The sequence below is a fragment of the Blautia sp. TM10-2 genome, assembly GCF_003480845.1.
Lineage (GTDB): Bacteria > Bacillota > Clostridia > Lachnospirales > Lachnospiraceae > Fusicatenibacter > Fusicatenibacter saccharivorans.
In genome coordinates this window covers 1-57,671 of sequence record NZ_QUJZ01000020.1, presented here as the reverse complement: position 1 = coordinate 57,671, position 57,671 = coordinate 1, and the positions used below count along the sequence as shown (strand labels likewise).

The 57,671-nt window shown below is 42.7% G+C and carries 45 protein-coding genes, 2 pseudogenes and 2 riboswitches (1 of these 49 running past the window's edge); of the genes and pseudogenes, 34 read left to right on the top strand and 13 right to left on the bottom strand.

Translation table 11 applies throughout. The features are described 5' to 3' along the window. From DXD92_RS17265 to asd, 4 genes are all read left to right on the top strand, one after another. Nucleotides 1-292 carry the 3' portion of a DNA/RNA non-specific endonuclease gene (locus tag DXD92_RS17265; protein WP_118594537.1) on the top strand. The gene continues 647 nt to the left of window position 1, outside the view, so only the last 292 of its 939 coding nucleotides appear in the window; its start codon lies beyond the left edge, outside the window; it ends in the stop codon at nt 290-292. 71 nt (nt 293-363) lie between these two features. Next, the gene (locus DXD92_RS17260) at nt 364-1,257 is read left to right on the top strand and encodes a recombinase family protein (RefSeq protein ID WP_147398226.1); all 894 of its coding nucleotides are present in this window, start codon (nt 364-366) and stop codon (nt 1,255-1,257) included. A gap of 193 nt (nt 1,258-1,450) precedes the next feature. Next, nucleotides 1,451-2,830, top strand: a complete 1,380-nt coding sequence (argH, locus tag DXD92_RS17255) for an argininosuccinate lyase (protein WP_118594579.1) — start codon at nt 1,451-1,453, stop codon at nt 2,828-2,830. An 87-nt stretch (nt 2,831-2,917) separates the two neighbouring features. After that, nucleotides 2,918-4,003 (top strand): aspartate-semialdehyde dehydrogenase, encoded by a 1,086-nt coding sequence (asd, locus tag DXD92_RS17250; protein ID WP_022463016.1) that lies wholly within the window; start codon nt 2,918-2,920, stop codon nt 4,001-4,003. Nucleotides 4,004-4,069: 66 nt separating this feature from the next. On the opposite strand, the gene DXD92_RS19780 is transcribed toward asd, so the two are convergent. From DXD92_RS19780 to DXD92_RS17215, 7 genes are all read right to left on the bottom strand, one after another. Further along, nucleotides 4,070-4,162, bottom strand: coding sequence for a DUF6783 domain-containing protein (locus tag DXD92_RS19780; protein ID WP_369123061.1), 93 nt, complete (start codon nt 4,160-4,162; stop codon nt 4,070-4,072). 67 nt (nt 4,163-4,229) lie between these two features. Continuing rightward, nucleotides 4,230-5,240: a GGGtGRT protein gene (locus DXD92_RS17245; protein WP_022463017.1), complete on the bottom strand. Its 1,011-nt coding sequence runs from the start codon at nt 5,238-5,240 to the stop codon at nt 4,230-4,232. A gap of 25 nt (nt 5,241-5,265) precedes the next feature. Further along, nucleotides 5,266-5,958: an iron-sulfur cluster assembly scaffold protein gene (locus DXD92_RS17240; RefSeq protein WP_118641141.1), complete on the bottom strand. Its 693-nt coding sequence runs from the start codon at nt 5,956-5,958 to the stop codon at nt 5,266-5,268. A gap of 217 nt (nt 5,959-6,175) precedes the next feature. Next, nucleotides 6,176-6,847: an acyltransferase gene (locus DXD92_RS17235; RefSeq protein ID WP_118594535.1), complete on the bottom strand. Its 672-nt coding sequence runs from the start codon at nt 6,845-6,847 to the stop codon at nt 6,176-6,178. Between the two features lie 48 nt (nt 6,848-6,895). Further along, a complete protein-coding gene (locus tag DXD92_RS17230; RefSeq protein ID WP_118594534.1) occupies nt 6,896-8,995 on the bottom strand; it encodes a DNA topoisomerase in 2,100 nt (699 codons plus the stop codon). Next, nucleotides 8,992-9,750, bottom strand: a complete 759-nt coding sequence (locus DXD92_RS17225; protein ID WP_118594533.1) for a formate/nitrite transporter family protein — start codon at nt 9,748-9,750, stop codon at nt 8,992-8,994. The genes DXD92_RS17230 and DXD92_RS17225 overlap by 4 nt, the downstream gene beginning before the upstream one ends. Before the next feature lie 446 nt (nt 9,751-10,196). Beyond that, nucleotides 10,197-11,396 carry a helix-turn-helix domain-containing protein gene (locus DXD92_RS17215; RefSeq protein WP_022463022.1) on the bottom strand — a complete coding sequence of 400 codons (1,200 nt, stop codon included), beginning with the start codon at nt 11,394-11,396 and terminating at the stop codon, nt 10,197-10,199. A 220-nt stretch (nt 11,397-11,616) separates the two neighbouring features. Here DXD92_RS17215 and DXD92_RS17210 point away from each other — a divergent pair, with 220 nt between their 5' ends. The 5 genes from DXD92_RS17210 (at nt 11,617) to DXD92_RS17190 (ending at nt 22,945) form a co-directional block, all read left to right on the top strand. Beyond that, nucleotides 11,617-14,067 carry a beta-galactosidase gene (locus tag DXD92_RS17210; protein WP_117510213.1) on the top strand — a complete coding sequence of 817 codons (2,451 nt, stop codon included), beginning with the start codon at nt 11,617-11,619 and terminating at the stop codon, nt 14,065-14,067. Nucleotides 14,068-14,159: 92 nt separating this feature from the next. Beyond that, nucleotides 14,160-15,593: an MFS transporter gene (locus tag DXD92_RS17205; RefSeq protein ID WP_022463024.1), complete on the top strand. Its 1,434-nt coding sequence runs from the start codon at nt 14,160-14,162 to the stop codon at nt 15,591-15,593. Nucleotides 15,594-15,708: 115 nt separating this feature from the next. Continuing rightward, nucleotides 15,709-18,057, top strand: coding sequence for a GH36-type glycosyl hydrolase domain-containing protein (locus DXD92_RS17200; protein WP_118594532.1), 2,349 nt, complete (start codon nt 15,709-15,711; stop codon nt 18,055-18,057). A 49-nt stretch (nt 18,058-18,106) separates the two neighbouring features. Then, a complete protein-coding gene (locus DXD92_RS17195; protein ID WP_118641139.1) occupies nt 18,107-20,530 on the top strand; it encodes a glycoside hydrolase family 3 protein in 2,424 nt (807 codons plus the stop codon). Beyond that, the gene (locus DXD92_RS17190) at nt 20,531-22,945 is read left to right on the top strand and encodes a glycoside hydrolase family 3 N-terminal domain-containing protein (RefSeq protein WP_117510211.1); all 2,415 of its coding nucleotides are present in this window, start codon (nt 20,531-20,533) and stop codon (nt 22,943-22,945) included. A gap of 23 nt (nt 22,946-22,968) precedes the next feature. Here DXD92_RS17190 and DXD92_RS19775 read toward each other — a convergent pair whose 3' ends face one another. Continuing rightward, entirely contained in the window at nt 22,969-23,175 is a 207-nt protein-coding gene (locus tag DXD92_RS19775; protein ID WP_118594530.1) for a helix-turn-helix domain-containing protein, read from the bottom strand. A 446-nt stretch (nt 23,176-23,621) separates the two neighbouring features. Then, nucleotides 23,622-23,697: riboswitch (cyclic di-GMP riboswitch) on the top strand. 99 nt (nt 23,698-23,796) lie between these two features. Between DXD92_RS19775 and DXD92_RS17175 the strand changes: the two genes are divergently transcribed. From DXD92_RS17175 to DXD92_RS17150, 6 genes are all read left to right on the top strand, one after another. Beyond that, on the top strand, nt 23,797-25,641 hold the full coding sequence (locus tag DXD92_RS17175) for an ABC transporter substrate-binding protein (RefSeq protein ID WP_118594529.1): 1,845 nt from the start codon (nt 23,797-23,799) through the stop codon (nt 25,639-25,641). Between the two features lie 146 nt (nt 25,642-25,787). Then, nucleotides 25,788-27,953 carry an ATP-binding protein gene (locus DXD92_RS17170; RefSeq protein WP_118641137.1) on the top strand — a complete coding sequence of 722 codons (2,166 nt, stop codon included), beginning with the start codon at nt 25,788-25,790 and terminating at the stop codon, nt 27,951-27,953. A gap of 45 nt (nt 27,954-27,998) precedes the next feature. Continuing rightward, entirely contained in the window at nt 27,999-28,814 is an 816-nt protein-coding gene (locus DXD92_RS17165) for a substrate-binding periplasmic protein (protein WP_118641135.1), read from the top strand. Then, entirely contained in the window at nt 28,798-30,960 is a 2,163-nt protein-coding gene (locus tag DXD92_RS17160) for an ATP-binding protein (protein ID WP_118641133.1), read from the top strand. Before DXD92_RS17165 ends, DXD92_RS17160 begins: the two co-directional genes overlap by 17 nt. 55 nt (nt 30,961-31,015) lie before the next feature. Then, nucleotides 31,016-32,866 (top strand): ABC transporter substrate-binding protein, encoded by a 1,851-nt coding sequence (locus DXD92_RS17155; protein WP_118594526.1) that lies wholly within the window; start codon nt 31,016-31,018, stop codon nt 32,864-32,866. Between the two features lie 5 nt (nt 32,867-32,871). Next, nucleotides 32,872-35,823, top strand: coding sequence for a hybrid sensor histidine kinase/response regulator (locus tag DXD92_RS17150; RefSeq protein ID WP_118594525.1), 2,952 nt, complete (start codon nt 32,872-32,874; stop codon nt 35,821-35,823). A gap of 52 nt (nt 35,824-35,875) precedes the next feature. On the opposite strand, the gene DXD92_RS17145 is transcribed toward DXD92_RS17150, so the two are convergent. Continuing rightward, complete coding sequence (locus tag DXD92_RS17145) at nt 35,876-37,636, bottom strand: diguanylate cyclase domain-containing protein (RefSeq protein WP_118594524.1); 1,761 nt, start codon at nt 37,634-37,636, stop codon at nt 35,876-35,878. Between the two features lie 202 nt (nt 37,637-37,838). Next, nucleotides 37,839-37,914: riboswitch (cyclic di-GMP riboswitch) on the top strand. Nucleotides 37,915-37,977: 63 nt separating this feature from the next. On the opposite strand from DXD92_RS17145, the pseudogene DXD92_RS17140 reads away from it, so the two are divergent. Next, nucleotides 37,978-38,172 (top strand): annotated as a pseudogene (locus DXD92_RS17140) (sensor histidine kinase); the annotation flags it as partial. A gap of 182 nt (nt 38,173-38,354) precedes the next feature. Then, entirely contained in the window at nt 38,355-41,183 is a 2,829-nt protein-coding gene (locus DXD92_RS17135; RefSeq protein ID WP_199696583.1) for a transporter substrate-binding domain-containing protein, read from the top strand. Nucleotides 41,184-41,367: 184 nt separating this feature from the next. Here the strand turns inward: DXD92_RS17135 and DXD92_RS17130 are convergent, their stop codons facing one another. The 3 genes from DXD92_RS17130 to DXD92_RS17120 are packed head-to-tail and all read right to left on the bottom strand — an operon-like array spanning nt 41,368 to nt 43,369. Beyond that, nucleotides 41,368-42,315: a TlpA disulfide reductase family protein gene (locus tag DXD92_RS17130; protein ID WP_118594522.1), complete on the bottom strand. Its 948-nt coding sequence runs from the start codon at nt 42,313-42,315 to the stop codon at nt 41,368-41,370. 30 nt (nt 42,316-42,345) lie between these two features. Further along, nucleotides 42,346-43,236 (bottom strand): 4Fe-4S binding protein, encoded by an 891-nt coding sequence (locus DXD92_RS17125; RefSeq protein ID WP_118594521.1) that lies wholly within the window; start codon nt 43,234-43,236, stop codon nt 42,346-42,348. Then, nucleotides 43,229-43,369: a CD1871A family CXXC motif-containing protein gene (locus DXD92_RS17120; protein WP_020435933.1), complete on the bottom strand. Its 141-nt coding sequence runs from the start codon at nt 43,367-43,369 to the stop codon at nt 43,229-43,231. The genes DXD92_RS17125 and DXD92_RS17120 overlap by 8 nt, the downstream gene beginning before the upstream one ends. Nucleotides 43,370-43,513: 144 nt before the next feature. On the opposite strand from DXD92_RS17120, the pseudogene DXD92_RS17115 reads away from it, so the two are divergent. From DXD92_RS17115 to DXD92_RS17080, 10 genes and pseudogenes are all read left to right on the top strand, one after another. Beyond that, nucleotides 43,514-43,711 (top strand): annotated as a pseudogene (locus DXD92_RS17115) (cell filamentation protein Fic); the annotation flags it as partial. Between the two features lie 319 nt (nt 43,712-44,030). After that, on the top strand, nt 44,031-44,234 hold the full coding sequence (locus tag DXD92_RS17110; protein ID WP_147326118.1) for a hypothetical protein: 204 nt from the start codon (nt 44,031-44,033) through the stop codon (nt 44,232-44,234). After that, entirely contained in the window at nt 44,234-45,148 is a 915-nt protein-coding gene (locus tag DXD92_RS17105) for an ABC transporter ATP-binding protein (protein ID WP_117761571.1), read from the top strand. Before DXD92_RS17110 ends, DXD92_RS17105 begins: the two co-directional genes overlap by 1 nt. Further along, nucleotides 45,145-46,044 (top strand): ABC transporter permease, encoded by a 900-nt coding sequence (locus DXD92_RS17100; protein ID WP_117761570.1) that lies wholly within the window; start codon nt 45,145-45,147, stop codon nt 46,042-46,044. The genes DXD92_RS17105 and DXD92_RS17100 overlap by 4 nt, the downstream gene beginning before the upstream one ends. Before the next feature lie 204 nt (nt 46,045-46,248). Then, complete coding sequence (locus tag DXD92_RS19770; RefSeq protein WP_117802413.1) at nt 46,249-46,380, top strand: LytTR family DNA-binding domain-containing protein; 132 nt, start codon at nt 46,249-46,251, stop codon at nt 46,378-46,380. Nucleotides 46,381-46,470: 90 nt separating this feature from the next. Continuing rightward, nucleotides 46,471-46,707, top strand: coding sequence for a hypothetical protein (locus DXD92_RS19765; RefSeq protein ID WP_330416859.1), 237 nt, complete (start codon nt 46,471-46,473; stop codon nt 46,705-46,707). A gap of 2 nt (nt 46,708-46,709) precedes the next feature. Next, on the top strand, nt 46,710-47,129 hold the full coding sequence (locus DXD92_RS19760) for an aldehyde dehydrogenase family protein (RefSeq protein ID WP_330416858.1): 420 nt from the start codon (nt 46,710-46,712) through the stop codon (nt 47,127-47,129). A 17-nt stretch (nt 47,130-47,146) separates the two neighbouring features. Beyond that, entirely contained in the window at nt 47,147-47,548 is a 402-nt protein-coding gene (locus DXD92_RS19755) for an aldehyde dehydrogenase family protein (protein ID WP_330416856.1), read from the top strand. Between the two features lie 58 nt (nt 47,549-47,606). Then, nucleotides 47,607-48,044, top strand: coding sequence for a LytTR family DNA-binding domain-containing protein (locus tag DXD92_RS17085; RefSeq protein ID WP_118594520.1), 438 nt, complete (start codon nt 47,607-47,609; stop codon nt 48,042-48,044). A gap of 13 nt (nt 48,045-48,057) precedes the next feature. Further along, on the top strand, nt 48,058-48,504 hold the full coding sequence (locus tag DXD92_RS17080; protein ID WP_118594519.1) for a DUF3021 family protein: 447 nt from the start codon (nt 48,058-48,060) through the stop codon (nt 48,502-48,504). Nucleotides 48,505-48,697: 193 nt separating this feature from the next. Here DXD92_RS17080 and DXD92_RS17075 read toward each other — a convergent pair whose 3' ends face one another. After that, nucleotides 48,698-50,371: an AAA family ATPase gene (locus DXD92_RS17075; protein WP_118594518.1), complete on the bottom strand. Its 1,674-nt coding sequence runs from the start codon at nt 50,369-50,371 to the stop codon at nt 48,698-48,700. Nucleotides 50,372-50,808: 437 nt separating this feature from the next. Here DXD92_RS17075 and DXD92_RS17070 point away from each other — a divergent pair, with 437 nt between their 5' ends. The 7 genes from DXD92_RS17070 (at nt 50,809) to DXD92_RS17040 (ending at nt 57,358) form a co-directional block, all read left to right on the top strand. Beyond that, a complete protein-coding gene (locus DXD92_RS17070) occupies nt 50,809-51,021 on the top strand; it encodes a hypothetical protein (RefSeq protein WP_118594517.1) in 213 nt (70 codons plus the stop codon). 13 nt (nt 51,022-51,034) lie between these two features. Continuing rightward, a complete protein-coding gene (locus DXD92_RS17065; RefSeq protein ID WP_118594516.1) occupies nt 51,035-51,316 on the top strand; it encodes a hypothetical protein in 282 nt (93 codons plus the stop codon). Between the two features lie 37 nt (nt 51,317-51,353). After that, the gene (locus tag DXD92_RS17060; protein WP_147398225.1) at nt 51,354-52,688 is read left to right on the top strand and encodes a hypothetical protein; all 1,335 of its coding nucleotides are present in this window, start codon (nt 51,354-51,356) and stop codon (nt 52,686-52,688) included. A gap of 195 nt (nt 52,689-52,883) precedes the next feature. Beyond that, complete coding sequence (locus DXD92_RS17055) at nt 52,884-53,129, top strand: hypothetical protein (protein WP_118641129.1); 246 nt, start codon at nt 52,884-52,886, stop codon at nt 53,127-53,129. 21 nt (nt 53,130-53,150) lie between these two features. Continuing rightward, a complete protein-coding gene (locus DXD92_RS17050; RefSeq protein WP_118594513.1) occupies nt 53,151-54,035 on the top strand; it encodes a hypothetical protein in 885 nt (294 codons plus the stop codon). A gap of 264 nt (nt 54,036-54,299) precedes the next feature. Continuing rightward, nucleotides 54,300-55,844 carry an McrB family protein gene (locus DXD92_RS17045; protein ID WP_118594512.1) on the top strand — a complete coding sequence of 515 codons (1,545 nt, stop codon included), beginning with the start codon at nt 54,300-54,302 and terminating at the stop codon, nt 55,842-55,844. Then, a complete protein-coding gene (locus tag DXD92_RS17040; protein ID WP_118594511.1) occupies nt 55,841-57,358 on the top strand; it encodes an McrC family protein in 1,518 nt (505 codons plus the stop codon). The genes DXD92_RS17045 and DXD92_RS17040 overlap by 4 nt, the downstream gene beginning before the upstream one ends. Nucleotides 57,359-57,671: the final 313 nt, after the last annotated feature.

Sequence of the window (57,671 nt, the reverse complement as noted above, 5' to 3'; positions counted from 1 at the left end):
GGCACTTTCCATGGAAGATGACGGCGAGGGCATTTCCTTCCATATCTTCGCATACAACAATCAGCCGGGCATCTCAATTAATTATGCAACGGGAGACAGCACGTTAAGCGAAAGCAGCGGAACGATGACGGATCAGCAGGAATATGTCATGAACACATCCAGCATGAAATTCCACCTGCCGTCATGCTCCAGCGTCAGCTCGATTAAGGATGAAAACAAGGCGACATATCAGGGACCGCGCGAGGACCTGATCGCCGAAGGCTATGAGCCGTGCGGACGGTGCAATCCGTAAAAGAAATTACAAAAAGAGGGTCGGAACTTTCCGGTCCTTTTTTCTATATAGTAAAGAGAAGCATCTGGAAAGTGAGACAGGAGATGGAAGAGGAGAAGCTGCGTGCGGTTTATTATGCAAGGTGCAGCACCGAGGAGGAAAATCAGAAGGATGCGCTGGTAAGGCAGGCGGCGGAGGCGGAAGAGGCAATCCGGGCAAGAGGATGGAGGCTTGTGGATGCCTACGTGGAGAGCCGCTCCGGTACGAGCCGGAAGGGCAGATGGGAATATAACCGCCTGTACGAGGATCTCGAGCAGAACAGGTTTGATGTCGTCGTAATCAAGTCGCAGGACCGCCTGATGCGGAACACGCGGGACTGGTATCTGTTCGCAGACCGCTTAAACTGCGCCGGAAAGCGGCTGTATTTTTATCTGGAGAACACATTCTATTCGCCGGAAGACGCGCTTCTGACCGGCATTAAGGCGATTCTGGCGGAGGAGTACAGCCGGGAGCTGAGCAAGAAGATGAATCTGGCGCACCAGAAACGGCAGCAGAATAATGGAAAGCCGGTGCTGACCTCAAAAAGTTATGGTTACCGGCGGACGGCAGACGGAGCGATTGAGATCATCCCGGAGGAGGCCGCAGTGAAGCGCCGTATGTACGAACTCTGTGCAGACGGTCTCGGCGGACGGAAAATTGCGGCGGTTCTGGCAGCGGAGGGCGTCCGCAGCCGCGCCGGAAAACCATTCTCTGGAACAGACATTATCCGCATGGTGCGGAATCCCATGAATAAAGGCACCGTAGTCATGAACAGGAAGCATTACGATTTTAACACCGGAAAAACGCTCCCTACACCGCCGGGCGGGCAGTACGTCTATGCGGGGAAAATTCCTGCTATCGTCTCTGAAGAGCTCTGGATAGCGGCAAATCGGGCGGCTGACGAGCGTCTCTGCCGCAAAAAGGTGGGCAAATCTGTTCAGACTTGACTGGGTAATCCTGTCCATCCTGATTCTCTGCCTCGTTGCGGCAGGATTGTACGGCATCTTGGGCTGGCTGGAAAAAAACTACACAAAACGCCGAAATTCGGGAAAGTAGGTGATTTGACTTGCAAAGGAAGGTTGGATGCTTGTATAATAATGCATGATAATTTAAAAAACTTACAGGAAAAGAGGAATGAAAATGGCACAGTTATGGGGCGGACGGTTCACAAAAGAGACCGACAAGTTAGTGTATAATTTTAATGCATCCATCAGCTTTGATCAGAAATTCTATAAACAGGACATCAAAGGCAGCATGGCACATGTAAAGATGCTGGCAAAACAGGGCATCCTGACAGAAGAGGAGAGAGACCAGATTCTTGCAGGACTGGAGGGGATTCTTGCCGATGTGGAGAGCGGAAAACTGGAAATCACCAGCGAATATGAGGATATCCACAGCTTCGTGGAGGCAAACCTGATCGACCGCATCGGAGACGCCGGAAAGAAGCTGCACACCGGAAGAAGCCGCAATGACCAGGTAGCCCTCGATATGAAACTTTATGTCCGCGATGAGATCACCGAGATTGATGCACTCGTCAAAGAGGTGCTGGTAACACTTGAAAAAATCATGGAAGAGAACATTCACACCTATATGCCGGGATTCACCCATCTGCAGAAAGCACAGCCGATCACACTGGCACATCACATGGGCGCATATTTTGAAATGTTCCGCCGCGACAGAGGCCGCCTTGCAGACATCTACAAGAGAATGAATTACTGTCCGCTCGGTTCCGGTGCGCTGGCTGGAACGACGTATCCGTTGGACCGCGCTTACACAGCAGAGCTGCTCGGCTTTGACGGCCCGACCTTAAACAGCATGGATTCCGTATCCGACCGTGACTATGTCATTGAGCTCCTCAGTGCTCTTTCTACGATTATGATGCATCTTTCCCGCTTCTCCGAGGAGATTATCATCTGGAATACCAATGAGTACCAGTTTGTGGACATCGACGACGCATACAGCACCGGAAGCAGTATCATGCCGCAGAAAAAGAATCCGGATATCGCAGAGCTTGTTCGAGGAAAAACAGGCCGCGTTTACGCAGCTCTGATGTCAATGCTCACCACTATGAAGGGAATCCCGCTGGCGTACAACAAAGATATGCAGGAGGATAAAGAGCTGACCTTCGATGCCATCGACACCGTAAAAGGATGCCTGGCTCTGTTCAATGGCATGCTTTCTACCATGTACTTCAAAAAAGACCGCATGGAGAACAGTGCAAAGAACGGTTTCACGAATGCAACGGACGCAGCTGATTACCTTGTTGGAAAAGGCGTTCCGTTCCGCGATGCACATGGCATTGTCGGCCGTCTCGTTCTGTACTGCATTGACAAAGGAATCTCCCTTGATGATATGAAACTCGAAGAGTACAAAGCGATCAGCCCGGTCTTCGAGGATGATATTTATGATGCCATCAGCATGAAGAACTGCGTAGAACGACGCAACACGATCGGTGCGCCGGGAGCAGATGCGATGCAGGCTGTCATCGAGCAGAATAAAAAATATTTACAGGAAAATTGAAAAAACAGTTGCAATTTTGAAAAAATTGGTATAGTATGACATGAGACGCACAAATGTACGCCACAGAAGAACAAGGAGATGAAACCAATGGAGCAGAAATTGAGAGTAGGAATTTTAGGAGCAACCGGTATGGTAGGACAGAGATTTATTTCTCTGCTGGAGAACCATCCGTGGTTTGAAGTTGTGACCCTGGCAGCAAGTCCGAGAAGTGCCGGAAAAACATATGAGGAAGCAGTCGGCGGACGCTGGAAAATGGATACTCCAATGCCGGAAGCAGTGAAAAAGCTCGTTGTGATGAATGTAAATGATGTAGAGCATGTGGCATCTACCGTAGATTTTGTATTTTCCGCTGTTGATATGTCGAAAGATGAGATCAAAGCGATTGAAGAAGCATATGCAAAGACCGAGACACCGGTTGTTTCCAACAACAGCGCACACCGCTGGACACCGGATGTTCCGATGGTAGTTCCGGAAATCAACCCGGAGCACTTCGATGTTATCGAGTTTCAGAAAAAACGTCTGGGAACCAAGAGAGGCTTTATCGCTGTAAAACCGAACTGTTCAATCCAGAGCTATGCACCGGTATTAACGGCATGGAAAGAGTTCGAGCCATATGAAGTGGTTGCAACCACATACCAGGCAATTTCCGGAGCAGGAAAAACCTTCAAAGACTGGCCGGAGATGGAAGGCAACATCATCCCGTTCATCGGCGGAGAAGAAGAGAAGAGCGAGCAGGAGCCGCTTCGTATCTGGGGTAAAATTGAAAACGGCGTGATCGTAAAAGCAACTGAGCCGAAGATCACCTGTCAGTGTATCCGTGTTCCGGTATTAAACGGACACACCGCAGCTGTTTTCGTAAAATTCCGCAAGAAACCGACGAAAGAGCAGCTGATCGAAAAACTGGAGAACTTCAAAGGCCTTCCGCAGGAGCTGAATCTGCCAAGCGCACCGAAACAGTTCATCCGTTACATGACAGAAGATAACCGTCCGCAGGTAACACTGGATGTCAACTACGAGAACGGTATGGGAATCAACGTAGGCCGTTTAAGAGAGGATTCCATCTACGACTGGAAATTCGTAGGTCTGTCCCACAACACGGTCCGCGGCGCAGCAGGCGGAGCAGTACTTTGTGCAGAGACACTGGTTGCAAAGAAGTTTATCGCTGCAAAATAATGCTTAGAATGATATAAAAAACGCCTCTGAAACGTTTTGGGTTCAGAGGCGTTTTTTGTGCATGGATCAAAAGAATATAGCATGTGTTTGAAACATCGTTCCTGCAATCTGCACGCCCAACTTTGCAGGATATCGAAAGCAGCAAAAAAGAAGCGCCATACGGGAAAATTCCCGCGGCGCTTCTTTTTTGCTCAAATAATTTTATTTACGCAAGGTTTGGCTAATCTTAGAATTTGCCAGCTTTTGCTGCCTCTTCAACAGCAACAGCTACAGCAACAGTCATACCAACCATTGGGTTGTTTCCTGCGCCGATCAGACCCATCATTTCTACGTGAGCCGGTACAGAAGAAGAACCTGCAAACTGAGCGTCAGAATGCATACGTCCCATAGTATCGGTCATACCGTAGGAAGCAGGACCTGCTGCCATGTTGTCCGGGTGAAGAGTACGTCCTGTACCACCGCCGGAAGCAACGGAGAAGTATTTTTTACCAGCTTCGATACGCTCTTTTTTGTAGGTACCTGCAACTGGATGCTGGAAACGAGTCGGGTTGGTGGAGTTTCCGGTGATGGAAACGTCAACGTTCTCTTTCCACATGATAGCAACGCCTTCGCGAACGTCGTTAGCGCCGTAGCAGTTAACTTTCGCACGCGGTCCATCGGAGTATGCTTTTCTGAATACTTCTTTCAGTTCTCCGGTGTAGTAGTCATACTCAGTCTCTACATAAGTAAAGCCGTTGATACGAGCGATGATCTGAGCAGCGTCTTTTCCAAGACCGTTCAGGATAACACGCAGAGGTTTCTGACGTACTTTGTTTGCTTTTTCAGCGATACCGATAGCACCCTCAGCAGCTGCGAAGGACTCATGTCCAGCCAGGAATGCGAAGCACTCGGTGTCCTCTTCCAGAAGCATTTTACCAAGGTTACCATGGCCAAGACCAACTTTACGCTGATCTGCTACAGAACCCGGGATACAGAAGGACTGAAGTCCCTCACCGATTGCTGCAGCAGCTTCAGAAGCTTTGCGGCATCCTTTTTTGATTGCGATTGCTGCGCCTACAGTGTAAGCCCATTTTGCATTCTCGAAGCAGATTGGCTGAATGCCTTCGATCATTTTGTATACATCAAGGCCAGCAGCTTTTGTAACTTCTGCAGCTTCTTCGATGGAGTTGATTCCGTACTCAGCAAGCTTAGCCAGAATCTGTTTCTCTCTTCTTTCATATGATTCAAATAAAGCCATTTTCCTATCCTCCTAAATTATCTGATTACTCTTTTCTCGGGTCAACGATCTTAACAGCATCAGCAACACGTCCGTACTGTCCGCTTGCTTTTTCGAAAGCTGTGTTTGCATCATCGCCGGCTTTGATGAAGTTCATCATCTTTCCGAAGTTGATGAATTTGTAACCGATAATCTCATCATCTGCATCCAGAGCGATACCTGTTACATAACCGTCGGTCATCTCCAGGTAACGAGGTCCTTTTGCAAGAGTTCCGTACATGGTACCAACCTGGGAACGAAGTCCTTTACCAAGGTCTTCCAGGCCTGCGCCTACAACCAGTCCGTCCTCGGAGAATGCACTCTGGCTTCTTCCGTAAACGATCTGCAGGAAGAGCTCTCTCATAGCAGTATTGATAGCATCACACACAAGGTCAGTATTCAGTGCCTCAAGGATGGTAAGTCCTGGCAGAATCTCAGATGCCATAGCTGCAGAATGAGTCATTCCTGAACATCCGATGGTCTCAACGAGAGCTTCCTGGATAACGCCCTCTTTTACGTTCAGAGTCAGCTTGCAGGTACCCTGCTGCGGTGCGCACCAGCCAATACCGTGAGTGAATCCGGAAATGTCTTTGATTTCTTTTGCTTTTACCCATTTTGCTTCCTCCGGAATCGGAGCTGCACCGTGATGCACGCCCTGGGCAACCGGACACATCATTTCTACTTCGTGTGAATAAGTCATTGTTAAACTCCTTTCAAATATGTACTTATTTGAGCTTTTGTCTTTCGAACGGACTGTTTCCAGCCTGTTCACAGACCTATGGTTATTGTCTCACAAAATTGGTCATTCGTCCAGCATATTTTGATAAAAAATTGCAAAGACCACCGGAAAACGATAAAATTTCCGGCGGTCTTTTAAATCAATCGGTTTGGTTTTCTCTCGATAAAAGAGATTTTTTTTAATTATCAGATTTTTTGACAATTTCTTTCGCATTCTTAAAAATATGACCTGACGGGATCACGCCGCGAACACAGGAGAGTGGATAAATGTTGGAATTTCTTCCGACAACCGTTCCCGGGTTCAATACGCTGTTACAGCCGACCTCAACTTCATCGCCGAGCATCGCACCGAATTTTTTCAGTCCGGTTTCGATCTGCTCATCGGCGCTTTTGACAACGACAAGCTTCTTGTCGGACTTTACATTGGAAGTAATGGAACCGGCACCCATGTGCGCTTTGTAGCCAAGAACAGAGTCACCGACGTAATTGTAGTGCGGAACCTGTACTTTATTAAAGAGAATGACATTTTTCAGCTCGGTGGAGTTACCAACGACAGCGCCCTCGCCGACGATGGCATTTCCGCGGATAAAAGCACACTGGCGGATCTCCGCGCCTTTTCCGATGATGCATGGGCCGTTGATGGAAGCGGTCGGTGCGATACTGGCATCTTTTGCGATCCAGATATTTTCACCGCGTTTTTCGTATTCTGCCGGATCAAGCGTCTCGCCGAGTTCAAGAATAAAGTCCTTGATGAGCGGAAGCACTTCCCATGGATACGTTTTGCCTTCAAAGATTTTTGCGGCAATGGTCTGGGTTAAATCATAAAGTTCAGAAATGGTTGCATCTTTCATGAGTGATTCATCCTTTCTTTTTTCTGTTCCTGTTTATCTTACCACATTTCAAGTGTTCTGTGCGGTCTTTTTTCTGTTCAAAGAAGACTTTGCAGAAGAGCTTCTTGAAGACGTGCTTTTTCCGGCACCGGAACGTGTGGAAGAGGCTTTTTTATAGTACGGCGCGGACGCATCAAAACTGCTCTTTAACTGGAACTGGTTCCGCATCTGCTTTACATTCACGGTGTGGCGTGTTACAAAGTTTTCCAGTTTTCCCATATATTCCTCAGAGGTAATGGATCCCTCCGCCACATAGGTGAGTCCCTTTTCCCAGCTTGCTGTCAGCTCCGGGTTCAGAAGCGGGCGGATGGACTGGTGGACGACGTCATAGATCATTTCACCGAGCTGCGTTGGTGTGATGACCTGTGTCTTTTTGTTCAGCGCGAGATACTTGATAAAGACAAGCTTTTTTAAGATCTCCGCACGCGTTGCACTCGTTCCGATGCCGCTTCCCTTGATCTGCTCACGCAGCTCCTCATCTTCGATGAGCTGTCCGGCATTCTCCATCGCAAGGATCATGGAACCGGAAGTATAGCGCTTCGGCGGGGAGGTTTCGCCCTCTTTCATTGAAAGGCCGAGCAGGTTCAGTTCACTGCCTTTCTTTAACTGGGACAGCGCGACAAGAAATGCGGGATCGCACGTTGTTTCCTCGTCCTTTTTTCCGTCCTCGTCCTCATCCTTTTTACGGAAGAAGGAGTAGTGCATTGCTTTTAAGTAGCCCTCCTCCACGAGGACACGGAAGTTGGAAAAGAACTGTTCGCCGCCGATTTCCGTCACAAGCACGACCTTCTGATAGACGGCCGATGGATAGAAGATGCTAAGAAAACGGCGGACAATCGTTTCGTATACTTTGGCGGAAAGCTCCGAAAGATTCCGCAGATTGCCAAGGCCCTGTCCGGTCGGAATGATTGCGTAGTGGTCAGTGATCTGTTTATCATTCGTATAACGGGTGGAACCGATCTTTTTCCAGCTCTCGCCCTGTAAAATTTCATCCGCAAGACCGCGGCAGATGTTGTACTGCTGCAGGCCGCGCAGGTTCTTGCTGATTTCCTTTGCAACGGCAGAAGAAAGCACACGGGCGTCGGTACGCGGATAGGTAACCAGCTTTTTCTCGTAAAGCTCCTGGACGACTTTCAGCGTTTCATCCGGGCTGATTTTGAAGAAGCGGGCACAGTCGTTCTGCAGCTCCGCAAGGTTGTAGAGCAGCGGCGCATTTTTATTCTCTTTTTTCCGCTCCATTTTCAGAACGCGCGGGATCAGAGGGTTCTGTGCTTTTAATTCGTCAATCAGCTTCTGTGCGTCTTCTTTTTTCTGGAATCCATTCTCCTTATAGAGAAGCGGCGAGTTAAAATAGCGGCTTCCTTTAACGGCACGCCATTCGCCTTCGAAATTCCGCCCGTTAAAAGAAAGACCGGCGATGACACGGTAGAACGGTGTTTTTACGAAACTGCGGATTTCGCGTTCGCGGCGCACGACCATGCCGAGCACGCATGTCATGACACGGCCGACAGAGATGGACTGGTATTTGGTGCCGAGATACGATGCGACGGCGTTTCCGTATTTTAACGAGAGAAGACGGGAAAAGTTAATGCCCATCAGGTAATCTTCTTTGGCACGGAGATAAGCGGAAGCTGAGAGATTGTCGTATTCGCTTTCATCCTTCGCTTCGCGGATGCCGCGCAGGATTTCTTCTTCTGTCTGTGAATCAATCCAGACACGTTTCTGCTTCTTGTCTTTGATACCGGCCATCTGTGCGACGAGGCGGTAGATATATTCTCCCTCGCGCCCGGAGTCGGTACAGACATAAATGGTTTCGATATCTTCCCGGTGGAGCAGGCCGCTCACGATGTTGAACTGCTTTTTTACTTCCGGGATTACTTCATATTTAAAGTTTTCAGGCAAAAAAGGCAGGGTCTCAAGACTCCACCTTTTTAACGCAGGATCGTATTTTTCCGGGTAGCTCATCGTAACCAGGTGGCCGACGCACCAGGTTACGATGGAAGTTTCCGACTCCAGATACCCGTCCCTGCGCTGCATATTCTGTTTTAATGCTTTTGCGAATTCCTGAGCGACGCTCGGTTTCTCCGCAATGTATAAGGATTTTGTCATTTATCTGCACTCATCATTCGAAGCGGCCAGGCAAGGAGCAGTCCGCCTCCGATCATATTTCCGATAGTTACAATTACCATACTTTTCAGCGCGGCGGTAAGAGAGATGCCGCCCGGAACGAGAAGTGCGGCGGTAACGAAGGTTGCCATATTGGCAATGCAGTGTTCGAAACCGGCAACAACGAATCCGGAGATACAAAGTATGATCATGAAAAATTTCGCAACTTCATTTTTGCATTTCATGCCGCAGGCAACGGCAAGGCAGACGAAGAAGTTGCAGAGAATGGCACGGAAAAACATTTCTCCGGCAGGAATGGAAAGTTTATTTCCAATAAATCCTGCGTAATAATCGGCAGTACCGGAAGCACCTGCCAGTACGAAAATTACGGAGAGAATCAGGCATCCGACAAAGTTTCCGATGTAGCTTACCAGCCATACTTTTCCAACCTGTGCCCAGGAGACTTTTTTGTCATAGGCCCCAAATGCCATAACAAGATTGTTTCCGGTGAAAAGCTCTGCACCGATAAAAACGATCAGCAGAACCGCAATGGCAAACACAATACCGCCAAGCAGTTTTCCCCAGGCAGGATCTGTACTCTGGAACGTATTGCCTACCACGTTGGAGAAAATCATGGCAACCACGATAAAGAAACCGGCCATGACTGCACGGAGAAAGTATTTCCCCGGGTGTTCTTTCAGCAGCCTTGCTTTGTTTACGGCTGCCTCTGAAAATTTTTGTACGTCATCATAAGGCATAGAATAACTCCTTTCTTATGTCCCGTAGGATGGACATATCCCCTCTCTTTTTGTCCGGGGGATGGTCTTTTTTTCCGAAGCAGCTTGCAAATGCTTCGGATTTCGCGCTTTCAACTTTGGCTATTATAGCATTTCCCGGAAAGATTCGCAATGAAGGAGGAAGAAAAAAGTATATTTCCACAGAAATGTCAGAAAATAAGGGGTGAAACGACAGATTGTATGATGAACTCAGAGGGATTGAAACAAGGATTGAAAGCTTTTTTTATGTTCTGTTTTACAAACATCTCGGACACAGTGAAATTGTAAACCATGATGATCCGGCGTTTGTGAAACTGGTTTATCATCTGCACTGATGTTCATTCTTAGCAAAAACCTCATCGGCTGTTTTCATACAAAAGATAAAACGGCAGGTGAGGTTTTTGTAATGGGCCTCTGGAAAGGATAAACTAAAGCCGTATAGTATCCATTACACCGGATTTTTTCCGGTATTCTAAAGGAGTCATATGATACTGTTTTTTGAATAAACTCTGAAAATGAGGTTGGCTGGAAAAGCAGAGATAACTGCTGATTTCAGCCAGACTTTTTGTACTGTAGGTTAAAAGCATTTTAGCTTCTTCTAATTTACATCTTGTAATGAAAGCACCTATGGTAAAGCCGAGCTCAGTTTTGAATTTTTTCATCGTGTAGGAAGTACTTTTCTGAATGGAATCCGCGACATCATTCACGGAGATGGATTCGTTTGTATGTGTACGGATAAAATTCATACAGGTATAAACTTCTCTTGAGATTCCAGCAGGGATTTTGGTTTCACCTGCCTGCTGACAAAAATCCAGAATCATGGAGTATTGCAGTGCCTGGATTTTTTCCAGTGACTGCAGTGCCTCGCATTCCTGAATATAAAGATCCAGAAGCTGATATGTTTTTTCAATATCTACTCCTCCCGGAATGGCGCCAAGAACAGCGGTTTTGATTGCTGTCACGATAAAAAGATTTTTGGCATGGCGAATCGGGGTTTTTGCAAGTCTGCCTTCTTCTAATTGTAATGTATTATTCTTCAAAAAATTCTGCAAAGCATTTACATTTCCGTTTTGAACAAACTGAAAAAGTTCGCATTCAAACTGGTAAGTGTTATGCATCTTTTTATTTTCCATATTTTCTGTAATGGATTTCAAATGCTGCTGGCTCTGCCGCAATTGCTGGGGTGCACGCTGTCCCAATAATTTCAACACACTGATTTCCTTGTGGTTCACACATTGATGCAGGAAAACAAGATGCTGACAAAATTGGATATGTGATAACCGGGGAATGGAGGCGAGAGCCTCAGCGATTACTTCCTTGTACTTCAGAGGCGTGGCAGAGTCATGCATATAACTGCGGACGAGCTCATCTGTCACAGGAACGGAAAAAACCGGGCCTAAGATGATATATTCACCAGTAGCTTCAATTTGGACAGAGCCATATACAATGTCGGGAGATGCAAAACGAAATTCGGGATTATAATCGGATGGATAAAGCGGATAAGGACTCTCTGTTGAGATGTGGAGCTGTTCTGATAAAGCAGAGTAAATAGCTCCTGCTTCAGTAATTAGATTCGTAGGAATTCCTGTAACGGCATAGTAATTTTTACAAAAAGTAACATAATTCATATGATATTCTCCTGGTATCTGTGGGATGCAGTGGATCAAATTTTCGTTTGAAAGTTTCTGCAAAGCAATTCACGATTCCTTCACTTCCAAATTTAAAGTATAAAATGGAAAAAGAAAAATAACAATACGAAAACATATAATTTTGTATGTTTTTATGTAATATCTTTCCTTTCATTTTTGATAAAGTGCGATTAGAAAAAAGGAAAGGCGGATCATACGCATGAGACAACCGATTAAAATTAATAAAACGAATCCAAATAAAGGTGTTCTCGATTATTCTTATCTTTTGGATGCACCAGCTGGAAAACATGGATTTGTAACGACAAGGAATGGCCATTTTTATTTTGAAGATGGTGTAAGGGCAAAATTTCTTGGGTTTAATGTGGCTGCAAGATCAAATACCCCGGATCATGAAACCGCAGAGAAACTGGCGGAACGTTTTGCGAGCCTGGGCGTGAATGTGATTCGGCTCCATGCAGCAGATGCCCCAATCAGCGAAGAACCACGTAGCTGGTCCAGCTGTAAAGAAGCTCCACTTTTAGATTATGAAAAAGGAAACGGGAGAGAATTTCATCCGGAAGGTCTGGATCGATTTGACTATTTTGTCGCAAAATTGAAAGAGCGGGGTATTTACCTTCACATTGATCTTATCGTTGCAAGAGATTTTGTAGAAGGAGATGGACTGGACTACCCAGGAAATGCGGGAAGCTGCATCAAACGTTTTCCCATGTACAATAAACGGATGATAGAGCTGCAAAAAGAATATGCCAGAAAGATTCTCTGTCATGTGAATCCTTATACAGGTCTTGCACTGATTGACGATCCGGCGGTGATCACGGTTCAGATCAATAATGAAGATTCTGCGATTAAAGGAACGATGGAAACGGATCAGCGGGAAGAGATGCAGCCATATCGGGATGAGGTACAAAATCGTTTTAACAGCTTCCTCTTGATGAAATATGGAACAAGAGAGCGTCTGAAAGAAGCATGGACGTTTGAAGGAAAATGTGCGCTTGGCGAGGAAGAAGATCCGGAGAAAGGAACTGTGCAGGGAGCCGCAGGTAATTTCTATCAGCCGGAATGCGACCCTTTGGGAAAATGGGAAGAAAATGAAAGTCCGGCCCGCTATGCTGATTTTATGGAATTTGGCATTACGATGAATCGTAATTTTTATCAGGATATGAAAGATTATCTTCATTCCCTTGGAGTAAAAGTTCCGATCGTGACAAGCAATCTGGTTGCCGGTGCAGCGGATGTATATGGCCATACCGACGGGGATTTTATGGAAAATAACAGCTATTTTAATCACCCGCTGCTTCCGATCCAGGAGGCAAATACCTATCTGGTTGCAGGGCCGGCCGAATATGTGTCAACGAACCCGCTGACCATGCAGACAGGAGTTGGTTCTATGGCAACAACACTTTTAAATCTTGCTTCCGTTGCCATTGTAAAAGGAAAGCCTTTCATGCTCAGTGAGTGGAACGAATATGGGGAACATCCTTTCCATTCGACAGCATATGTGCACACGGTTGCCTATGCATGCTTGAACGACTGGGACGGACTGATTTTATACAATTATCATACGTCAGAAAAGGCGGACGATCAGCCGGACGATGAAATCTGGAGTGTTTTTGATGTATATAATGATCCGGCGGTTATCTGTCAGTGGGGATTTATGGCATCTGTATTTCTCAAAGGGCTGGTATCGGCGGCTAAAAACCGTGTAGATGTCGTATATACACAGAACGATTTGAAAACACTGCCGAAAATGCACGCAATGCCAACTACTTTTTTACCTTACATCACATGTATGCGAAATGTATTCCTGGACGGAGGGGATACCTATCAGGGAGACGCGGCTGTTGCAGTGAACGCAGGATTTTTGAATGGGGCAGATCTCTCGGAGGCAGAACACGGTGTGTATTATGCATGGTCACCGTATCGTGACGCATGGCGGAAATATAAAGACCACAACAGGCTGAAACAGGCAGCGAAGAATGCAGAAGAGATACGAGAAGGCGTGTATCTGGGAGCACAGGCACTTGTCTTTGATGAAATTCAGAAAATCGCAGGCACAGGAGATTATCGTGAATTTGCTGCAATTCTTGACCGGGCAATGAAAGAATGGAAGATACTTTCGGAGGAATGTGGTCTGGTAGATGGAAAACTGATTTCTGATACAAAAGAGCTGGTGTTTGATCCGGCACATGCCCGGTTCGTAATTCATACACCGTATTGCGGATATTTCAGTGGAAGCCCAGCAGAAAGTCTGCGGCTGTCTGAAAAAATTGAGATCCAGTCAGAAAATGAGCGGATTACGCTGGCACTTCTTCCAGTGGGAAAGGAAAAACTGGAGCAGGCAGAGGAATTTGTGATCACTGCGATGGGAACAACGGGAATGGACAAGACAACGTATCAGGAAGGTGCACAGATGATGGGCTTTCCGTTTACTGCAGTACACTTTCAGGGAAAATTATATGCCGAAACGCTGGAAGGAAGAATCTACGTAAAAGCTAAGGAGGCCGTTCTTACAGCATTAGATCCAATGGGAAATGAAATTGGAAGAATAGAAGGAAAAGAGACAGAAAAAGGAGTATGTTTTCTTCTGTCAGGCAATCTTCCAAGTGTTCAATATAATTTAAAAATAAAAAAAGAATGCCCAAATATATAATATTAAATTGCTATATGTAATAAAAGAAACAAAATACTTGATAGAATACAAGTATAAAACAGCGGCTGTAAAAAACGATGGGAGAAAAAGATATGGGAAAAAAGAAACAAAAAGTCCTCTATGATGCAGACGGGGCAAGAAGAGTTATGAGAAAAAGAGATTATATGGCTGATATGGGAGGTCAGTTAGCGTTAGGCGTGATGGCCAATCTGGTTGGCCAGCTTACTTACTTTTATACAGATAAAGTCGGCATGGCGGTAGGCGGAGTCGGAATTGCGATGATGATCGCTAAGATTATAGATGCACTGACGGATGTTCTGGTGGGAAATATGATTGACCACTCCAAAGGTGGGAATAAGAAATATTACTCCTGGATGCTGAAAATGGCGATTCCTGCAGCAGTCATCATCATTATGATGTTTACGGTCCCGATTCAGGCAGGACAGACAGCGGCATTGATTTATGTACTGGTTACCAATCTTCTTTTAACAGCAGTTATTTATACTATGATTGCCACACCGTTTTCAGCGGTTATGATTGTGCGTACTCACAGCCAGAGTGAGCGAAGCAATATGGGGCTGTTCCGTGCAGTCGGAAACTACGGTGCCGGAACAATCATTGCTATTATCACAATTCCGGTAACCAATATGCTGGGTGGTACACAGAGTGCATGGATCAAATATGGTGTTGCGCTTGCACTTGGCGTTTTATTACTTTTCCTGATCTGCTACAACAATGGAAGAAAAGCAAAATTTGCTTCGGATTTTGAAAGCGAATCGGAAAACGCATCAGAAACAGCACCGACAGAAACAGAAGAAGAGGAAGCAGTTCCATTTAAAGATGCTATAAAAATGTTATTGCAGAATAAATACTGGGTGATCGTTCTTCTGTTCAATTTGATTACCAATATTACCGCTGCAGTGGCAGCAGCCTCGGGTACATACTATGCAAAATGGATTTTTGGCAACGATAATCTTGTTGCAGTCATAGGAGCGGCAGGTATGCTGGCAACGGTAATCGGATTTGTGGTTTCCAAGCCGATCATTTCGAAGCTGGGTGTTACAAAAACAATTCAGCTTGGGTTAATGGGAGCTGCCATTCCATCCCTGATCCGCTGCTTTATTCCGGAAAACTTTATGGTTTATGCAGCAACCAGCCTTGTGGCGAGCTTTATCCAGATTCCACTGATGTGTCTGTACGGCGTATTAACAGCAATGACGGTAGATTATAACGAATGGAAATATGGAAAGAAATTAGTTGCAATGTCGGGCGGAGCTATAGGATTTGGAAGTAAAGTGGGAAGCGGCCTTGGATCTGTTATCTTATCCGCATTTCTTGCCATTGGCGGATATCAGGCATCGCTGGAAAGTGCAACTGCTTCCATGCGATATTCGATTTATGGATTTTCCAACTATCTTCCGCTGGTTGTAAACCTGGCTATGTTCCTGATTTTTACCAGATTTGATCTGGAAGAAAAATTACCAAAGATGCGGGAAGAAGTACTTGCGAGAAAAGAGAAAAAATAAACGGAGAAACTACAAGGTCGGTACAGGAAAGACTGTACCGACTTTGCAGTTGTCATTCAATTTACAGAAACTGCCAGTGGCAGGCTCTGTAGGTTAAAAATAAGGAGAATTGAAAATGAGCGATACATTATGCAATGAAAAAAAGAAACCTTATACATTTTCAGAAGATGGAAATTCCTGCATTATAACAGAAACCAGAACACCAAGATACTGGTATAATTATCTGTGGAATGAAAATCATTACTGTGCGCAGATTTCCCAGACAGGACATGGGCGCAGCTATTACCTCAGTGAAAAAGCAGATATGTGTATGATGAATCAGGACGATGCAAGATATATCTATCTAAGAGACGAGAAAAGCAAAGAATGCTGGAATATCGGCGAAGGTCCATTAAATACGGAAGTAGAAAATTATCAGTGCGTACACAGCATTGGATCTTCCAGAATCCAGTCTTCTTATCAGAATATTGCAAGTTCCTGGCGGCTGTTTGTACCGGAAGAAGGATACCAGGAAGTGTGGACTTTGAAAATAAAAAATACAGGGGAAAGACAGCGCCATCTCAGCATATTTTCAGCAGTCAGCTTTTATCTGGAGGGCTTTTCTTATCCGCGATATTATGAAATGTATCGTTGTATGGAAACAGATTATGATGAAAAGTTAAAGGGTGTATATTGCAGATCCGCACATCCTTTCGCACCGCACAAAAGATACAACGCATTTCTGGCAGCATCAGAGCCGGCATACGCATATGATGGAAATCTGGAAGCATTTTGCGGGACAACCAGTACCATAACAAGGCTGGATGCATCAGCAAGCGCGCTTTTCCAGAGACCGGACATTGTCGTAAAGGGAAAAGACTGTACAAATTCCAAAGCGGCCCTTTTTATTCTTGGCGGTGTGCTGCAGCATAAAATTGTGCTACAGCCAGGAGAAGAAAAAGAATTACAGTTTGTATTTGGAATCAGTGAATCACTTGAAGAGGCAAGGGCGGTATCGGAAAAGTTTTCCAATTCTGCAGCTGTGGAAAAGGAACTTGAAAAAGCAGAAACGCATTATCTGGAAAAATATCGTTCGCTGACCGTGGAAACGCCGGATGAAAAAATCAATCACATGATGAATAACTGGGTGAAAAAACAGGTAGATTTTTGCATTGTCGGGAAAAAAGGAGTCCGCGATAATCTTCAGATTGCAGTTGGCCTGTTAAACTATCGGCAGGAAACAGCAAAAAAAGAGATTCTGGAATGTCTTCGCCATCAGTTTCGGGATGGTCATGGAGTTCTTACGTGGTATCCTTATGATGATACCCGGTATTCCGATCAGCCGTTCTGGATCATATGGGCTGTCTGCCAGCTGATAAAAGAAACGGGAGACTTTTCTATCCTGGATCTGGAGATTGAATGGCAGGATGGAGGGAAGGCGGCTGTTCTGGATCATGTGAAAGCGGCTGTGAATCGATTGCTGCAGGATAAAGGAAAGCATGGACTGGTACGGATTTATTTTGCGGACTGGAATGATGCACTCAATGTTACAACGGATGAATATGCGGAATCCGTAATGCTTTCCCATCAGTTCTGCCTGGCACTGAAGGAATTAGAAGCATTACTGAAGAAAAAAGGCGATCAGGTATATGCCGGAAAAATAGCAGAGGAATATCGTATCTTACGAAACAGCATTAATGCATATGCATGGGATGGAGCGTGGTACATGCGGGCGTTAAGTGATGTGGAGAATATTGGTTCCAAAAACAGCGAAGGAAGCAAAATTTATCTGAACGCGCAGACATGGGCTGTTTTAGGAGATGTTGCAGATGCAGAGAAATTACCAAAGATATTAAAAGCAGTGGATTCCATGGAGCATGATTTTGGATTTCCGTTAAATCTTCCGCCGTATCAGAAGTATTCGCCAAATGTAGGGAGAATGTCCGGCATGCTGCCAGGATTGTTTGAAAATGGTGGTGTATACTGTCATGCTACAGGGTTTAAAATTCTGATGGACTGCAAGGTGGGGAGAGGAAGCAAAGCATTCGAAACACTGAAAAAAATTATGCCGGACAGTGATAAAAATCCATCCATGCAATCCGGAGCAGAACCATATGTTTTTACAAACTGTTATTCTACCAATCCCGGATATTATGGAAAATCCTACCAGTCCTGGACAACGGGAACTTCTGCGTGGTGCATGATGGGGGTGTACGAAGGAATCCTCGGAATCAAACGGGATTACGATGGACTGCGGATCGATCCGTGTCTGCCGAAAGAATGGGAAAAGGCAGAAGTGACCAGACATTTTCGAGGTGCTGATTATCATGTAATCATCGAAAATCCAGATCATCTGGAAAAAGGAGTGCTTGAAATTAAGACAGATGGAGCAGTTTGCGATATGTCCGACAAAGCAGATGGGTTTGTGCTGCCTGATTTCAAGGATGGAAAAATGCATGAAGTCCATGTTATATTGCGTAAATAGACAAAAGAGGCTTGTTTAGGAAGACATCAGCAGAAAGAAAGGAAAAGAGATGAAAAAAAGTATTTTTCAGGAACTTGTGGAAGAATCAATTGTTCTTTTGAAAAATGAAGAGCAGATCTTGCCATTAAAAGAAAAAAAGGTGGCTTTTTTGGGACGGGCACAGATAGAAACCATTTTTTCGGGAAACGGTTCGGGAGCATCCAAATCCCTTGCAAACAAGAATCTCTTATGTGAATGTGAAAAAAGAGGAATCTGTGCAGAAGCAGGGTTAAAACAATTTTACACCAGCCATCAAAAAAACGAATCGGAAAAGTTTGTGATTGACGGTATTGATATCACAAATGTAGAAAATATGAACTGTGGTTTTATGTATGAGATCTTTGGAAAATATCAGCCGATGTGGACAGAGTATCACATTCCGGAGCAGCTGATGCAGAAAGCCAGGGAGTTTACCGATACCGCTGTTTTTGTGCTGGGAAGGAATTCCGGTGGGGAAGAATGTGACAGGCACATCAAAGGTGATTATGAACTTACCGAATCCGAAAAAGAACTGCTGGAACAGGTGTGCTGTGTTTTTCCACATGTGATCGTTGTACTGAATATTAATGGAATGATCGATATGCAGTGGGTGAACGCCTATTCCGCAATTAAGGCCGTGGTGTTTCTGGGAATTCCGGGCGAAGAAGGCTGCGGAGCATTAGCTGATATTCTGACGGGGGCTGTGAATCCATCTGGCAAATTAAGTTTTTCCATGGCAGAGTCTTTCAAAGACTACCCGACAGCAGAAAATTTCACCTGGAATAAAGAACAGGAAGATGAAATTTTAACTTACGAAAATTATGGACTGGATGCAAAGGCAAATGGAAGTACAGGATATACGAAAAGCCCGGTAACGGTGTATCAGGAAGACATTTATCTGGGGTATCGCTATTTTGATACTTTTCGGAAACAGGTATTGTACCCCTTTGGATATGGAATGTCTTACACATCGTTTACGATTCTTCCGAAAGAGATGAAACAGGAAAAAGAAGAGGTGGAATTTATTACGGAGGTAACAAATTCCGGAAATTATGCAGGAAAAGAAACGATACAGCTTTATTTGTCCTGCTCTGGTACAGAGTCGGAAAAACCGGAAAAAGAATTAAAAGGCTTTGCAAAAACGAGACTTCTTGCTCCGGGGGAGAAACAGAATATTTCGATCCGAATATCCATGCAGGATCTGGCAGGATATGTTGAGACATCTGCATCATATATCCTGGAAAAGGGAAAATATCAGTTTTTTATCGGAAATTCATCCCGTGAGACAATTTTTGCAGGAGAAATCCAGATAAGAGAAGATTACGTAATTAAAAAATGTGTGAATCGTCTTTGCGTGCAAAACTGCAATGTAGAGCATTTGCAGGTACTATCTGCAAGAGAAGGACGAAAAAAGGTCCGAATGCATGAAAAGAAAAAAGAAGAGACCGATGGTTTAAAAGAGCAGGAAAGATATGATCTTTTACGGGATGAAATGGAACAAGTAAAAAATTTCAGTATCGAACAGCTGGCTGCATTGTGTGTGGGGTATGGACCTGGAATTCCATTTGCAGCGTTCAGCAAACAGGAACAGCCGGAAACTATATTGGATGGTCAGGGAAATCCACTGACCAAAAACGATCATCCAGTCGGAGCAAAAGGATATGTCTCCCCGGCTATGCCAGAAAAAGGTATTCATTCCATTTTTTATAAAGATGGACCGGCAGGTGTGGGAACGGGGGCCTGGCCAACGGCTATGCTGATTTCCTGCGCATTCAATAAAGAACTGTGGGAAGCGTTTGGAAATGCGGTTGGCGCAGAGTGCGAAAAGAAAGCGGTTGACGTATGGCTGGCACCAGCAGTCAATCTGCACCGGAATCCGCTTTGCGGGCGAAATTTTGAATATTTTTCGGAGGATCCTTATCTGACCGGAATCTGTGCGGTCCAGATTACAAAGGGCGTTCAGGAAAATCATCCTGTCCGCGTCTGCCCCAAACATTTTGCCGTGAATGAACAGGAAACGTATCGAAGAGGAAGTGCGAAGAAGCGGTACGATGCGGTAGATTCCATCCTTACGGAACGTGCATTGCGGGAACTTTATCTGAAACCTTTTGAAATGTTGGTTCGAGATGCCGGAGTATCCTTTATTATGACATCGTTTAATAAAATTAATGGGGTTCTTGCAGCTGGAAATCGAGATTTGTGTACGCATATTTTACGGGAAGAATGGAACTTTGATGGTGTTGTCGTTACTGACTGGGGCGATATGGATATTGTCGCAGATGGCGGCGATGCTGTGGCAGCGGGAAATGATATTGTGATGCCGGGTGGCCCGCCGGTGATCCGGCAGATTTTGCAGGCCTATCAGGAGAGACGGATTACCAGAAAAGATCTGGAAAGGAGTGTTGCAAGATTGTTACATGTTCTGAAGTTATTTGAGAAAGGGGAGCGTATTTAAATGAAATCATATAGGGATCATACACTGGGTGCCAAAGAAAGAGCCTCTCTTCTGCTCAAAGAAATGAGCCTTGATGAAAAGATGGCACAGATTAACTGTGTTTTTCCTTTTGATCAGGATGCCTATAACTTTGAAAAAATTCAGCAGGAGACAAAATACGGAATGGGAGAAGTAAGCACGCTGGAAATGCGCAGGATGGAGACACTTGATGAAGTGGCTGCATGGCAGAGAAAAGTGCAGAAGATTGTGATGGAAAACAGTGCCCATCGAATACCGGCAATCTTTCATATGGAAGGATTGTGCGGGGCCTTCATTCAGGACTCCACCAGTTTTCCGTCTGGGATTGGCAGGGGAGCAAGCTTTGATCCCAAGCTGGAAGAACAGATTGCAGAAATTGTGAGCAGACAGGAAACGGCCTGTGGTATTACCCATATACTGGCACCGGTTCTGGATGTGGCAAGAGATCCGCGTATGGGCCGTTTTGGAGAAAGTTATGGAGAAGATGCTTCCCTTGTAAGTGCGATGGGGGCAGCGTATACGAAAGGAATACAAAAGAATACAGTTGCTTCAAGAAAAGCAGAAAGTGTGGCAAAACATTTTGTGGCTTTTCATAATTCGCAGGGTGGAATTCATGGAACACACAGCGAAACGCCGACGCGACTTTTAGAAGAAGTGTTTGCAAAACCTTTCCAGGCAGCAATCACAGAGTCAGATCTGAAAGGTATTATGCCTTGTTATTGCGCTGTGAATGGAGAAGATGTATCTGCTTCTCATAACATGCTTACGAAACTGCTTCGGGAAAAAATGGGATTTGACGGCATGTGCATCAGCGATTACGGTGCAGTGGGAAATGCGCATAGTGTACATCATATTGGAGAAACATTTGAAGAAGCCGGTGCGATGTGTCTTCATGCGGGAATGGATATCGAGATGCCGTCCTGTACTGGCTATAATGAGAAATTAAAAGAGATGTTTTCAAGTGGAAAACTGGATATCCATATTTTGGATACAGCGGTTTTGCGGGTTCTGGAGGGAAAATTCAGAATGGGCTTATTTGAAAATCCCTATGCGCTGGAAGGAAAAGAGCTTCATGCTCTTGTAATGCAGGAAGCAGACAGGAACACTTCCCTGCGGTCGGCCAGAGAATCCATGGTATTGCTGAAAAATGACGGCGTATTGCCGATTGCGGCAAAAGGGAAAAAAATCGCGGTGATCGGACCGCATGCCGGGTATGCCAGAAAAATGTTTGGTGGATACACACATATGTGTATGATGGAGTCTACCTATGCGATTGCCAATTCTATTGCAGGTGTAAGCGGAGTTGTACAGGCAGATGCAGATGAGATTATTACGGTTCCGGGAACCAATATTCAGTCTGATGAGACAGAGCAGTTTGATCAGATCCTGAAAAGACAGAAACCGCAATGCAGAAATCTGTATGAAGAATTCCAAATCCGCTTTCCGGAAAGTGAGATTTTATATGCATATGGCTATCCGATTGCAGGAAACGACGAAAGTCATTTTGAAGAAGCGCTGCAGGCAGCAAAGCAGGCAGACATTGTGATACTGACGCTTGGCGGTAAGCACGGAACGTGTTCCATGGCATCAATGGGAGAAGGAATTGACAGTACTGATATTAACCTTCCAAAATGTCAGGATGCATTTATTCGCAAGGCTGCGCAGCTTGGAAAACCATTGGTTGGCGTTCACTTTGATGGAAGACCGATTTCCAGTGATGCTGCAGAGGAATATTTAGATGCTATTCTGGAAGCATGGAGTCCATCAGAAACAGGAGCAGAAGCAGTAGTTGATATTTTAACCGGAATATATAATCCGGGAGGAAAACTTCCGGTTACCGTTGCTTATGGAGTGGGACAGCTTCCGGTTTATTACAATCATCCATATGGTTCCTCCTGGGATCAGAGCGGCAGTATCGGTTTTGCCAATTATGTGAATATGCCGCACAGACCGAGATATTATTTTGGATACGGACTGTCGTATACAACATTTACATATTCGGATTTACATATCTCGATGGGAAATGAAAAGGCAGCAGATACGGTTCAGATCTCCTGCGCTGTTGAGAACACGGGAAGCTGTGAAGGAGATGAGGTTGTCCAGCTTTATTTACGAGATGAATATGCCAGCCTGACAAGACCAGTAAAAGAACTGGCAGGTTTTAAGCGCATTCACCTGCGAAAGGGCGAAAAGAAAACGGTATGCTTTGAGGTGAAAACGGATCAAATGGCTTTTCTGGACATTGATATGCACTGGAAAGTGGAAAAAGGACGATATGCAGTAGAGGTCGGAAGTTCTTCAGAAGATATTCGTTTAAGAGGAAGCTACTGTGTGAAAGAAAATAAATGGGTTGCGGGAAGAAATAGAGCGTTTTGGGCAAGTGCCGCAGCGAAATAAAAAGAACAGAACCGGATGCCATTTTATACAAAGCGGCATTCGGTTCTGTTCTTGCGGTATTCCCGTGGGGAGCAGTTCATTTTTTCACGGAAACATTTTCCGAAATAGGACTGCTGGCTGAAGCCGGTCTGCAGGACGATCTGTCTGATGGGAAGTGTGGTTTCTGTTATCTCCGTGATTTGTTTTCTATGTTTTGGCAATATCTTAATAATTTCTGCAGATATTTTCATATTATTTTTTCGATATAATAAGTATACTTGCTGTAAAAAGGATTGTAAAGGTAGTCTAAATGGACAATAATAGTTTATCACATACAACGTGGAATTGTAAGTACCATATGAACCAGAGCAGGAAAACCTGCCGTCGCTGATCACACTTGAAAAAATATGTGTAGCTTTGGGCGTGACATTATCGCAGTTTTTTCGAGAAGATAATTCAGAGAATCTGACAGAAAAACAGAAAGAAGTTCTAGGGATATGGAATGATCTGAGTACAAATGAGCAGGAAACAGTAATGTCAATGCTGCGTGGACTTCGGAAGTAAGAGAACAGTTCGAGTATATGTATCGGCTGTTCTTTTTTTGTTTTTGAACGTTAAAATGTTAATTTTTTTCTTGTGTATAGTAGAACACTAAAGTATAATAAAATCAGTTTTTTACATAAGATTAAAGCTATAATAAGGAAATTGGCAAACCAGATGAAAGTCTGGGACGCAAAGCTACAGGGCCTTTAAAATGGCAGCCAGTTGCATAAAATGAGGTGCACTGTCTGTCTGACGGTGCTTTTTTACGGTGTTATTTCATAGACGTAACAATAATGATTTTATCAGGAAAGAATGAGGAAAATAAAAGTATGAAAAAGGCAAAACGTTGTCTGATAGCAGTGGTGTCAGGTGTACTTGTAGCATCTGCTGTCTTGTCTGGATGTGGACAGTCAAAGAAAGAAGTATCTATAAATGATGATCATCTTACCGTTTATCTGTGGGAAAATCGTTTGATGAAAAATATTGCACCCTATATCCATGAACAGTTTCCAGATCAGGATATTGAATTTATTATAGGTAACAATGATACCGATTTATACAGTTATTTTAAAGAACATGATGAATTACCGGATATTATAACAGTACGTCGATTTTCTGGAACAGATGCACAGGACTTACAGCCTTATCTTATGGATTTTGCTTCTTATGATGTTGTTTCCAAGTATTATTCTTATGCGGTGCAATATTATAAGAATGCGGAGGATGAAATCCAGTGGCTGCCAATCTGTGGTATTCCGCAGACGATCATTGCCAACAAAACACTGTTTGATCAGTATGGCGTAAAGATTCCAGAAAATTATGAGGAATATGTACAGGCATGTCAGCAGTTTTATGATAATGGCATAAAACCGTATTCCATGGATCTTGGTGAAGACTGGTCTAATAATGAAATCATCCAGGCTGCAGCAATCGGTGAGTTTACAAGCCTGGATGGTATTGAATGGCGAAACGGTGCAGAGACTGCAGCGGATGAAGTAAAGTTTGATGATGTATTATGGAAACGTATTTTTTCAGAAACCAGTCAGTTTCTTAAGGACTCGCATTTTGGTAAAGAAGATATCAATATTGATATCAATACAGGAACCCAGATGTTTGTCGAAGGAAAATCAGCAATGTTTCATGGACATCCGACGGTTATGCAGCAGCTGCAGAAACAGATGGATGCGGAGCTGATCCGTATTCCTTACTTTTCACAGACATCGGATGAATCCTATGTGTACATGACTCCGTCCTTAAACATTGCATTTAACAAAAACCTGGAAAAAGACCGGGAGAAACTGGATACTGCGCTGGATGTGCTGGATTGTATGATTTCAGAAGAGGGGCAAAAGCTGATTGCGGATGGAAGCGGTGTTATTTCATTGAATACAGATGTTCCAACCATGATGCAGGATGTGCCTGGACTGGAAGAGGAAATTAATAATAATGCTGTTTATATCCGATATTCCGCCCAAAAATCATTTGATGCAAGTCTTGAGGCTGTTCACGGATTACTGTCAGGGGAAATGGATGAAATACAGGCTTATGATACTTTTCGCAGTGTAATGAATCGTAAAGATCCAGAAGAAAAAGCAACGGTGAATTTTGAAAATGAATATTCCATTTCACTGAACGATAGAAATGGCCGTGATGCAGCATCTTCCATTTTAACTACGATCAGAGAAGAAAATGATGCACAGCTGGCTCTGGCACCATATTATTATTTCACTTCTTCTATGTACAAAGGAGAATGCACCAGCAGCCGGGTTGGCATGATGACAGCGAAGAGTTCAGATACACCATTATATGTTGCAAAAATCAATGGTAAACAGGTTTATGAACTCGTGGAAAATTATCTTGCTGATGCTGATGAGAATTTTTACGTAACCAATAAATACGAATTACCAATTGCATCCGGTATGAAAATGATCGTCAATCAAGAGGAAAGTGGATTTTCGTTAAAGGACTTAACAGTTAATGATAAGAAAATAGACAAAGAAAAGGAATACTCGATTCTTCTTACAGACACCACAATGTCTGTTTTGAAAAAAATAAATCTGAAATGTGAGATTGAGCAGCTTAAAGATACAACATTATCAAGTGCATGGACCGAAGCAATGTCAAATGGACAGCAGCCGTCAGCACCGGAAGACTATATAGAGGTTGAACAGTAAAAGTGGAGATAGAACAAAAGGTAAACAAAAGAAAAAAAATAACAAGGCTGTTGCTTATACTACTTATGATTCTTTTAAGCTTAGTTTGTATCAAGTATCTTATAAGTAAGTCTAATAAGTATATCAGCGAAAATGGAAAAAGCAGTATGGGAGCTGTTGTTGAACAGATACAGCAGACCTATGATCTTCAGGTGAGTGGATACTACAGCCAGCTGCAGTTGGTTGAGGAATTCTTACTTCATGAGAGGGAACTGTCTCTTGAAACGGATACGAACAAAAATTTCTTTGAAGCATGGGAAAAAGAATCGGAAAGTACTCTTATATTCCTTCAGGAAAATGGTCAGGCAATATCAGCAGGTGGAACAAAAATGCGGATTGATATGCCAAGTAAACTTCTGCTGGACTTAAAGAACGGATACAATATTGGAAAACTGGTGCGTCTTGATTATGATCAGAAGAAAAAAGACGGTTATCTGGTTGCGATTCCATGTCAGGAATACACGATCAATGGAGAAACTTATACGGCAATTGGAACTGTGTATGATCATTCGAAACTGGATTCCATGTTAAAATTGAAAGGTTATCATGGAAAAGCATATTTGTTCATGCTGGATCATGACGGAAATATTACGTATACGAACCAGAGTGGAGATAAATACCTGCGTAATTATTCTTTGTTAAAACATTTAAAAGGGGAACAGGCTATTACAGAAGAAGAGGCTGATTTGTTCAAAAAGAAGTTTGATAACAGAGAATCCGGAGTTGCACTTTTGGGAAAACAGAACCCCTATTATCTGGGGTATTGCCCGATAGAAAGCAACAACACCATTTTGGTGTGCATTGTGGCCAAGGGAGTTGTGGACAATGTGCTGATGGATTACCAGAAAACGGTGTTGTTTACAACAATACTCATGGCAGGTTTTATACTTTTACTTTTTGCCGGATTATTCTACAGTATTTCCAGACTTAGTCTTGCAGATCAAAAAGCAGAATATGAAAAAAGAAATAATGAACTTCATTTACAAACAATGAAGGAAATGGAAGTAGTCAATCAAAAACTGAAAAAGGCAAAGAACGTTGCAACAGAGGCTTTACAGACAGCTGAAAATGCAAATAAGGCGAAAACGGATTTCCTGTCTAATATGTCACATGATATTCGCACACCTATGAATGCAATCATTGGTATCACATCTTTGATCAGACATGAAGCAGGTAATAAAGCAAAAGTTATAGAGTATGCAGATAAAATAGATATTTCATCGCAGCATCTGTTGGGAATTATCAATGACGTTCTGGATATGAGCAAGATTGAGGCGGGAAAAACAGTATTCAAGTATTCTGACTTTTCTATTCTGGATCTTGTACAGGAACTTGACACTATATTTCATACTCAAATATATGAAAAGCAGCAGACCCTTACAATCATAAAAGAAAATATTCAACATGAGTGGGTGAATGGGGATCAGGTTCACCTGATACAGATTTTCAGCAACCTGCTTTCCAATGCAGTGAAGTATACCCAGGAAGGTGGGGAAATTCAGTTCTTTGTAGAAGAATGTGAGACAAAGTCATCTGTCTATGCAAAGTACCGTTTCTTAGTTAGCGATAATGGTATGGGAATGTCGGCAGATTTCAAGGATACAATTTTTGATGCGTTTACCCGTGCGGAAAGTTCCCTTACAAATAAAATACAGGGAACCGGACTTGGAATGGCGATTACTAAGAATCTGGTTGAGGCAATGGGAGGTACCATTGATGTGGAGAGTGAATTGGGACAGGGAAGCTGTTTTGAGGTTCTCATGGATCTGAAAATTGCAGAGGATAGAACAGTTGCTCTGGTGACACAAGAAGAAACAGATGAGCAGGATGGTAATATCCTGCAGGGAATGAAATTCCTGTGTGCAGAGGATAATGAGTTGAACGCAGAGATCCTGACGGAACTGTTAAAGATAGCAGGTGCGGAATGTACCATCTGTGAAAATGGTGAAGAGATTTTGAAGGCATTTGAGCAGTCTGCTCCAGGTGATTATGACATGATCCTGATGGATGTGCAGATGCCTGTTATGAATGGCTATGAGGCGACGAGGGCAATCCGCAGAAGTTCCCATGAACTGGCAAAGACGATACCGATCATTGCCATGACTGCCAATGCATTCTCAGAGGACATTCAGCATTCTCTGGCAGCCGGTATGAATGCACATGTTTCAAAACCGGTTGAGATGAAGGTACTGGAAAAGACGATTAGAAGCATAAAATCCGGCGGGGGGGGGTACCGAACCGCAGGTCACGGAACAGTGACAAATGGAAAGTAACCGGACATAAAAGAATCGAAAAGGATAGTTAGGGATAGATAGAAAATGAAAGGAAAAAGAGTGATTGCAGGCATTCTGCTTGCAGGGATTTTAGCAGTCACCCTGGCGGGGTGTAAAAACACAGATAACACGAAAGAAAAAACCGAAAAGCCTGTTATTACCCTCGGCAGCGACAGCTATCCACCATACAATTATCTGAATGAGGATGGTGTACCGACGGGAATCGATGTAGAACTGGCTGCGGAAGCTTTCAAAAGAATGGGATATCAGGTGGAGGTTGTCCAGATCAACTGGGAGAAGAAAAAAGAACTGGTGGAGAGCGGAGAGATTGACTGTATCATGGGCTGCTTTTCCATGGAAGGACGCCTTGACGATTACCGCTGGGCGGGACCATATATAGCAAGCCGGCAGGTGGTCGCTGTAAATGAGAATAGTGATATCTATAAACTGAGTGACCTGGAGGGAAAGAACCTGGCTGTTCAGTCCACGACCAAACCGGAAGGTATCTTTCTGAACCGGACGGATGAGAGAATCCCAAAGCTGGGCAATCTGATCAGCCTGGGACACAGGGAGCTGATCTATACATTTCTGGGAAAAGGATATGTAGATGCAGTCGCTGCGCATGAGGAATCTGTTGTCCAGTATATGAAGGATTATGACGTAAGCTTTCGAATCCTGGAAGAACCTTTGATGATCACCGGGATAGGTGTTGCTTTTGCAAAAGATGATGACAGAGGAATCTGTGAGCAGATGAGCCAGACTCTGGAAGAAATGCGGCAGGATGGCACATCCCTGAAAATTATTGAAAAATATCTGGATGATCCCCAGAAGTATCTGGAGGTGGATGATCTTGGATATTAAGAGAATGAAAAGAGAAAAACGAATCCAGCTGATCGGTGGTCTGATTGGAATCTGTGTGGCAGCAGTCTCTCTGTTTTATTTCTTTCATGCGGAGAAAGCGGAAGCAGAGAAAAGAATGGTAGAGATTGTAAATTATGTCAAAGTGCAGTGTTCCACCTACACCCATTATAATGAATCTTCGGAATCCAAAAGTCTTCTCCGTGCCATTGAAAGTGCCAGACAGATGAGTACGAATATCGATATGGAAATAGAAAACGGCGGTCAGCTAAGCCGGGATTTCCTGAAGGAAAACCTGCAGACTCTATGGGTGGATGGTATCATTGTACTGGATGCAGAAGGAAAGACGGACTGTGAATACAGCATGGATGAGTCTCTGGCTAATGAGATTACGGAGTATCTGCAAAAAGAAATTATCATGGATTTTGCCGGATATGAAGAAAGAAGCTATTCGGAACGGTTTACCAGGGAAGATGGATCCTTTATTGACATTGCAGCCTGCGCCAGAAAAGATGCACCGGGTATCGTTGCAATCTATTATTACACATCTCCTGAATTTGCCAGAAACTATACGCTGACGATACAGGGGCTTTTAAATGGTTATAGTATCCAGAAAGATGGAACGATTATCGTTGCAGACGACGGAATCGTTGTTGCCAGCAATAATGAGAGCCTGTTGGGACAGAATACAGCCGACAACGAAGTTGTTCAGGCAATGAAAAAGCATACAGACAGTCAGCATATCTATCATTTTAGGAAGGAAGGAATTGGATGTTATGGAATCATGCTGAAACAGCGTGATTATTATATCTACGCATATCTTCCGGATACGGAAGTGTTTTGTAATCTTCCATTAAGTGTTATAGGTGTTATTTTTCTTTATTTTCTGATGTCCGGCATATTCTGGTTCTGGACATACAGAACCAATCTGGCGTACCGGAAACAAGAATTTGAAAAAGATGAAAAATATAAAGCAGAACTTCTGACAGCAGCAAAAAAGGCAGAAGCCGCCAATGAGGCAAAAACAGAATTCCTTCATCGTATGAGCCACGATATCAGGACTCCGATTAATGGAATCTACGGTTTGATCAATATGGCAGACCATTATGCAGATGATATGGAGAAGCAGAAGGAATACAGAACAAAGGTTAAAGCGGCATCCAATCTGTTGCTGGAACTGGTAAATGATGTTCTGGACATGAGTAAGCTGGAGTCGGGTGAAGTTGTTCTGGAAGAGAGTCCATTTAATCTGAGCAAAATCTCTGAGGAAGTGCTTGTTGTAATTGAACAGATTGCTGCAGAACAGAATATCCGGATTGTATGGGAGAAAAAAGAAATCATACACCGTGATCTTATTGGAAGTCCGGGGTATGTAAAACGTGTGATGATGAATATCCTGTCCAATGCAGTGAAATATAACAGAGAAAATGGATATATTTATCTTAGCTGCATGGAAATCCCATCCGAACAGCCAGGAATGACGACAATGGAATTTATCTGCCGGGATACAGGAATCGGAATGACTGAGGAGTTCCAGAAACATATTTTTGAACCATTTGCACAGGAATATACGGGAAGCCGCACAAAGTTTGTCGGAACCGGACTGGGAATGGCCATTGCAAGGAAGCTGGTCGAGAAAATGGGTGGAACCATTACTTTTGAAAGTGAAAAAGGCGTAGGGACGACATTTGTGATCCGGGTTCCATTTAAAATAGATCCGGATGCGGATAAACGTGAAGAACAGAAGGATGTATCCGAAAAATCTATAAAGGGATTGCATATTCTTCTGGCGGAAGATAATGAGCTGAATATGGAAATCGCTGAATTTATGCTTCAGAATGAGGGCGCGGACGTGACCAAAGCATGGAATGGGCAGGAAGCGGTTGAGCTGTTCAGAAAAAGTGAACCCGGTGAATTTGATGTCATTCTTATGGACATTATGATGCCGGTAATGAATGGTTATGAAGCCACAAAGATGATCAGGTCTCTGGACAGAGAGGAAGCAAAGGAGGTACCGATCATTGCAATGACAGCAAATGCCTTCACGGAGGACAGAATAAGAGCAAAAGAAGCAGGAATGGATGAACATGTTGCTAAGCCTGTTGATGTGGAATTACTGATAAAAGTAATTCATAAATTGGTGGGGTGATGAAAAATTAGGAATTGCTGGATATATTGACAGGGCAAATGAAGGAGAACTTGTAATGAAAAAAATAAAATGGAACAGAGTTTTGGCTGTACTTTTGGCAATGGTGACAGCCGTATCACTACTGTCAGCATGTGGCAGTAAAAGTGCAGAGAAAGAAGATGCAGACACAATCACGGTGTACTTATGGAGCACAAGCCTGTATGAAAAATATGCACCATACATCCAGAAACAGCTCCCGGATATCAATGTTGAATTTGTTGTAGGCAACAACGATCTTGATTTCTACAGATTTCTGAATGAAAATGGTGGATTGCCGGATATTATAACCTGCTGTCGCTTTTCACTTCATGATGCAAGTTCCTTGAAAGACAGCCTGATGGATCTTTCCACAACCAATGCGTCAGGCGCTGTCTATGATACATACCTTAGCAATTTTATGAACGAGGATGGAAGCGTAAACTGGCTTCCGGTGTGTGCAGATGCCCATGGCTTTGTAGTGAACAAGGATCTTTTTGAAAAATATGATATCCCGTTGCCAACAGACTATGAAAGCTTTGTCTCTGCCTGCCAGGCATTTGACAAAGTGGGAATCCGTGGGTTTACTGCAGACTATTATTATGATTACACCTGTATGGAAACACTGCAGGGATTGTCTGCTTCAGAGCTGTCTTCTGTAGACGGACGCAAGTGGCGCACCACCTACAGTGACCCGGATAATACAAATCGAGAAGGTCTGGATAGTACCGTCTGGCCGCAGGCTTTTGAACGTATGGAACAGTTTATCCAGGATACCGGTCTGAGTCAGGATGATCTGGATATGAATTATGATGACATAGTTGAAATGTATCAAAGTGGCAAGCTTGCCATGTACTTTGGCAGCTCTGCCGGTGTAAAAATGTTTCAGGATCAGGGCATCAACACAACGTTTCTTCCATTCTTTCAGGAGAACGGTGAAAAGTGGATTATGACTACGCCATATTTCCAGGTGGCTTTAAAACGAGATCTGACACAGGATGAGACACGTCGAAAGAAAGCAATGAAGGTGTTGGACACAATGCTTTCGGAGGATGCGCAGAACCGGATCATTAGTGATGGACAGGATCTGTTAAGCTACAGTCAGGATGTGGAACTCCATCTTACACAATATATGAAAGATGTGAAACCTGTGATAGAGGAAAACCATATGTATATCCGTATTGCGTCAAATGACTTTTTCTCTGTGTCCAAGGATGTGGTGTCTAAGATGATTTCAGGAGAATATGATGCAGGGCAGGCTTATCAGTCATTTAATGCCCAGCTCCTTGAGGAGAAATCCACTTCTGAGAAAATAGTATTGGATTCACAGAAGGCTTATTCCAGTCGTTTCCACAGCAGTGGAGGTAATGAAGCATATTCTGTTATGGCAAACACTCTGCGTGGCATTTATGGAACAGATGTGCTGATTGCAACCGGAAACAGCTTTACGGGAAACGTGCTGAAAGCCGGCTATACAGAAAAAATGGCGGGAGACATGATCATGCCAAATAGTCTTTCGGCTTACAGCAGCAAGATGAGCGGAGCAGAACTGAAAGAGACAGTCAAAAATTTTGTAGAAGGCTATGAGGGCGGATTTATTCCGTTTAACCGAGGCTCTCTGCCTGTGGTCAGCGGCATTTCCGTGGAAGTCAAAGAAACAGATGATGGTTACATATTGAGCAAAGTTACAAAAGATGGAAAAAAAGTTCAGGACGAGGATACTTTCACGGTAACCTGCCTTGCGATATCTAAACACATGGAAGCTTATCCGGCAGATGAGAATATTGTGTTTGATGGAGAAGATACCTTTGTGAAAGACACCTGGACAGGATATGTTTCAGATGGTGATGCCATTCTTGCAGAGCCTGAAGACTACATGACTCTGAGGTGAGAAGAATGGATATTAAGAATCATAATAAAGGCAGAAAGAAACCTGTCATGGGAAAACCATTCCAGATAGCTGTCTTTACAGCTGTTTTACTGGGAATTGTTCTGATGGTTTTCCGATATTTTGGATTTGTATCGAAAACTGTTTATGAGGAAAGTGTTTCTCATCTGACGGAAGTTTTTCATCAGTCTGATAACATGCTGAGAGAACTGACAGATAAGAATCTGACCTATCTTCATATGTGGGGTGAGAATCTGCAGAATACCTCCAGCGAAGACGAAATTCGTAATTATATAAAGAAAGCGCAGGAAGATGCCGGATTCTTAGATTTCTTTTTTCTGTCAGCTGACGGGGATTACAAGATGGCGACAGGGGAAACCGGGTACCTTGGATTACAGGAAAACATTGAAGAGGAGATCCGGCAGGGAAATGATGTGATAGCGAATGCAGCAGTTCCTGGAAAGTCTCAGCTGCTTGTTTTTGCTACTCCCAGGGCCCATGGAATTTATCAGGGATTTGAATATGATGCAATTGCCATTGCCTATGAAAACTCTGATATCGTAGATGTGCTGGACATTTCTGCTTTCAATGGAAATGCCCAGAGCTTTGTTGTTCATCCGGATGGCCGTGTTGTGGTCGATCATTCTTCTGAGTCATGGGGGAATGTGTACAATTTCTTTGGTGTTCTGAGAGAGCATTCCAATATGTCTGAAAAAGAGATCAATGAGCTTTCGGAGAAGTTTAAAGCGGGACGCACCGATGCGATGCTGGTAAATCTGGATGAAAGAAACTATTATCTGGTCTATGAAAAATCAGATATTCAGGACTGGGTATTTCTGGGACTTGTACAGGCGGATATTGTCAATGCCAGTATGAACAGTCTGCAGCGTAGTACAATGCTTCTTGTGGCTGCGGTTTTGTTCTGTATTGCCGCCTTTTTTATCGGCCTTATTATTCAAAAAAACAGGATAAGCCTTAGAAGAAAGGACACACAGATCCGGTACAGAGACGAGCTTTTTCAAAAGCTGTCAATGAATGTGGATGACGTTTTTCTGATGCTGGATGCAAAAACATATCAGGCAGACTATATAAGCCCAAATGCGGAAAAACTGCTTGGTATTACGGTAGAACAGATTCGCAAAGATATTCGTGTTCTGGGAAAACTGCATCCAGAGGAACATGAAAATCCGGAGGAAAATTATTTTGAGGAAATCCAGGTGAATGAACAAAGAGAATGGGATTTTGAATATGTTCATCAGAAAACAGGGGAAAAACGCGGGTTCCATAATATTGCAATGGGCAGTGAGGTAAATGGGAAAAAGAAATACATCCTGGTTATGTCAGACCGTACTGCTGACTGGAAAATGAATCAGGCACTTTCTGAGGCAGTCCGTGCGGCGGAGACAGCAAACAGGGCTAAGAGTACTTTCCTTTCCAATATGTCTCACGATATCCGGACACCAATGAATGCGATCATCGGCTTTACCACACTGGCTGTAAGTAATATTGATAATCAGAAAAAAGTCAGAGATTATCTGAGCAAAATCCTTTCCTCCAGTAAACATCTGCTTTCACTGATCAATGATATCCTGGATATGAGCCGGATTGAGAGTGGAAAGATCCATCTGGAAGAAACGGAGGTCAGTCTGTCGGATGTGCTTCATGATCTGAAGACCATCATTAGCGGGCAGATCCATGCGAAACAGCTGGAGCTTTATATGGATGCAATGGATGTTACCAATGAGGATGTCTATTGCGACAAGACACGTTTGAATCAGGTGCTGCTGAATCTGCTGTCCAATGCAATCAAGTTTACTCCTGCAGGCGGAACTGTATCTGTCCGGCTGAAACAGTATCCAGGGACAGTAAAAGGCAGTGAACTATACGAGATCCGGGTAAAGGATAATGGAATCGGCATGAGTCAGGAATTTGTACAGAAGATCTTTTCTCCTTTTGAGCGGGAGCGGACTTCCACTGTGAGCAGAACCCAGGGCACAGGACTTGGCATGGCCATCACCAAGAATATTGTGGATATGATGGGTGGTACCATTGAGGTCCGGACAGAGCAGGGGAAAGGCACAGAATTTATTGTCCGTCTGCCATTTCGGACTCAGCCTGAGAATCACCGTATAGAGAAGATTGCAGAGCTGGAGGGCCTTAAGGCTCTGGTTGTAGATGACGATTTTAATACCTGTGACAGTGTGACAAAGATGCTTGTGAAGGTTGGAATGCGTTCGGAATGGACACTTTCCGGTAAGGAGGCTGTTCTGCGTGCAAGGCAGTCTATGGAGCTTGGGGATGCATTCCATGCTTATATTATTGACTGGCGTCTGCCGGATATGAATGGCATTGAGGTCACCAGACAGATCCGCAGTCTTGGTGATGATACGCCGATCATTATCCTGACTGCTTATGACTGGTCAGACATCGAAGTGGAAGCCAGGGCTGCAGGGGTGACTGCATTCTGTGCGAAGCCTCTTTTTATGTCAGATATCAGAGATACCCTGATGGCTGCTATCGGCCAGAATCAGGCTGAGCAGGAGAATCCCGTTCTTCCTGAGACAAGCTCAGATTTCAGAGGCAGGTGCATACTGCTTGTGGAAGACAATGAACTGAACCGTGAAATTGCGGTGGAGATCCTTAACGAATATGGCTTCATGGTTGATACTGCAGAAAATGGGGCAGAGGCAGTGGAGAAAGTTAAGAATTCGAAGCCATGTAATTATGATCTGGTGCTGATGGATGTGCAGATGCCGGTAATGAACGGATATGAGGCCACGAAGCAGATCCGTGCCCTTAGGGATCCGGCGCTGGCGGGAATTACCATCCTTGCCATGACTGCCAATGCTTTTGACGAAGACAAAAAGAAAGCACTGGAATGTGGTATGAATGGCTTCTTATCCAAGCCAATTGTTATAGAGGAATTGATCAGTACGTTACAAAACAATCTGGTAGATTAGTAAAAAAACTGCTAAGAAGTTCGGTTCACAACTTTTTAGCAGTTTTTTTTATTTATTCGGAAAATTTATCACTGTAACGAAGATGCATATCTTCCCAATCCATGAACAATACATAAAATACTTTTCCGTATTGTTGGCTTTCTACGATTCTTCCATGATCAAGCACGGAAAGATAAGTTCCGTCAGCTTTTCGAAGATGAAAGTGAATATAGTCATTTTCATTGCCTGTGCCAATCTGTTCCCAGATGCTTGTTTCAATCTGTTGTTGTTCATCTTGTCGGATCAGATTGCGGAACCTTTTTTGAGTAAGCCTGAATAGTTCATCCATGCTCTTATAACCAGTCATATGAAGAAATTCGTGGTTTGCATAAAAGAGCTCATCATCTTCTTTGTCTGCTCTATATATGATAAATGCACCTGGAAGGTGTTCAGAGATATCCTTCAGTGCAAATCCAAGCTGTTTGCGGACTCCTGACTGGAGACCTTTTCTGTAAGCCATACATCCGTTTTTTCCATGCAGTTTTATTTCATAAAGAGCTGCATCTGCACAGCGCATAAGCTGTGAAGGGCTGGCTGCAAATGTTGGATATTCTGCATATCCGAGAGATATATAAAATGCGAGTTCTTTACCGTGATATGAAAACGTTTTTGGAAGCTTAGTGAATTGCTGCAGCTGTTTATCTGCTTCCTTAAAGGTACAATTTGGTAAAAGAATGCAGAATTCGTCACCACCATTTCTTCCAAGCAATGCATCGGATGGGAAAAAAGCTTTCATACTGTCTGCCAGACTCTTTAATGCTTTGTCTCCATAACTATGGCCATAGATATCATTGATAAACTTAAAGTCATCAATATCAAGGAGCGCAGCCACAAAATGTGTTTGTGGATTTTTAGAAATTATTTTTTCTGCTAATTCATCAAATCCATAGCGATTATAAATATTTGTAAGAGAATCTGTGCGCGCCAGTATTTTATATTTGTTCTTGTGTTCTTTTGCTACCAGCCATACCCTGGTAAGTACTGACAGAAGAAGGCTTATAGTAAGAAACATACCACTGATAATTATCAGTAGTGTGTTATTTCTCCATCCGGTTTTAGGAGTTACCTCAAGCTTCCAGGTTCCATCCCCTACTGTAAAAGCGTAAGAAATCGGATGATCTATTTGACCATCTGACTGATAAACCACTTTATAAGTATCGCTCCAGGGAGTGTCTGTTTTTAAAATTTTGTATTCATATCCAAAATTTGAAAGTGCACTGACTGTATCTGAAAAAATATCCGGAACACGCAGGATAACAATGGTAAATCCCCAGAAATACTCTTGTCCGCTTTTATCTTTCAGGTAGACTGGATTGCGGACTGCAATTCCATAACCGCCCTGTTTTAATTCGAAGGGCCCCTGCGTAATGGTTGCATGGTTATCTCTTGCATAACAGGAAATCTCTTTACGGTCTTTATCATGGAGCAGATCGATCTTACCTGCCTCATTTCCTTCAGCCGGATAAATATCTGTTACAACACCATTAGGAGCGAGCTGCACGCTTTCAATAGAATCAGACATAAGATTCCCGGCAATCGTCTCAAACTGATGGATTTCGCCATTTTCACTGATTAAGATCTGTTCCAAAGTATCTGTAATTCCAATTCCATCTGCAATTTCATTCTTTATGCGTTCACCATAGGTGGTTGCGTTTAATTGTGCCAATATGTGTCTCTGATTTTTTTCATGGGTGTCTGTTTTGTATACAATTAAACCAACAAGGCATATGCCCAGTAAAAAAATAATAAGAGGCACAAGTGTTTTTTTCTTCACTTGGTTCACCTCAGTTTATTCATTGGAGTTTTTATAATAAAGCATTATATCATAGAAGTTGAAAAACGGAATAAGTTTTTAAAAAAATGACAGTATAATGACAATATGTTTTTGGGCGTTAAAACGGTAATGTTTTTCTTGTGTACAGTAGAGTACTATAGTATAATAAAATCAGTTTTTTGCGTAAGTCTAAAAGCTATAATAAGGAAATCGGCAAACCAGATGAAAGTCTGGGACGCAAAGCTACAGGGCCTGTAAAATGGCAGCCAGTTGCATGAAATGACGTGCACTGTCTGTCTGGCAGTGCTTTTTTACGGTATTATTTCATAGACGTAACAATAATGTCGCATGATACTCGTACACCTATGAATGCAATCATTGGTATCACATCTTTGATCAGACATGATGCAGGAAATAAAGCAAAAGTTATAGAGTATGCAGATAAAATAGATATTTCATCACAGCATCTGTTGGGAATTATCAATGACGTTCTGGATATGAGCAAGATTGAGGCAGGAAAAACTGTCTTCAAGTTCAGAAGCATAAAGACCGGTGGGGGGGACCGAACCGCAGGTCACTGAACAGTGACAAATGGATTTGATGCGGTAGTGCAATTTTATTAAACCAGGAGGTTGACAAGGAGATGTATAGAGAAATATATTTGACAGACAGACAGACAGACAGACAGACAGACAGACAGACAGACAGGAGATTTAATATGATTTCGAGAGCAAAGAAATATGTGGCAGTATTACTGGCTTTTGTATGCGTGTGTATGATATTTTCTCCCCAGACTGCATATGCAGCCGAGGACAGTTCGCAGCATGAAACTGTCAAAGTCGGTTTCTTTGCCATGGATGGTTATCATGTGATGGATGAAGAAGGCAACCGCAGTGGGTATGGCTATGATTTTCTTCGGCTGATGGCCCGTTATTGGGATGTAGATTACGAATATGTCGGATATGATAAGAGCTGGGATGATATGCAGCAGATGCTTGAAGATGGCGAGATTGATATGGTAACATCTCCCCGCAAAACACCGGAAAGAGAAGAAAAGTTTGATTTTTCACGTCCGATCGGAACCAATAATGGGATTCTGACCGTCCGCAGTGACAACAGCACGATTGTGGATGGCAATTACAGTACTTACAACGGTATGCGTGTGGCACTTTTGAACGGAAGCTCACGAGATAAAGAGTTTGCGGATTTTGCAGGCAATAAAGGATTTACATATGATCCATTTTATTTTGATACGACAGAAGAGATGGAGGAAGCTCTTCAGAGCGGAAATGTTGATGCTATTGCTGCCACTTCTATGAGAAAAACAAACAATGAGCGTATCGTGGATAAATTTGACAGCAGCGATTTCTATGTCATGGTTAAAAAAGGTAATACAGAATTGCTGAATGAGATCAATTATGCAATCGGCCAGATGAATGCAGTTGAGGGTGACTGGAAAACGACACTTTATAATAAAAATTATGAAAGCATCGAAACTAAGAATCTGGAATATACGGAGAAAGAAAAAAGTATTATTTCACAGTATTCCAAGGACAACCCGCTTCATGTTCTGTGTGATCCGACCCGTTATCCATATTCTTATAATGAAAATGGTGAGATGAAGGGTATTATCCCGGATTACTTCCGGAAAATTGCAGACTATGCCGGGATTTCCTATGAGTTTCTTACACCTGCCACCAGAGATGAGTATATTGCTTATCAGAAAAATACGGAAACCACAGATATGAGTATCGATGCACGCCTGGAAACAGATAACTATGCTGAGACGAAAAAATGGGGGATTACTGCACCTTTCATTACGATGCAGCTGGCAAGGGTGACACGGCGTGACTTTGATGGAAAAATTAATGTTGTTACTACTGTTGACCAGACAGCATCAAAGTCAATTGAAGATGCAATGGCACCCGGTGCAGAAAAACTGATGTGCAGTACCCGACAGGAAATGATGGAAGCTGTCCGTGAGGGTAAAGCAGATGCTGCCTTCGTCTACTATTACATGGCACAGGCGTTTGTGAACAGTGACACTACGGGCACCATGACATATACTCTGCTGGAACAGCCTACATTCACCTACCGCATGGTAATTTCATCAACTGAGAACCATGCGCTGGCTGGTATTCTGACGAAAGCAATGTATGCCATGCCCCAAAATCTTGTTGAAGATCTTGCAGCACAGTATACCACATACAAAGCAACAGAGCTTACACTTGTTGACTGGATACGTCTGCATCCTGTTGTTACTGTTTGGGTTCTTCTTATTTTTGGATGGCTGCTGACTGCTATGGCTGGGACAATGGTGCGTCTCAGTGCAAGAAAAAAAGCTCAGAAGGCGGCCCAGGAGAAAGCTGAGGAAATGGCGGAACTGGCAGAGCATGCACAGGCTGCAAACAAGGCAAAAACAGCATTTCTGTCACATATGTCCCATGATATGAGGACACCGATGAATGCAATCATAGGATTTACCGGTATTGCAATGAAAAACAATCCGTCAGACGAAGTGAAAAATTGTCTGGAAAAGATTGACGAAAGCTCAGAGCATTTACTGTCGCTGATCAATGATGTATTAGATCTGACCCGCATCGAAAGTGGAAAAGTGAAATACAATCCGGTACCGGCGGATGTGAAAAACATTACAGATTCTGCATTGGATATTATAAAAGGCTTTCTTACGAACAGGGATATCAACTTTAAGATTCAGCGTGAAGATGCAAAGATTCCAAATGTACTTGCGGATCCTGCACGCCTGCGTGATGTGCTGGTCAATATTCTGAGCAATGCCGTGAAATTCACTCCGGATGGAGGGACGATTACATTTGAAGCCCGGTGTCAGGAAAAGGGCGGGGATGGATATATAAATATGCGTTACCGCATTTCGGATACTGGTATTGGCATGAGTGAGGAATTTACAAAAGAAGTTTTTGAGGAATTTGCACAGGAAGATTCCGGTGTGAGAACGCAGTACCATGGAGTTGGACTGGGGATGGCTATCGTAAAGAAGTATGTAGATATGATGGGGGGAACCATTTCCGTGCAGAGTAAAAAGCATGAGGGAACCACATTTGCCGTGGATATTCCTTTGGAAATTACAGATAAGGAATGTAATAAGTCAGACACAGGTATTTCTGAAAAGGTGAATCTTACAGGTGTGAATGTCCTTCTTGCAGAGGATAATGAACTGAATGCAGAGATTGCTGCCGTGCAGTTGGAAGAGTTCGGGATGAATGTAGAAAGAGCTGTGGATGGAAAGAATGCTGTTGAGATTTTCAGAAATCATCCGAAAGGCACATTTGATGTAATCCTGATGGATATCATGATGCCTGAAATGAATGGTTATGAAGCGGTAAAAGCAATCAGGGCAATGAATGACAGACCGGATGGAAAAAACATTCCTATTATAGCAATGACAGCTAATTCATTTGCAGAAGATGTTCAGGCATCACTGGATGCAGGAATGAACGCACATTTGTCAAAGCCGATTGTGATTGATGAAGTTATAAAAACGATTATAAGGTATGTATATCATTGATTAGCAGAGGTTCATGAATTAGTGGAATACAATTGACAGGAGGACCAAAATATGACAATGCGAGAGTGCTATGAAGCTATTGGAGGAAACTATGAAGCTGTCCTGGGATGCCTTCATTATTAATGATGTTAGGGGGCAGTTACTGCAAACAGTAACTGCCCCCTAACTAGGATATTTATGTAAATTATTTCTGGTCCAGTACGGACTGAATCTGCTTCATCAGCTGATCGTAGTTTGACTGATCGTCAATGCCACCCATGAAAGGTTCCCCAACGATATTTCCGTCTTTATCTACAAGAACGGTTGTAGGAAATGCCATGATGTTTCCTTTTCCAGCATAGTTTCCAACTGTTGAATTAGAATCGAAAGTCAGGTTCTTGTAGGAAGCGCCCTGAGCTTTCAGGATTTCTTTTGCCTCTTTGATTCCGGCTTCATTGTTGTCTAAAGTATCCATGTTGATACCAACAACTTCGCCACCCATTTCTTTGAGTTTCTCATTTAATTCATTCAGCTTAGAGAGCTCTCCGACACATGGCTTGCATCCACTGAACCAGAAATTTACAACTGTAACTTTATTTTTAGCGAAAAGACTGTCATCTACATCGTTTCCATCCAGATCTTTTCCTTTGAAACCTTTGAATACAGCTGTGGATTCGTCTGATTTAGAGGAAGAGCTGTCAGAGGAATCGGATGCAGCAATCTCTTTCTCAAGCTTGGCAATTTCTTCTTCAATTCCGCGGATTGTCTCGATGTCTTTGCACAGAGTTTCATATTCTTCTTTAGAGAAAGAGTCTTTGTTAGATTCCACTGTGCTTGCGAGGGTATCAGCATAGTTTTCGCTCATGGCATCACCGGCAGCGTTCTTGTTCATAAGACCAAAGGCTTTGTCCCATGCATCTTTGTGATCAGCAAAAAGCTGGTTTTCCTGCTGGTAAAGGTCATCCCGTTTTTTGTTCAGCTCGTCTGCGCTGCCCGTTTCTGTTGTGGAAGAAGATTCCTGTTTTGTGTTTGTATTGTCTGTTGAGGAGGAATTTCCGCAGCCTGTAAACGCAAAAAGTACAGAAATGGCAAGGGATGCAGCAATTACCTTTTTTAATTTCATTGAGTTTGTTCTAAGTGTTTTGTTTTTCATGATTTTAAATCTCCTTTAAATTACGTTTTATTAGTTTTTATTTTCAGCCTGTTTCTTAGTTGAAAATCCGTAATGATAGCAGATTGCATCAGTCGGGCAGGCTTTCATACATTCTCCGCATCGGATACACTCCGGATGGTTTGGTGTGTCTACTACATTGACATCCATCTTACAGACACGACTACATTTCTGGCAGCCAACACATTTCTCATGATCAACCTGAATCTTAAGAAAAGATACCTTGTTAAACAGTGAGTAAACAGCACCCAGCGGGCAGATCCATTTACAAAATGGACGGTAAAACAAGATGCTCAGGATGATGAAAAGCGCAAGGACTGTGAACTTAAATGTAAATAAATGTCCGAGTGCGGCACGGATTCCTGAGTTGGCAAGTGACAGTGGAATTGCGCCTTCAAGTACGCCCTGTGGGCAAATGTATTTGCAGAAGAAAGGATCTCCCATACCAAGTGAATTGGTTACAAATGCCGGAAGTAGTATAACAAAGACGACCAGAATCACATATTTCAGATACCGCAGAGGCTTCAGTTTTGCGGTGGAAAGTTTCTTGCCCGGAATCTTATGCAGCAGATCCTGGAACCATCCAAACGGACAGAGAAATCCACAGATAAACCGCCCTAACAGAACACCTAACAGGATGAAAAATCCGGTGATGTAGTAGGTAAATTTGAATTTTGAAGAACCGACCACGGCTTGAAAAGCTCCAATCGGACAGGCACCTGTGGCGGCAGGACAAGAGTAACAGTTTAGTCCCGGGACGCACATCGTTTTTACATTTCCCTGATAAATTTTCCCTTTAAACAGATTCGGGATGTGAATGTTGGTCAGCAGTGTAGCAGCTGCCTGAATCCATCCGCGGAAGCGGGCCAGAAAGTTTTTGTTTGATTTCATTTTCTTATCCAATTCCTACACACTCCATACATAATTTTATTGCCTTGCTAAGAACAACCGCTGCTTCTCCGCGGAAGATCCCGACAAGGAAAAACACCAGACCGGCTGCAAGTAAAAGAATCTGTGTTGCTTTTTCAGATTTCATTAAAATACTCCTTTCAATGTTCAAAGTCCGTTTATTGACCTTTCGATGTTTGCATTGTACAATAGAGGGTGTAAAATTCCTGTTAAGAAAATGGAGAAAAATAAATTGAGAGTATTAGTTGTTGAAGATGAGAAGAAATTATGTGTAGGCCGATTGCTTATGTTCAAGGAATGCCTGAAGTACAATATCGTTCCGTTCATGATCGAAGAGGATCTGAAGATGTTTTATTATCGTGGTCTGAAAGAATGGAACAATGAAAAAGGTTATCTGATGGATACCTGTCTGACAGCGCAGGATCGGTATAAGGAATATTTAGACTATTTTAGGATTTCGTATTCATAACTCATTTTGAGAAGAGGAATGTTGAAAAGATGGAAGGACAACAGATCAAAGATGAAGTATTAAGATAAGCGGGAATTCATGACGTGGAGTTTCAAGTGATTAAAAAATTTATGAAAATGAATAAGTGGAAAGTTGCATGTCCATTGACATGGCTTTCCACTTATTTTTATGAATTCCTATGCGCCAGACGAGCAGACAACAGAAATTGGCATCTTACCCGCGAATTTCTGCATTTCACATCATGCAGACTGGACGAATGCTGTAAAATCATATATAAAAGAAATAGGAATAACTGGGGGTGAGATGGATGAAATGTGAGGTGGAACAGATTGATCCAAAGCAGGAAGAACATGTTATGGTATATTGCCACAACAGGGAAGCATCCTGGGTGCAGAATGTTCGGGAAGCTGTATTTGGACAAACATCGGTATGTGGATATAAAAATCACGTTTTGTATCAATTGAAATTGTCTGATATTTTTTATGTGGAACAGCAAAGAAATCAAAGGAGAGGGCAGGCGTAATGGAAACAGATATGATTAAAATCACTCATTTAAAGAAAAGCTTTGGTGATGTAAAAGCAGTCAATGATCTGAGTTTTCAGGTGAAAAAAGGAGAGCTCTTTGCATTCCTTGGTGTAAACGGGGCAGGGAAGAGCACAACGATTTCGATCATCTGCGGGCAGCTTCACAAAGACAGCGGAACGGTTCAGATCCAGGGCACAGATCTGGATAAGATCGGAAGGAAAGTTGGAACAATGCTTGGCGTGGTATTTCAGGACAGTGTGCTGGACAAGCCACTTACCGTCAGGGAAAATCTGAAAAACAGAGCAGCGCTTTATGGAATAACAGGAAAAGCGTTTGAAAAAAGATTGCGGGAACTGGTGGAGATTTTTGATTTCGGAGATTATCTGAACCGGCCGGTCGGAAAACTGTCCGGCGGACAGAGAAGAAGAATTGATATTGCAAGAGCCTTGCTGCATCGGCCCGAACTTCTGATTTTAGATGAACCAACGACAGGACTTGACCCACAGACGCGGCTTTTGATCTGGGATATCATTGAAAAACTTCGAGTGGAAGAAAAGCTGACAGTTTTTCTGACTACGCACTACATGGAAGAAGCTGCAAATGCCGGTTATGTGGTGATTCTGGATAAAGGAAGCATCGTGGCAGAAGGAACTCCTTTTGAGCTGAAAAATGAGTATGTGCAGGACACTATGTCTGTTTATGGTGTGACAGAAGAAGAAATCAAAACACTGGGCAGAGAGTATAAAAAGATCCGGGATGGCTATCAGTTAAAAGTAAAAAATACCGCAGAGGCTACCCGGCTGATCGTGGAACATCAGGAAATATTCCGTGATTATGAAGTGGTAAAGGGCAGAATGGATGATGTATTTCTTGCTGTAACCGGAAAAACATTGGGAGGTGAGCACAGATGAAGGCAGTATTTGCACTTATAAGTCGAAACAGAAAATTGTTTTTTAAAGACAGAGGAATGTTTTTTTCGGCTTTAATTACTCCGGGAATTCTGATTTTGCTGTATGCTACATTTCTGGCAAACGTATACAGAGATTCCTTTGTGTCCGCGATCCCGGACATGATTACAATCTCAGACAAACTGATCGATGGAACGGTGGCCGCACAGCTTGCCGCGGCTCTTCTGGCAGTCAGCTGTGTGACTGTGACATTCTGCGTGAATCTTACGATGGTACAGGACCGGGCAAACGGAACAAGGAAAGATTTTAATGTATCGCCAATCAGCAAAGCACAGCTTTATCTTGGGTATTTTTTATCTACTGTAGTCAATTCCCTGCTGGTGAATGGGCTTGCGCTTGTATTATGCCTTGGCTATATGTACAAAATGGGCTGGTATATGAGCGCTGTAGATGTATTCTGGGTTCTTCTCGATGAAATTTTACTGGTACTCTTTGGAAGCACGTTGTCAAGCATCGTCAGTTTTCCACTGACAACCCAGGGTCAGTTATCCGCAGTGGGAACGATCGTAAGTGCCGGGTATGGATTTTTATGCGGAGCTTACATGCCGATTTCAAATTTCGGCAGCGGCCTGCAGAAAGTACTGTCGTATCTGCCAAGTACCTACGGAACTTCTCTGTTGAAAAATCATATGCTCCGTGGAATCTTCGAAGAGATGGAGAACAATCAGCTGCCAGAAGAAATGATTACTGCGATTCGTGATACACTGGATTGTAACCCGAAGTTCCAGGGGTCTGTAGTAAGTGTAAATCAGATGGTGATGCTTATGGTTGGATGTGTTGTGGTATTTGGAATTATTTTTTTGTGCATGACAGCTCTTCCGGAGAAAGATGGGAAGTAAATATATCCTTCGACTATAGAATGAATAAAAAATGAGAAAAGAGACAGTTATGAATATTACAGAAAGAGAGATCGATGACCCGGAAAAAGGGGCGTTATACTCGAATATGTAAATTTTACGAAAGAATTTGCAGAAATAAAAGAGTATGTAAGAAGCAAAGGGGAATCTATCCGGGGATACACAGAAAAGAAATAATGTGTTTCCATAAGAACAGAAGATATTTTATATTTCGAGGCAGTGCAAAACAAGGTGTTTGCTTATACGTCAAATAAGTTTTATGAAATTAAAAGCAGACTGTATCAGCTGGAAGAGAAAATAACAAGAAAATGTATGTAGCGTGCATCAAAGACAACGATTGTAAATGCGGATCGTATTGTTTCGGTTCGTACCGCATTAAATGGGCGTTTGTATGTGCGGATGGAGGCTTTGAGCAGATTGGAAATGGCCTTGCAAAAACAGGAGCAGATCCTCTGCAAAGCGCTGCATACGGATCTTGGAAAGAGCAAGACGGAGATGATGTGTGAGATTGGACTGGTGCAGGGGGAAATCCGCTGGATGAAGCAGCACTTAGGGCGCTTTGCAGACAAAAACATGTCAGAACACCGCTGGCGCAGTTCGCTGCGAAAAGTTATCAAAGCCCTTCTCCTTATGGCAATGTGCTGATTATGAGCCCGTGGAATTACCCTGTTCTGCTGACGTTAGAACCGCTGGTAGATGCCATTGCGGCAGGAAATACTGCGGTGGTAAAGCCAAGTGCTTATGCACCGGCCAGTGCAAATGTCCTGAAAGATCTGTTAGAAGAATGTTTTCCACCAGAATATGTTGCCGTTGTTTTAGGCGGACGGGAGGAAAATCAGGCACTTTTACAGGAAAAATTTGATAAGATTTTTTTCACAGGAAGTGTAGCGGTCGGAAAGCAGGTCATGGAAAGTGCTGCAAGACATCTGACGCCCGTGACACTGGAACTTGGCGGAAAAAGCCCATGCATTGTAGAAAAAAGCAGTAAGATCCGGCTTGCGGCAAGACGCATTGTCTTTGGAAAGTTTATCAACTGCGGATCGAACCTATTGTGTTGGATCACGTAGAATGGGAAGATGCGGTCATGCAGGAGGAGATTTTTGGTCCCATCCTGCCAGTATTGACGTATGAAAAACTTGAGGATGCACTCTCCTGGATCAATCAACGCCCCAAACCGCTTGCCCTGTACTGCTTTACGGAAAACAAAAAGGTGAAGAAAACGGTTCTGGAGAGGTGCCGGTTTGGCGGTGGCTGCATCAACGACACACTGATTCATCTTGCTACCAGTGAGATGCCGTTTGGCGGTGTAGGAGAAAGCGGTATGGGCGGCTATCACGGTGAGGCCGGATTTGCGGAATTCACACATAAGCGCAGCATCGTGGATAAAAAGACATGGATGGATTTTCCGATCCGCTATCAGCCGTATACAGCAAAAAAGTTGAAACTGATTCGAAAATTTTTATACAGCATACCATACAAGGGATAGACATCTCCAAGAAAATCCGATATAAAAGAGGATAGGGAAAAGAAAAGAGGGAACCAATGTGAAGATAACGATCATCAATCCATCTCCGGACGAAGAGGAAGAAATCATCATCAAATGCCGTGTGCTGACGGAGGACATCAACCATCTGATCTGCAAACTGAAAAACGGGGATCGAAAAATTACGGGATACGATGCAAAAGGAATTACTCTTCTGGCACTTCCGGATATTTTCTATTTTGAGGCAACGGACAATAAGGTCTTTGCCTATGGACAAAAGAATGTTTATGAAGTTAAAGAAAAACTGTATCAGTTAGAAGAACAGCTGGTGTCTTTTCCATTTATGCGGGCCTCCAAATCCATGATTCTAAATCTGGACAAAATCCGGCATTTGTCGCCTGCTTTTGGCGGCAGATTTGAAGCGTTACTCGAAAATGAGGAAAAAGTGATTATTTCCCGGCAGTATGTGCCGGTTCTGAAAGAACGACTGGGATTGTAGGGAGGCGAAAACAATGATGAATAAAATAAAAATTCTTGCAAATATTTTTTCGAAAATTACCGTGTGCGTTCTGCTTGCATCCGCGATCTATATTACTGTGATGTGCGGTCTGGATGCCCAGATCAGTGTCATGATTCTCTGGCAGATTCTTCTGGTTTCCGCTGTATGCTCCATCCCGATTCTGATGTACCCGGATGAGGAAGGAAAAGAAGTATCCAAACAGGGCATGATTGCACGGCAGATCATCTATTTTATCTATGCTAATTGTGCTGTCCTGGGACTTGGCAGAGCATTCGGATGGTTTTACTTCAGCAAAGCTAAAATGGTCGTGCTGATGGAGGTTTTGATTATTGGAGTTTATGTTACGGTGAATCTGATCGTATATGTAAATGACCATATGGTGGCGGAAAGCATGAACCAGAAACTAAAAGAGATGAGAAAGCGGAAAGAAAAATTGTAAACTACGATAGAGTTGCATGAAATTTGAAAAGAACTTAGAGCGTACCCCAACAAGCTCTGAGAAAACTTGCAAGTAAGAATTTCTATGACGGTAAGAATAAAATTGCGTGTAAAAGAGCAGGCGAATTTCCGCCTGCTCTTAAAAAATCAAGGATGAGAAAAAATTTATAAATATCATAGACAGAAAAACTGCATCAGACAATTTTCTCACGAAGAACCTCCACCTTACATTCATGAAGTTTTTTGATATCGTCTTTATGGTAAGCAATACCCACCGCGAGAATACGACCGGTATATTCCGCTTTTTCGCCAAATTTTCCTTCAAAACGTAATGCATACTGCCGGTCTTTGATTTGCTGGATGGCTTCATCAGCAGAGTGGTTAACTTTTAATTCTATGATAATGGCATCATCATTTTTTTGAAATGGATAGAAAATAAAATCAACATAACCGATACCGGCTTTATCTTCCCGTTCAATACGATAAAAATCTAAAGCCTTCAAATATACCCAGCGAATGATAGAAGCCAGTTCCGCTTCATTGTTATACAGTGTCAGCGGGCTGTGGGTGTTGTGTGCGTATTCCAGCAGTTCGGCCATTGTTTTCGTATCGCCGGCTTTTGTAGCTGCAAGCATTCGGCCGGATTCTTTCGCAAGCTTGTAAACATTTCCAAGGGATGGTTCTCTTTGAATTACTTCGGCAAATTTGTCCATCAACTCTTTGTTTGGTATGGATATATAACCCTTGGAATAATTTAAAAATCCATAGACTACCATGGCAGAAAAAATTTCATCTTTTGTTTTCAGTTCCATAGACGTTGCCGCATATTCCTGAATTTTGGCAGGAACGGGAATGTCGGCGACCATAAGAGCAATATCATCTTTTACAGCATCTACATTTGCGCCGATATAATAGAAAATTTCATCGTACGGACCAGAACTTGTCCAGTAATTTCCCAATTGATTGTCACTTAAAGCCCCTACGACAGAGCGTGGGTTATAGAGTTTTTTTCCGCCTGCGGTCTGATAGCCATCGTACCATAATTCCAATCCTTCCCGCGTAACGGAAGGATTTTTTTCTATTTGCAAATATCTTTGATATAACAGATTGACTTCATCGTCCGTGAACCCAAAATATTCGCTGAATTTTGCGCGGGTTGCCATAGAATATTCAAAAAACATGTTCAGTTCAGAACCGCTGGAATATTTTGCAATTGGCAAAATACCGGTCATATAGGCCATTTCTACATAAGCTTTATCTTTCAGAAGATTGCTCAGAAATTTGGTATAGGCAGTCTTATCTGCATCGGTCATATAAGGCTGATGATAAATGTAATCCCACTCATCTAATATAAAAATAAATTGTTCCTGGTTACAATATTCGTAAATTCTGGTCAACGCATCCCATACCGAGTCCTCTTTTTCAATCGCAGCATCTGGGTAAGCTTTTTGCAGATCCAGAAGCAGCGTTTTTTTTATGCGGTTTATATAATGGTTATAATCGGTGATTTCAGCAGGAATCTCATTGAACATGATATGAATCACATTATGCTGGTTTAAGTGCTTTTGATACCAGGGATACTGAGAGACAGCTAATCGATCAAAAATTTTACTGCTGTCAATTCCTCTGCCAAAGTAGGAAGCAATCATATTGGCCATGACGGTTTTTCCAAACCTGCGCGGTCTGGTAATCGCCACATATTTTTGACTGTTTTGAGAATTCAAAACGGTTTTTTCCGGATCATAATCATCTGATTCAACGAGTGGAACAAGTTCTTTTAAGATAGAAGATTTATCTATGAAATAGGTTGATAGACAATCTCTGCGAAATAATCCAAAAGCACTGCTGCTGTTTAGATAGATTCCCATCGGGGGTATTTGCTCCTTTCTAAATGGAAGTGTCTGCATGATTTACAGACATAGCTACGAATAAAAGTCAAATCTAAAGATATCTTAACCTTATCATAAAGGGCATTTGATTACAAGGGAGAAAATGTTACTGTTCACAGGTGTCCTGCGAACAGTAACGTAAGCAGCCCTCATTTAGAGTTTTGCTTCGCAAAAGGAGGGCTGTTCACACCTGAATCACATTCTTACGTACCTGAACAGCAAGTGTTCAGGTACTGAGTGAACATTAACGAGAAAATTCATCTGACAGATGAATGAAAAATATCCGTTTTCATCTGACGGATGAATGCGAAAAGGTAAGGAGTGTGGTACCCTTGTTTTAAGGATACCTGACGAAAAAAACAGCAAACAGCGAAGGAAAGCAGCCTTGCGCTGAAGATTGGAAGGGGAGATATAAGATGAAGGAAGCTGTTTTAAACAAAATGAATCCGAAGGAAAGAAAAATCCTGGAAGCAGAATTGCAGAAAGTGTACACAAAACAGACGCACTCTTTCCGGGATGCAGGAAAAGCGGTCTGGAATACAAAAGGAATCCGCGAACTTCTGGACGGATGCACCGAATACGCTGGTTGCTATTTTAAGTGGCAATATTGCACTATTGCAGGCATTTGAAAAGGAAAGACAAATGGAAGAAGAGGATGAAGAAGAAGACCTTGGCTGGAAGGAAGAATTTGCCCCTTGTAGGAGCAGAAAGCTGCCTTGCTATACGATAGGCCGGGAAAACGTTTCGAAAAAATTCTGTATTCCAAATGTACTCACCGCACTCATTCTCTCAGGGGATATGGGAATGCTGGAATATGGTTTCGACCATTACAAACTGGAAAACCCGGTAGTCTGCAGGGGCAAAATCGAAGCATTGGGAGAGGCGCTTCTTTATGGAGATGAAACAAAAAGAACAGGAAATTAACAAGAGAAAAAAGAGATTATTATGGAAGGAAAAACGAATGAAAGAGACAGTCTTAAATGCAATGAACCCAGTAGAAAGAGAGATTTTTGAGAAAGAACTGCAGAAAGTACACCTGAAAAAATCCACAGCCTTAAATGATATCGGAAAAACAGTCTGGGATACGAAAAAGATCCGGGAACTCCTGGATCAGGACGCAGAACTGGAAGAAATCAAGAGATTCTTTGATGAAAATCAACTGAAACCAGACCAGTATAACCGAAATGCCATTCCGCTGGCCGCCTATACTTACTGGTATGGAAGAGGCTGCGGCAGGGAAGATGTCTGCCTGTGGGCACTCGAATCTGCCACAACGATTGACGGACTTCTTCAGGTACAGGAGTCGTCCCATCTGGAGAAAATTGCAAAGAAATTTATCAGCATGGATAAATACGGTGTCGTTGCGTTCCGAAAGATGTATCTTCATGAAGAACTGTGCTGGACCGATGCGCCCAATTATCTGGCGGCTGTGATGAGCGGAAACGTTTCCCTGCTGCAGATGTTTGAAGCAAAAGACGAGGAAATGACGGAAGAAAATATGGAGTACTGGGAATACACCTGTGAATGGGATCGTATTCCGGGAGCCAGAAAAACCTATTACAGCATTCGCCGGGAAACGATTGTCGGAGATTTTTATATCCCGGGTATTCTCACAGCGGCGATTCTGTCCGGCAGTCCGGAGATGCTGGATTACTGCATCGACCATTATGATATCGATGGCGCAAGCCTGGCGTACGGAGAAAAAGAGGCACTGGGTCAGGCAGTTGCCGGTGCGGGGAAAGAGCTGACAGAATACATGCTGGAACACTACACAGGATTAATCGAATTTGCAGAGCCGGATCAGGTGATGAAAGCCGGAAATGTGCCGCTGCTGCGTTATCTGTTAGAGACACATTTCGAGCATCTGAACTGGTATGCAACTCTGTTTTTCAATCTGAGAGACATACGGACACCATACATGTCAGCACCGGGATTTCCAAGAGACGTCGATACCGATGTGGAAATGTACCGTGCTTTTTTGGAATGGGAGAGTCCTGCATTTTCCATGGACTTTATTATCGGCCAGATGCGCGCGGAACTGGCAAAGCCGGCAGAAAGAGAAATTGATCTGAAGTATTACGGAGAACAGGAGATACAGAAAACTTATAACGTAAACGGTCTGTTTTCCAAAAAAATGGCGCGTGAATGGGAAAAAGTGCCAGGATGCGAGGAACGCCAGGAAAGATTGCTTGAATTCTACCAGGAACTGGGCGGAGAAGTAACAGAAGAACTTGAAAAATTAGCCAATCGCGTAGAGAACAGCAGATTAATTGATGGGCTGTTTGAGAATTTTTGAAAAAACAACAGGGACAGAGAAAAAGAATTCTGTAGTGGACGCTGGAGCGTGTTTGAAAAATCATTTCCGCAGTCTGCATGCCCCGCTTGAGGTATAGGAAGAACGCATTTACCCCGGAAGAAAAGAAATTTCTCTTCCGGGGTAAATGCGTTTTAAAGAAAAGCAAAATGAAATGGAAGAGAGAAGAGGACAAACATGACATTAGAAGAATCATATGAAATTTATAATAACTATTATCAGAATATTTACGGTATGTACGATGATAACTGGATTGATTACGATTTAGATGTAGCATTTACAAAATTGCAGCTGGAAAAAATCATTCAAAAAAGATATAAGCTGGATCACCAGGAGAAAATGATTCTGCAGTGGCTGCTGGAAGAAGACATGGAACTAAAGGTATGTGAGGCTATTCGGGTGATTCTGGAAATGGATGTTTGAGGAAAGGATGGAAAGGTGACGATGAAAAAGACAGATGTAAAAAAGACGGAAAGATCAAAAGAATTTCTGGCAGAGGAATGGCTGGAAATTGTACTGAAAGGCCAGGATAAAGGAGAAGGGCGGTTCTGCCGGCATGGTGTGTGCAGTTTTATGGGAAGACAGCCATTAACATTTCAGCCGGTAAAGAGAAAACCGGAATTGGAAAAGCGATTTATAGAGAGTCGAATTATGGAAAGTCGAACCATGAAAAATCGGTTCAGGGGGACGCGGAACAGCTGGTTCGGACAGGAAGAACTGGACAGTAAAAGAAACGGATATGGGGAAAGACTGCGCGATAAAACAGAACTGACGGAAGAAGCAGAAGCGATAGAAGAAACAGAAATGGAAGGACAGCTGGTGCAAAAGTATCAAACAGCACGCTGGGAGGAAGCTGTGAGACATGTTCTTTTGTTCCTTCCGGAAGTGCTGGTTTATCTGGGCAGTTTTTTGTTGTTTTGGGAAAACGAAGTACTGGCGAAAGTTGTCGGAGTTTTTGGGTTTTATGGAAGAGAAAACGCTGTGAGAAGACAGTGGGAGAGGGAAGAAAAGGAAGAGAAGAAAGAAAATCTGGAAGGAAAGCAGAGAAACAGTAAAAATAGGACAGCTTTGGATACGCAGAAAGAGGAAACGATGGACTGGAATACGGCGTTTGCAGTGTTGCGGAAGTTTTATGAAGAAAAATGGGACTATTTGAATGGATGTCCGAGAAATGAAAAAGCGTGGGATGAGGAAGGGGAACTGCAGTGCAAAATATACATATCAAAAAAGAAGGGGCTGGATCGGGATCAGAAAATGGAAGTGATGAAACTGTATGAGACGGTGGAGGACAGGAAAGTGAGTGAGGCGGTGCGGGTGATTTGCGGATAGAAGTGAAAAGAAAAACGGTTGAAGCCAGGTGCAGGTCTGATACTGTAGAAAAAGAAGACGGAAAATTGGGACAATCTTTTTGTGCAAAATATGTATAAAAAGCGAAAAACAGTTAAAAAATATAAGCTTTTTGCATAAAAACATATGCTGAAATATGTACAGTAACAAAAATACATGGTATAATGAGCGGTAGTGAGTGGAATATGCTTACACATTCAGCGTGTGCCAAAGGGTAACGTTGTTAAATAATGAAATTACGATATCATGAAAAAAGAACAGTATCTAGATAAAATCATGAAAGGAACCAAAATGAGTAAATCAGCTGCAGAAAATCAATTGAAGGAGATATTTGATGTTAATAAGATTAACATTGAGGATGAGGACTGGAAAACGAATTTGCGCGCTTATAATTTTAAAATTGAGAGACAAAGGTTTAAAGTTTTGAGCAATAATGGTATATCAAAAGGAAACCTTTTGAAGTTAAAAGGAGGAGAATTCGATTGCGATTATGTAATTATTTACAACACGATTAATACAGACACTAAGGATGCTGAGAAAGACAGATGGATTCTTGAAGAAAAAAAGTGGTTTCAGAACTTGGGTGATGACGTTAAACAACCTTCTCAAATGTATGCTAAAGTAGGTAAAGAAAGACAGCTTGATAAAGAGGACTTTACAAAGCGCTTAAGAGAAATAATAGAAAATATACCGGGAAAGGATATATTAAAAATGGATAATAAACAGAATGATTTCGGGGATTTATATAATTTAGTAGAAAATGGTGCAACACAAATAATTTTAACCGGTGCCCCAGGAACAGGAAAAACCAGACTGGCAAAAGAAGTTGCCAAAAAGTTTGCAAAAAATAATAAAAAGCATTTGAAAGAAAATGATCCAAATTCAGATGATCAGAAAAAAGATGATTCAAACTCAGATTATCAATTAGTTCAATTTCATCCATCCTATGATTACACAGACTTTGTTGAGGGGCTTCGGCCAGTGGAGGATGCACATGGAAAAGTTGAATTTCGGAAACTTGATGGCATTTTCAAAAAATTCTGCCGTAAAGTTGTAGAAAGAAATGAATCGGATAAAAACCAAGATAAATATTTCTTTATTGTGGATGAAATCAATCGAGCCGATTTGTCAAAAGTATTTGGTGAGTTGATGTTTTGCCTTGAGTCAGATAAACGTGGTCCACAAAATTCTGTTCAGACACAGTATGCAAATCTTCGTACTTATGATCCAGAAAATGGAAGTTACTATTCAAAAGAAAAAAAAGATGTGTTTAAAGATGGATTTTATATTCCAGAGAATGTTATTGTGATAGGAACTATGAATGACATCGACCGTTCAGTCGAAAGTATGGATTTTGCGTTGCGACGTAGATTTATATGGAAAGAGATAGAGGTAGAAAAAGCTACGGAAAATCTCAAAAAGATTATTCAGGATATGTTACCAGAAGAAGCTTTTAGTAACTGCAAAGACAAAGACGCTGAATTTTCGAAAATTGCTGAGTATATTAGTTTTGTAAATAAAAAAATAGAAGATCATCAGGGACTGAATAGGCATTATGATATCAGCCAAGGACAGTTTGCTAATGTTCCTGGGATAAATAATTGCAAAAATGCCGATGAATTGATCCAACAAGTCTGGAATCTTAGATTAGAATCTCTTCTTTACGAGTATGTACGCGGAGAAGGAAATGAAGAGAAGTTTGTGAATGAGTGCAATTTGGAGGCGTTTAAGGAGTGGGAAAAGGTGCAAAAGAATGCTCAGAATAATACTCCGTCAGAGGAAAAGGAATGATTTACTTAAAAGATTACTCAAAATTGGAAGAGTGCATATCAGAAGAAATTAATAAAGAAAGTAGTTTGCTGCAAAGTATATATAAAGAAACAGGAGATTCCGAGGAGAGAGTAGACAGATTTGCGAAGCTAATAGATGGAGTTTCACAAAGTGATATTCTTGTACTTGATGAAAACGACTGTGCGGCTGGAGAACCTTTTAAGATTGTGACCCAGGGCAATAAGGGAGAATATTGGACGCAACAATATATTGGACTGCTGCAGATAACCTCCGATGGAACGAAAGAAGAGGTTTTTATAAGAAGCCGTTTTGACGTAAATGAGTCATGTGAATTTTCCAAGTATATGTTAAATAAAGCACTGGGTTTGAAGGCAAATATTCTTCAGAAGGTAGAGCCTTCGGTGGGAAGAGGGGAGATTCTGGATTTGATTCTTGCAATTATTTTCGCAATACAAATTGCAAGGGCTTATAGAAAAGGAATCTATCGCAGATATCGAACGTATGAAAACAACGATTCGAAATTAAAAGGAAGAATCGATGTTGCACGCCATATTCGTCTCAATCCGATATTTAACGGAAATATTGCCTATTCCAGTCGAGAATATACTGCTGATAATGATATGAATCGTATGATTCTTACGGCATACACATCATTGCAAAAAAGACAGCCGGGCCTTATGCGTGAATTGGAAAAAAAATACACACCGGTGAAAGATTTTATCTCACAGTTAAAAAATATCATGCAGCCTGTGTCGCGTCAGGAAGCGCGAAAACTGGTTCAGAAGGAACGAAAAAAAATCACGCATGCGGTATATTCGGATTGGGAAAGTGTCCGGAAAACGGCAATTTTGATTTTAAAGTATATGGGAATTGCGCCAGAGGACGATGGGACGAATGTCAATGGTATATTAATTAACATGAATTATATATGGGAAAGATATTTGGTTCAAATTGTAAAGGAGAAAATAGAAAACAAATATCAAATAGAGGGAAAAAAATCATTTGGAACATTTTTCTGTAATGGTCAAAGTATAGAGCTACAGCCTGATTTGGTCATTTCCGATAAAAAGGTCATTTCCGATAAAAACAGACCACTCTTGATCATTGACGCAAAATATAAAAACGAATGGGAAAACGTTGCTTCAAATAAATCAGATAAACCGGAAAGAGAAGACTGTTTTCAGATTATGTCTTATATGTATAGGGCAGAATGCAAGTTTGGCGGGATCTTTTGTCCACAAACTAAAGTACGAGATGATGGAAAAATGAAAGAGTATTCTATTTTTGGTGAGTCCGATAAAGAGGCAATCGTGACTCTTTTTTCGTTACAGATTAATGGAATTCAAGGAAGTAGTAAAGAATTCGCAGAGGAAATGGAAAAAAGAGAAGATGCTCTTTGCGGTGAGATTCTGAAAAAAATAGAAACTCATGAAGAATTGCGGAACCAAGAAATGAAAAAAATAAAAGATATGGCTGTATTCATGAACACAAATGGAATGGAAGTTAAAAAATAGCCTACTATCTTAACGAAAGTGCTTCAAGGATTCAAGAATGGATTGAAGAAAGCAGCATTGTGCAGTAAGCAATGATAAGCTAAAAATGTTGCATAAAAAACATAGAAAAATCATAAGAAGAAAATCAAGTGGCCGGGTTCCGGGGGGGGGCAAAGCCCCCGGCCCGGTCACATCTCTCCCCGCACAATCCGTTCATGCACACTGGCCATGAAATCATCGATCTGTTTTTCATCCGGAATCTCCGGCAGATCGGTGTTTTCTTTGTAAGTGCAAAATAATTCGACGGATTGTGTTGCCCTAAAAAATATCCCAT

What these genes read in the sequence shown, in the direction of transcription:
- argH (WP_118594579.1), top strand. Translation starts at nt 1,451, where the DNA reads ATGGCACAGTTATGGGGCGGACGGTTCACAAAAGAGACCGACAAGTTA.
- DXD92_RS17105 (WP_117761571.1), top strand. Translation starts at nt 44,234, where the DNA reads ATGGAAACAGATATGATTAAAATCACTCATTTAAAGAAAAGCTTTGGT.
- DXD92_RS17235 (WP_118594535.1), bottom strand. Translation starts at nt 6,847, where the DNA reads ATGAAAGATGCAACCATTTCTGAACTTTATGATTTAACCCAGACCATT.
- DXD92_RS17075 (WP_118594518.1), bottom strand. Translation starts at nt 50,371, where the DNA reads ATGGGAATCTATCTAAACAGCAGCAGTGCTTTTGGATTATTTCGCAGA.
- DXD92_RS17040 (WP_118594511.1), top strand. Translation starts at nt 55,841, where the DNA reads ATGATTTACTTAAAAGATTACTCAAAATTGGAAGAGTGCATATCAGAA.
- DXD92_RS17165 (WP_118641135.1), top strand. Translation starts at nt 27,999, where the DNA reads ATGAAAGGAAAAAGAGTGATTGCAGGCATTCTGCTTGCAGGGATTTTA.
- DXD92_RS17070 (WP_118594517.1), top strand. Translation starts at nt 50,809, where the DNA reads ATGAAGGAAGCTGTTTTAAACAAAATGAATCCGAAGGAAAGAAAAATC.
- DXD92_RS17080 (WP_118594519.1), top strand. Translation starts at nt 48,058, where the DNA reads ATGATGAATAAAATAAAAATTCTTGCAAATATTTTTTCGAAAATTACC.
- DXD92_RS17240 (WP_118641141.1), bottom strand. Translation starts at nt 5,958, where the DNA reads ATGACTTATTCACACGAAGTAGAAATGATGTGTCCGGTTGCCCAGGGC.
- DXD92_RS17065 (WP_118594516.1), top strand. Translation starts at nt 51,035, where the DNA reads ATGGAAGAAGAGGATGAAGAAGAAGACCTTGGCTGGAAGGAAGAATTT.
- DXD92_RS17130 (WP_118594522.1), bottom strand. Translation starts at nt 42,315, where the DNA reads ATGAAAAACAAAACACTTAGAACAAACTCAATGAAATTAAAAAAGGTA.
- DXD92_RS17190 (WP_117510211.1), top strand. Translation starts at nt 20,531, where the DNA reads ATGAAATCATATAGGGATCATACACTGGGTGCCAAAGAAAGAGCCTCT.
- DXD92_RS17210 (WP_117510213.1), top strand. Translation starts at nt 11,617, where the DNA reads ATGAGACAACCGATTAAAATTAATAAAACGAATCCAAATAAAGGTGTT.
- DXD92_RS17215 (WP_022463022.1), bottom strand. Translation starts at nt 11,396, where the DNA reads ATGAATTATGTTACTTTTTGTAAAAATTACTATGCCGTTACAGGAATT.
- DXD92_RS17195 (WP_118641139.1), top strand. Translation starts at nt 18,107, where the DNA reads ATGAAAAAAAGTATTTTTCAGGAACTTGTGGAAGAATCAATTGTTCTT.
- DXD92_RS17055 (WP_118641129.1), top strand. Translation starts at nt 52,884, where the DNA reads ATGACATTAGAAGAATCATATGAAATTTATAATAACTATTATCAGAAT.
- DXD92_RS19760 (WP_330416858.1), top strand. Translation starts at nt 46,710, where the DNA reads ATGAGCCCGTGGAATTACCCTGTTCTGCTGACGTTAGAACCGCTGGTA.
- DXD92_RS17045 (WP_118594512.1), top strand. Translation starts at nt 54,300, where the DNA reads ATGAAAAAAGAACAGTATCTAGATAAAATCATGAAAGGAACCAAAATG.
- DXD92_RS17155 (WP_118594526.1), top strand. Translation starts at nt 31,016, where the DNA reads ATGAAAAAAATAAAATGGAACAGAGTTTTGGCTGTACTTTTGGCAATG.
- DXD92_RS17100 (WP_117761570.1), top strand. Translation starts at nt 45,145, where the DNA reads ATGAAGGCAGTATTTGCACTTATAAGTCGAAACAGAAAATTGTTTTTT.
- asd (WP_022463016.1), top strand. Translation starts at nt 2,918, where the DNA reads ATGGAGCAGAAATTGAGAGTAGGAATTTTAGGAGCAACCGGTATGGTA.
- DXD92_RS17120 (WP_020435933.1), bottom strand. Translation starts at nt 43,369, where the DNA reads ATGAAATCTGAAAAAGCAACACAGATTCTTTTACTTGCAGCCGGTCTG.
- DXD92_RS19780 (WP_369123061.1), bottom strand. Translation starts at nt 4,162, where the DNA reads ATGGCGCTTCTTTTTTGCTGCTTTCGATATCCTGCAAAGTTGGGCGTG.
- DXD92_RS17150 (WP_118594525.1), top strand. Translation starts at nt 32,872, where the DNA reads ATGGATATTAAGAATCATAATAAAGGCAGAAAGAAACCTGTCATGGGA.
- DXD92_RS17205 (WP_022463024.1), top strand. Translation starts at nt 14,160, where the DNA reads ATGGGAAAAAAGAAACAAAAAGTCCTCTATGATGCAGACGGGGCAAGA.
- DXD92_RS17170 (WP_118641137.1), top strand. Translation starts at nt 25,788, where the DNA reads ATGGGAGCTGTTGTTGAACAGATACAGCAGACCTATGATCTTCAGGTG.
- DXD92_RS17200 (WP_118594532.1), top strand. Translation starts at nt 15,709, where the DNA reads ATGAGCGATACATTATGCAATGAAAAAAAGAAACCTTATACATTTTCA.
- DXD92_RS17225 (WP_118594533.1), bottom strand. Translation starts at nt 9,750, where the DNA reads ATGCCTTATGATGACGTACAAAAATTTTCAGAGGCAGCCGTAAACAAA.
- DXD92_RS17175 (WP_118594529.1), top strand. Translation starts at nt 23,797, where the DNA reads ATGAAAAAGGCAAAACGTTGTCTGATAGCAGTGGTGTCAGGTGTACTT.
- DXD92_RS17230 (WP_118594534.1), bottom strand. Translation starts at nt 8,995, where the DNA reads ATGACAAAATCCTTATACATTGCGGAGAAACCGAGCGTCGCTCAGGAA.
- DXD92_RS17245 (WP_022463017.1), bottom strand. Translation starts at nt 5,240, where the DNA reads ATGGCTTTATTTGAATCATATGAAAGAAGAGAGAAACAGATTCTGGCT.
- DXD92_RS19775 (WP_118594530.1), bottom strand. Translation starts at nt 23,175, where the DNA reads ATGAAAATATCTGCAGAAATTATTAAGATATTGCCAAAACATAGAAAA.
- DXD92_RS17060 (WP_147398225.1), top strand. Translation starts at nt 51,354, where the DNA reads ATGAAAGAGACAGTCTTAAATGCAATGAACCCAGTAGAAAGAGAGATT.
- DXD92_RS19755 (WP_330416856.1), top strand. Translation starts at nt 47,147, where the DNA reads ATGCAGGAGGAGATTTTTGGTCCCATCCTGCCAGTATTGACGTATGAA.
- DXD92_RS17050 (WP_118594513.1), top strand. Translation starts at nt 53,151, where the DNA reads ATGAAAAAGACAGATGTAAAAAAGACGGAAAGATCAAAAGAATTTCTG.
- DXD92_RS17160 (WP_118641133.1), top strand. Translation starts at nt 28,798, where the DNA reads ATGATCTTGGATATTAAGAGAATGAAAAGAGAAAAACGAATCCAGCTG.
- DXD92_RS17135 (WP_199696583.1), top strand. Translation starts at nt 38,355, where the DNA reads ATGATTTCGAGAGCAAAGAAATATGTGGCAGTATTACTGGCTTTTGTA.